Origin of the sequence: Bradyrhizobium canariense, from assembly GCF_900105125.1 — a bacterium.
In the GTDB taxonomy this organism is placed as follows: Bacteria; Pseudomonadota; Alphaproteobacteria; order Rhizobiales; family Xanthobacteraceae; genus Bradyrhizobium; species Bradyrhizobium canariense_A.
In genome coordinates this window covers 1,857,381-1,914,317 of the sequence record NZ_LT629750.1, presented here as the reverse complement: position 1 = coordinate 1,914,317, position 56,937 = coordinate 1,857,381, and the positions used below count along the sequence as shown (strand labels likewise).

Sequence of the window (56,937 nt, the reverse complement as noted above, 5' to 3'; positions counted from 1 at the left end):
CGGCGCGGTCGCTCGGGACGCCCGGCCGCAAGCGGCTTGAAATCGCCCGCGCGCTCGCGACCGAGCCAAAAGTTCTCCTGCTCGATGAAGCCATGGCCGGCCTTACGCAGCGCGAGGTGCAACTGGCCATCGATCTGGTGCGCGATATCCATCGCTCCGGCGTGACGCTGGTGATTGTCGAGCACATCATGGAAGTCATCATGTCGCTGGCGACGCGCGTCGTGGTGTTTCATCAGGGCAAGGAGATCGCGCGCGGCAGCCCGCGCGAGGTCACGACCAATCCGGCGGTTATTGAAGCCTATCTCGGCAAACGCGCGGCCAAGGCAGCTGCGGGGCATACGCCGATCGAGCTGATGGGCGGACCCGCGACATGAGCGCGCCCTTGCTCAAGATCGAGCATCTGGAGGTTCATTACGGCGACCTGATCGGCGTGTCCGACGTTTCGCTGGAAGTGCCCGAAGGCAGCGTCGTGGCGCTGCTCGGTTCCAACGGCGGCGGCAAAACCACCACGCTCAACGCCATTGCCGGACTGATTCCGGTGCATTCCGGGTCGATCGCGTTTCAGGGACAGGAGATCGGCGGACAGCCCGCGTTTGCGATCGTGCGCAAGGGCCTCGCATTGTCGCCGGAAGGCTGGCGGCTGTTCGTGCAGCAAAGCGTCGAGAACAATCTTCTGCTTGGCGCGACGCCGCTGCGCGACAAGTCGCGCACGGCAAGCCTGCTCGAGCGCGTTTACGAAATCTTTCCGAGGCTCGCCGAGCGGCGCAGCCAGCGCGCTGGCACGATGTCCGGCGGCGAGCGGCAGATGCTGGCGGTGGGACGGGCGCTGATGAGCGATCCCAAACTATTGATGCTGGACGAGCCGTCGCTCGGCCTTGCGCCGGCGGTGGTGGAGTCGATGTATGAGACGTTCGGCCGGCTGCACAAGGAAGGGCTGACGATCCTGCTCGCCGAGCAGTCGATCGAACTGGCGCTCGAAGTCTCGGACTTCGCAACCGTATTGCAGGTCGGTAAAAGCGTGTTGTCGGGCACCGCGACCGCACTCGCCGAGGATCCGCAGGTGCAGCGGGCCTATCTCGGCGCCGGCTGATGCGCGAAGACCGGCGATCGGCTCATTTCCTGCGGTTGCCGGAATTGCGGACGGAAGCCACTGATGGCGTTGCTTTCATCTCGGCCTCAAGCAGCAGCAACAGGCAGCCGCTCAGTCGGGACTCCATCTCGCGCTCGCGCAGGGACAGCGGTCCGGGATCGTTGAGGATGGCGTTGACCAGCGTTCCCAATACCACCTGATAACCAAAGGCGATGCTGCGTGTCTTCGCGGCCTTGCGACCTTTGCCCATGGCGCGGAGCAGGAGAGGCGTGGCGTGGGCCACGGACGCACGCGCCAATCCCTTGAAGGGGGACCACTTGTCCGGTCGCGTATCGTCATGCTGAAGCGCGGCGCGCAAGACGCCTTCATGCCTTCGAGCCCAGCCGATCATCCCCCTGACGAGCAGGTCGCATAGCTCGGCAAGATCTGCGTTCGCCAGCCGTTCGCTTTGTGCCGGCCGCGACAGCGTGCTCTGGCCGTCACGCGCGGCAAGTTCCATGAGCACGTTGAAGTAAGCCTCCTTGCTCTCGAAACGGCTGTAGAACGCGCCGACGGTTGCGCCGACCTCAGCGCACAGGGCCTCGATCGACAATTCCGTGAGGCTGCGCCTTTGCAGCATGTCCGCGCCGGCCCGTAACAGCGCCAGCGTGGTCTCGCGGCTCCGCTTCTGCCGCGACGGCGTGACGCCAGGAAGGTCAAAATCTCCTGATCGGGCCTGCATCGGATGTTGCATCTCCAGGTGAAGTAATCATAATGATAATTCGGATTATGATATTAGGCAAATTGATTGCCCCCCGCGGCTTGGCCCGCGTGGAGGCGAGCCGGGGCAGCCCCGGACGCTAATGAGGGAGCGGACCCATGAGCGCAGGCAGCGATACGTCATTTCGCGGTACGATCGGCAAAACAGTCGCCGGCTCGAAGCCCTGGTGGCCGCCCACGGCCAAGCCGCCAGCCGGCGCACCCAATATTCTCGTGGTTCTGTTCGACGATGTCGGCTTCTCCGATTTCGGTTGTTACGGCTCACCGATCAAGACACCGACCATCGACAGGCTTGCCGCCAGGGGCCTGCGCTACAGCGGCTTTCACACCACCGCGATGTGCTCGACCACGCGCGCTGCGCTGTTGACCGGGCGCAACCACCATTCCGTCGGCGTCGGCTGCCTCGCCAATTTCGACAGCGGCTATCCCGGCTATCGCGGCAAGATCGCTCGCGAAGCCGGCACGCTGGCGGAAATGTTGCGGGTCCACGCCTATCGCAACTACATGGTCGGCAAATGGCATGTCACGCCGCTGACCGAAAGCGGCGCCACCGGGCCGTTCGACGGCTGGCCGCTCGGCCGCGGGTTCGATCGCTTCTACGGCTTTCTGGACGCCGAGACCGATCAGTACGCGCCGGAGCTCGTTTCCGACAACACCCACATCGATCCGCCCGGGAGCTATGCCGACGGCTACCATCTGACTGCGGATCTGGTCGATCAATCGATCCGCTTCATCGCTGACCACATCGCCGACCGTCCTGATCTGCCCTGGCTGACCTGGCTTGCTTTCGGAGCCTGCCATGCTCCGCATCAGGCACCCGCCGATATCATTAGGGGATACGACGAGGTTTTCGCGCATGGTTGGGATATCGAGCGTGAACAACGTCTGGCGCGGCAGAAGGCGATGGGGATCGTGCCGCAAGAGACCAAGATGCCGGGGCGCAATGATGGCGTGAAAGCCTGGGACGAGCACAGCGCGGATGAGAAGCGCGTGTTCACGCGGCTGCAATCGGCCTTTGCCGGCATGCTCGATCATGCCGACCGGCATTTGGCACGGCTGATCGCCTTCCTCGAAAAGTCGGGTATTCGCGACAACACGCTGATTCTGGTGCTGTCCGATAACGGCGCGAGCCAGGAAGGCGGTCCGCTGGGCTTCGTCAACGCGATGGGGCCTTACAATTTCAGGCCGGAGCTGATGCCGGAAAAATTGCGCAGACTTGACGACATCGGCGGCCCGGATTCGCATACCAATTTTCCGCACGGCTGGGCGATGGCTTCCAACACGCCGCTGCGTCGCTACAAGCAGAACACCCATGGCGGCGGCATTCGCGATCCCTTCGTGATGTCCTGGCCGAAGCACGTCGCAGCCAAGGGCGAAATGCGCCATCAGTTCGTTCATGCCAGCGATCTGGTGCCGACCTTGCTCGACCTGGTCGGCATCAACGCGCCCAGGGAGATCGCGGGCTGCGCCCAAATGCCGATCGAAGGCGAAAGTTTCGCGCGCTCGATCGTGAACGCTGCGGCGCCCTCGAAGTCGTCGCCGCAATATTTCGAGATGTTCGGGCATCGCGGCCTTTGGCACAACGGCTGGAAGGCGGTCTCCTATCATCCGCCGGGTACGCCGTTCGAAAACGACAAATGGGAGCTCTTCCACCTCGAGAAGGATTTCTCGGAAGTGGATGACCTCGCGGCGAAAGAGCCGGAACGGCTCGCCGAATTGATCAGGCTATGGTGGAGCGAGGCCGAGAAGCACAACGTGCTGCCGCTTGATGACCGGTTCGGGCCGCGCTTTGCCGAGAATGCCGCACGATTTCAGGGCGCGCGCAACAGCTTCGTGTTCCACGCCGGCATGGGGCATGTGCCGACCGATGTCGCGCCCGATGTGCGCAGCCGCAGCTACACCATCGAAGCCCGTGTCGAGATTGATGAGGCCGGCGCGGAAGGCGTTCTGATCTCGCATGGCGACGCGACCTCGGGCTACAGCCTCTACGTCAAGGACGGTCTGCTGGTGCACGACCTCAATATCGGCGGCGGCCATGAGATCGTCAGCTCGGACCGCAAGATTCCGGCCGGCGCGCACCGGCTCGGCGTTCGCGTCGAGCGCATGGTGCGCCAGGAGCCGCCAGCCAAGGGCTCGCGCACGGGCGTCAGTGCCTACACGCTTCTGATCGATGGCGAGCCCGCGGGCTCGCTCAAGACCCAGTTGGGCTTCCACAATTTGATTTCGTGGTCCGGTCTCGACATCGGGCGCGACCGCGGCAGCCCGGTGTCGCATTATGACGCGCCGTTCGAATTCACCGGACGACTGCTTCGGGTAACGGTCGCCATGCACAGTGACCAGAATCTCGACGGCGATCATGTCGGGAATGCCGAGATGGCTCGGCAATAAGAAAACCGCCGGCGCGCGGCCGGCGTCGAGCTATTCGGCGGCTTCCTTGATCGAGCCGTGCTCGTCAGTGTGCCGATCCTCGTCGGCATTCTCGGTTCGCCCCCAGCCCGCAAACGCGTTCGAGAGCTTGTCCAGATAGAGATAAACCACCGGCGTCGTGAACAGCGTGAGCGCCTGGCTTACGATCAGGCCGCCGACCATCGCGTAACCAAGCGGCTGGCGAATTTCCGAACCGGTGCCGGTGCCCAGCATCAGCGGCACGCCGCCAAGCATCGCCGCCATTGTCGTCATCATGATCGGACGAAACCGCAGCAGCGCCGCCTTGCGGATGGATTCCTCCGGTGACAGATGCTCGTCGCGCTCGGCGGAGATCGCGAAGTCGACCATCATGATGCCGTTCTTCTTGACGATGCCGATCAGCAGAATGATGCCGATCAAGGCGATCAGGCTGAAGTCGTAGCCAAACACCATCAGGATCGCCAGCGCCCCGACGCCGGCCGAGGGCAGCGTGGACAGAATGGTGATCGGGTGAATGTAGCTTTCATAGAGAATGCCAAGGATCAGGTACACGACGACCAGGGCCGCCATGATCAGCAGCGGCACGGTGCCGAGCGATTGCTGGAATGCCTGCGCCGTGCCCTGGAAGCTTGAATTGAGCGTGGCGGGTGCGCCGAGATCCTGCATCGCTTTCTGCACGGAATCGGTCGCCTGACCGAGGGCTACGCCCTGACCGAGGTTGAAGCTGATGGTAATGGCCGGAAACTGGCCCTGGTGGCTGATCGAGAGCGGGCGGACCGGCACGCTGGTCCAGTTTGCGAATGTCGCCAGCGGAACCTGATCGCCTGTGGTCGGCGACTTGAGATAGAGCTTGTTGAGAATATCGAGGCTTTGCTGCAGCTCGGGCAGGATTTCCAGGATCACGTGGTAGCTGTTGAGCTGGGTGAAGTATTGCGTGACTTCACGCTGGCCGAACGCATCGTACAGCGTATCGTCGATCAACTGCGGCGTGATGCCGTAGCGCGAGGCGGTGTCGCGATTGATGTTCAACTGAAGGGTGGTGCCCTCGCTCTGCTGGTCGGTTGCGACGTCGCGCAACTCAGGCAGCGTCTTCATCTTGGCCAGAATCTTCGGCGCCCATTCGTTGAGCTCGTCCAGATTGGCATCCTGCAGGGTAAACTCGAACTGCGTTCGTGTCGGCCGGCCGCCAAGCCGCACGTCTTGGGCCGCCTGCATGAAGAGCCGCGCGCCCTGGACCTTTTCGAGCTTGGGGCGCAGCCGCGAGATGATCTGCATGGCATTTGCCGTGCGTTCTTCGCGCGGCTTCAGCGTAATGAACATATTGCCGTTATTGCCGGCCCGGCCGCTGCCGCCAATATTCATCGCGACCGTCGCCACATCGGGGTCGGCCATTACAATCTTGCCGAGCGCCTCCTGCCTGCTCACCATGGCGGCGAAGGAAATGTCCTGTCCGGCTTCGGATGTGGCGCTGATCAGGCCGACGTCCTGTTGGGGAAAGAAGCCCTTTGGGATGATGATGAACAGGTAGACCGACAATCCCAGCGTTGCGAAGAAGATTACAAGGGTGGTCAGGCGCCAGCGCAGCGCGATGTCGAGGACGTACTCGTAGCCACGGAGCATCGCGTCGAAGCCGCGCTCGCTCCACGCGTAGAACCGGCCATGTTTGGTTTCATGGTGCGCGCGCAGGAATCTGGACGCCATCATCGGCGTCAGCGTCAACGACACCACCATCGAAACGAAAATCGTCATCGTCAGGGTCACCGCGAACTCGCGGAACAGCCGTCCGATGATGCCGCCCATCAGCAGCAGCGGAATCAGCACCGCGACCAGCGAAACGCTGATCGACACGATGGTGAAGCCGATTTCGCTGGAACCCTTGAACGCTGCGGCGAGCGGCTTTTCGCCTTCCTCGATGTAGCGCGTGATGTTTTCCAGCATCACGATCGCGTCGTCGACCACGAACCCGACAGCGATGGTCAAGGCCATCAGCGATAGGTTGTCGAGCGTGTAGCCGAATACCCACATCAGCGCGCAGGCGCCCAGCAAAGCGAGCGGGACAGTCACGGTCGGAATGACCGTCGCCCAGAAGCTGCGCAGGAATACGAAGATGACCATGACAACGAGGGCGATGGTCAGCAGCAATGTGAACTGAACGTCCGAAACCGCGGCGCGAATGGTCTGGGTGCGGTCGCTGATGACTTCGATCTTGATCGCCGGCGGTATCGCGGCCACCAGCCGCGGCAGCAGCGACTTGATCTTGTCCACGGTGTCGATGACGTTGGCGCCGGGCTGCTTGTAGACCACCAGGAACACGCCGCGCTTGCCGTTGGCCCAGGCCGCCTGTTTGGCGTCTTCCGGTCCGGTCACGGCCTTGCCGATATCGCGAATCCGCAACGGGCCGCCGTTGCGGTAGGCGATGATGACGTCGTTCCAGTTCTTGGAGTCCAGCAGCTGATCGTTGGCGTAGATCGTGTAGGCCCGCGTCGCGCCGTCGATATTGCCCTTAGGGCTGTCGACCGTTGTGTTTGTAATGACGGTGCGGACGTCTTCGAGTGACAGACCCTTGTCAACCAGTTTCGCCGGATCGATCTGGACACGGATCGACGGCTTTTGCTGGCCGCCGATGGTGACCTGCGCGACACCTGAGATCTGACTGATCTGCTGCGCGAGCTGGGCATCGACCGCGTCGCTGACCGTGGTCAGAGGCAGCGAATCCGATGTCGCCGACAGCAACAGGATCGGGGAGTCCGCCGGGTTAACCTTGCGGTAGGTCGGGGGCGAGGGAAGACTTTTCGGCAGTTGGCCGCTGGCGGCGTTGATGGCGCCCTGCACGTCGTTGGCGGCGCCGTCGATGCTGCGGTTAAGGTCGAACTGGATCGTGACGGCCGCGGTTCCCAGGTAGCTCGTCGAGGTCATCTGGGCGATGCCGGGAATCTGAGCGAACTGCCGCTCCAGCGGCTGCGCGACCGAGGAAGCCATGGTTTCCGGGCTGCCGCCCGGCAATGTCGCGGTGATCTGGATGGTCGGGAAGTCGACCTGGGGCAGGGGCGCGACCGGCAGCAGCGGATAGGCGACAAGGCCGACGAACAAAATGCCCGCCATCATCAACGAAGTGCCGATGGGATAGCGAATAAAGGGTGCCGAAATCCCGTCGCTCATTCAGGCTGGACCTTCGATTGAGTTGGATCCGAACTCGCTACCGCCGAGGTAACGACCGTCCCGGGCGATACCTTGTACTGGCCCGATGTGATCACGCGCTGTCCCGGGGACAGCCCTTCCTCGACGACGGAACGCCCGTCGATCGACTGGCTGACCTTGACCTTGTTCAACACCGCCTTGTTGTCCTGATCGACCGAATAGGCATACAGGCCGTTCGTGCTGTGCTGGATCGCGTCGTCCGGAACCACGGTGGCATCCTTCAGCGTCTTCACCAGCAGCCGGGTCGAGACCGATTGGCCCGGCCACAAGACATGGTTCTTGTTATCGAACACCGCCTTGAGGCGGATGGTGCCGCTGGTCGTGTCGACCTGGTTGTTGATCACCGCCAGCTTTCCGTCCGCCAATGGCTTTTTGCCATCGGTCGTGATCGCGATGACCTTGAGCGGCTGGATCGCTTGCGCTTCGATTATATACGGTAACTGCTCTTCGGGCGCGGTGAAAATAACCGCAATCGGTTCGACCTGGGCAACCGTCACGATGCCGGTCTGGGTCGAGGCGTTGACGATGTTGCCGATGTCGACCTGACGCAGCCCGGCAACGCCCGGGATCGGCGACTTAATGGCGGTATAGTCGAGCTGGGTCTGCGCGTTGGCGATGGCCGCTTCGTCCGCGGCGATCTGTGCCGTCAGCTGCTGAACCGTCGAGCGCTGGGTGTCGGTCTGCTGCTTGGTCGCGAACTCGCCCAATTGGGTGTAGCGCTGCAGATCCAGATTGGCGTTGGCCAGATTAGCCTGGTCCTGAGCTTTTTTGGCCTTGGCCTGATCGAGCGTCGCCTGATATGGCCGCGGATCGATCTCGACGAGCAGATCGCCCTGGTTGACCAGTTGGCCTTCCTTGAACGCAATCTTGTCGATCTGTCCGTCAACGCGGGTTCGCACCACCACGGTGTTGAAACCCTGAACGGTTCCGAGTCCGGTCAGGTAAACCGGAAAGTCAGTTTTCTCGACCGTGCCAATCGCGACGCCAACGGCGTTGCGCGCCGATTTCTGCGCATCGGCCGCGGCTGCCGCGCGCTGGCCGTTGCTGTAGCGTTGCCAGCCGTAATAGCCCGCAGCCGAGACGGCGGCGATCAGTAAAACCCAAGTGATAGTCCGCGATTTGCTCATGATGGCTCGTAGTTACCTGGGACGGCTCGTGGGTTCAAAAAAGAAAGTACCGGGTCTTTAAAAGGGTTCCTAGGGAAACCAGATATAATACGCGTGCGTATAATGTGTAAACGCACTATGATTTGAGAATCCTAAACATTTGGACAGGTTTGGGAGACCCCGGAAATTGATGTCTCTTGACTTAAAACGTCAGCTGGTCGCGCAACTTGTCGAAAGCTCGCGGCTGTTGCGCAACTTTATCGATCACCGGGCCAAGGGCCGGGGGACGACGCGTGCGCAGTGGATTGTCCTGTTCCGGCTGCGGGAACAGGAAGGCCTGTCGCAGGTCGATCTGGCGGATGTGCTCGAATTGCAACCGATCTCGCTGGTGCGGCTGCTCGACCGCCTGGTCGAACATGGCCTGCTCGAGCGGCGGCATGATCCCAGAGACCGGCGCGCGAACCGATTATTCCTCACCTCGGCTGGCCGCCAATTGGTGGACGATCTCGACAGCCTGCGCGATTCCATTGCAACCGATGTGTTGCGGGACGTCCCTTCGGCCTCGATCCAGACCAGCCTCGAAACGCTCCGGGACATCAAGGAGCGCATCAAGGGTCTCGCCGAGCCAGGCCACATCGCCGCCAAGTGACCGCTCCACGAGCCAAGTAAACACGCCGCGAAGCCATCGCACTCATTAATCCGATTGCCTGGAATGTGCGAACCCGCGCGCTGGTTTTCGAGACGTCATCTGTAGGTTTTCTAAACTGCGCGTCCTGCGGTCCGGTTGTAACCGGAGCGTCCGTCATTCATATGGCGGCGCCCACTCCCGCTGAGCCATCAATCAATCGGAAATGCACGATGGATGAATTGAACGGACGCATGATTGCCTGTCAGCTTCTGATCACCGGCTTGATCGCACGCGTCGCCAACGATTCGCCGGATCCGTTGCGATTTCTCACCGACTTCCGCGACGAGATCAAAGCGGTGGTGAAAGGCATCAACATCGCCGGAATGGAAAACACCGAACGCGTGCGGCAGACCGCACAACAGACCGTCGATGAATTATTCTCGCTGATGAAACCGCCGAGCGTCGATTGAGGGATGCTCTCGCGGCACACGAAGAAAAGGCTCAATTTACAGGCATTTCCTCGCTTCAGTTTAGAACGCTTCAAATCTTATTTTAGAATGTTTTCAAACTGTAGTTTAGAATCGTTTTGATCTGGACATATTCAAACACTTCGTTGCCGTATTCGCATTGACCCGATTTTTTGCGCTCGCTAACCAACACACAGTTGCTCATCGCTATGGGGTGCATGGGCGAACTGAATTTTGATTAGTGGGGCATCTGCAATGAATACGGCAAAGATGCCGAGGTCGCTGCGTTTCAACGCGGCGATGAACTCGGTCGGCGAAACGTTCGATAACTACTCCGGACGAAAGGTCTCGGCGGTGGCAGGCCTTGTGGCGGTCGCTTCGATTACAGGCGCCAAGGCGCAGCAGGCGCCGCTTCCACCCGTGACCATTGATGCGCCTGTCGCACGTCCGCGTCCTGCCGCGACCAAGCCGACGCCAGATCAGATCCGCGCCCGCAATGCCCTGCGCCGCGCGGCCCGCCGGACGCAGCCGGCACAGGTTGCGCCGGTACCGTTTCCAAACGCCGGCACTTTGAGCGCAGACCGCAACCCTTACGCGGATGCGGCCGCTCCCTACAAAGTCGATCATCTGCAGGCCTCCGGCAAATTTCCCGAACCATTGCTGAACACGCCGAAGACCGTCACTGTGCTGAGCAAGGAAGTGCTGGCGGACGAGAACGCCACGTCGTTGAAGCAGGCGGTCCTGAACACCGCCGGCGTGACGCTCGGGACCGGCGAGGGCGGCAACGCCTTTGGCGACCGGTTTTTCGTCCGCGGTTTCGATACCCGCAATGACGTCTTCATCGACGGGATTCGCGATTCCGGCGTCAGCGTCCGCGAGAATTTCTTCACCGAGCAGATCGAGATCCTGCGCGGCCCCGGCTCGTCATTCGCCGGCCGCGGCACCACGGGTGGCGCGATCAATATCGTCACCAAGCAGGCGACCACCGAAAAAAGCTTCTACAACATGGACACGACGTTCGGGACGGACGCCACCAAGCGCGTCACACTCGACGTCAATCAGGTGATCAACCCGACGCTGGCGATCCGCGCCGGCGGCGTGTTCCAGGACGCGGGCGTTGAAGGCCGGAACTACACCACCGACGACCGCGGCGGCGGCTTTGTGGCGCTGAAGTGGACGCCGGTTGATGCGGTGAAGGTGAGCGCGGACTACGTTCACACCGACATCCACGGCTTGCCGGACTTCGGCGTGCCGTACTACCGGCCGGGACCCACCAACGCCGCCGGTCAATTTACGACCACGGCCGGCGGCCCGTTCCCGAGTTACGGCGTCAATCGCGACAATTTCTATGGTTTCGCCAACCGCGATTTCTACGAGGTTCACCAGGACATCGGCACTCTCAACACCGAGGTCCAGATCAACCCTGATTTGGTTGTCAGCGACAAGATAAGAGCTTCGCATTCGCTGCTGAACTATATCGGGACGATTCCTGAATCGCCCGTCAACGCGGCAGGAACATTGACCGCCAATCCGCAGAGCCGCTACCAGCCGACCGACGTGATCGATAACCAGACAGAGGCGACCTACAAGTTCGATACCTATGGCTGGCGTCACACCGCGATTGCCGGCGTCGAGGTGTCCCGCGAGACTTCCAGCATCGACTCTTATACCGGCCTGACTTCAGAAGCCGTCGGCAACACCTTCAGCGGCAGTGGATCGCCGACCAGCGTCAGTATCTACAATCCACAATATACGTTTGCGCCGTTTCCCACCACGCCAACGCTTACAGGATTGCCCACGAAGATCGCCATCGACACCACGAGTGGGTATTTGATCGATACCGCGAATTATCGTGATCTTTTGATCCTAAATGGCGGCATCCGCTACGACGATTACAATTTGAAGGTAAGTGGCTTCGGCTCGTCGGGCGGTGTTCCAAATCCCAACTCCTGGGGTGCGCCAGCCGCGGAATTTGGGATGCCAAACTTCAATTTGGGCCTCACCTTGAAGCCGCTGCCCATCACCAGCGTCTATGTCGCCTATGCCACGTCATCGGACCCAGTGGGTTCCGAATTTGACGGCACCAGCGCGAGTTACGGAGGAGTGGCGCCCGTCGTCAATGGCGGCTCGAACCAGATATTTGGGCCGATGAAGAACTCGGCGATCGAGGTTGGCAACAAATGGGAGTTATTTGATCGCCATCTGCTGGTGAGCGGCGCATTGTTCCAGACCGATGTTACCAATGCGCGTGAGTCGGTGAATACGACGGTGGCCGGTCAAACCGTTCCGATCATCTCAGCGGGCGCGGCCTATCAGATCCGCGGTGTGGATCTCGAAGTCAGCGGCAAGATTACCGACAAATGGAGCGTGTTTGGCGGCCTGGTCTTGATGAAATCGGAGGTGACGAAGTCGCTGGTTCCTCCGGCCAACACCGCATTGTTCACCACAAACGTCGGCCTGCCGCTTGCCAACATCGCAAATCAATCTTTCAGCCTGCTCAGCAAATATCAGATCGACGACAGGTGGGAGGTTGGCGGACAGGCCGTCTATCGTTCCAAGATGTATGGCGGCACCTTGCTGGCCGCAAACCAGGGCACGTCGCTGCCGAGCTTCTGGCGCTTCGATACCTTCGCGGAGGCGAAGATCGACAAGAATTGGACCGTGAAGCTGTTCGTCAACAACATCTTCAACAAGCTCTACTACCTCGGACTGTATCAGAGCGCGGCGCCGTTCGTTCTGGAAGCGCCTGGCCGCACGGCGTCCGTGATGATCTCGGCGAGATTCTGACAACCGATCATGCTGATCTGTGTTCCCAATGTGCTAAGCAAGAGCGATGTGGCGGACTTCCGCCGCATCATGGACGAGAGTGCGTGGGAGGACGGCCGCTCCACCGCCGGCGCGCAATCGGCGATGGTGAAGCGTAACGAACAATTGCCGCCGGACAGCGAGGCTGCGCGCAAGCTCGGCAAGCGCGTGGTCTCGGCCCTAACCGCCAATCCGCGGTTCATCTCGGCCGCGGTGCCGCTGCAGATCTTTCCGCCGCTGTTCAATCGCTACGCGGCCGCGGATGGTCATCATTTTGGAATCCATGTCGACAACGCGGTGCGTGGCGATCATCTGACGGGCTTGCGGATCCGGACCGATCTTTCGGTCACGTTATTTTTATCGGAGCCGGACGAGTACGATGGCGGCGAACTCGTGGTCGAGGACGTCTACGGATCCCATGAAATCAAGCTGCCGGCCGGCGATCTCGTACTTTATCCTGCGTCTAGTTTGCATATGGTCACGCCGGTCACGCGAGGCACACGGGTTGCGTCTTTTTTCTGGTTGCAGAGCATGGTACGGGAGGCCCATGCTCGTAGCCTGATTTTCGATCTCGACACGGCGATCCAGGCTCTGGTGCAGCGTCTTGGGCGAGATGACCCTGAAACGGTCAAATTGACCGGTATCTATCACAATCTGATCCGCTACTGGGCCGAAGTATGAACACGTCACCGTTTCGATTGACATGCGCCGTAATCCTTGCGCTGGCGATGCTCTCGCCCGTATCGCCGTTGCTGGCGCAGCAGAAGGCCGCCCCGGCAGCGCAACAGGCTCCGGTGTCGTCTCAGCCGCCTGTTGTTGCAGCGCAGCCGGTTGCACCTGCGCAACCCGCCGTTCCGGCGCAGGCCGCGCCGGCTCCCGCGCCATCGGCGGCTGTTCAGCCGGCTCCAGCTCCAGCACCGGCGACATCAGATGCGGCGTCGCTTTCCGCCGATGCCGGCAGCAAGTCGGCGAAGTCAACGGCTGCCGTGCTCCACGAGCTGTCGCCCTGGTCGATGTTCCTGTCGGCGGATATCATCGTCAAGGCGGTTATGGTCGGCCTGGCCTTCGCTTCGCTGGTGACCTGGACCGTCTTCATCGCAAAAATGATCGAGCTGTCGTTCGTCCAGCGCAAGCTGGGCAAGGCGCTGCTCAAGATCAAGGATTCAAGATCGCTGGCGGAAGCGCAATTCGCGCTGGGCGCAAAGGACAGCGTGTTGTCGGCGTTGCTGTCAGCCGCGATGAGCGAGGCGCGATTGTCGGCCGGAATTTCCAGCGACGAGGGCATCAAGGAGCGCGCAGCATCGAGCTTTGCCGAAATCGTTCGCGCCGAGGGGCGCCGGATCCGGATCGGCATGGGGCTGCTTGCCACCATCGGTGCGACATCGCCGTTCGTTGGCCTGTTCGGCACGGTGTGGGGCATCATGAACAGCTTTATCGGGATTTCGAAGTCGCAGACGACGAATCTCGCCGTGGTCGCGCCGGGCATTGCCGAAGCTCTGCTCGCCACCGCGATCGGTCTGGTCGCGGCGATTCCGGCGGTCATCATCTACAACCACTTCGCGCGCGTGACGAGAGGCTATCTCGAACTGGTCAGCCGGTCGTCGGGCGCTGCCGCGCGGTTGCTGTCGCGCGATCTCGATCGCACCCATATCAGCTCTCTCGGTAGCCCGCATGCGCGCGCTGCGGCGGAGTAGGCGATGGCCATCTCGATCGGAAACAATGACCTCGATGATGACGGCGACTTCGCCGAAACGCATGACATCAACGTCACGCCTTTCATCGACGTTATCCTGGTCCTTCTGATCATCTTCATGGTGGCGGCACCGCTATCGACCGTCGATCTTCCGATCGATTTGCCGACCTCGACCGCGACTCCGCAGAAGAAGCCGGACAAGCCGACCTATGTCAGCATCAAGCCCGATCTGACGCTGGCGATCGGGGAAACGCCGGTCAAGCGGGTCGATCTGGTCAGCGCGCTCGATGCGGCAGCCGAGAGCAATCCGGAACGGCTGGTGTTCCTCCGCGCCGACCGCCAGGTGCCCTATGGCGAGTTGATGGATGTGCTCGAACTTCTGCGCAAGGGAAACTACCGGATGAAGCTGGTGGCGCTTGAAGGCGTTCCGGACGATGCCGCGCAACCGGCCGCGTCCCAAAGCGCCAATCCTTAAGTCATGTCCGAGCTCGCCCTCGAACAAAAGCCGTCCCGGCGACTCTGGATTTTCGCAGCCGTAGGCGCGTTGGCGCTTCATCTCGGCGGCGCGGCACTGGCAATCTCCCATATGTCATCCGACGATGCCGGCGATTCCCTTGGTGCGAACGCGATTGAAGTCGGGGTCGAACTGGAATCGCCGCACACCGAAGATAGCGATTTGCCGCCGGGTCCGGATGCCGATGCCTCGGTCGCTTCGCCTGCGCTCGCCGAGCAGAAGGCCGAGATCAAGCCGACCGACTTGCCGAAAGACACGCCGGATGAGACCGAAGACCCCGACCGCGTCGTGACGCAGAATGAAGCCAAGAAGCCGACCGAAGATGATCCGAAAGTCGAGACCGTGCAGACCGCGGCTTCGCAGGAGTCGGTAGCGCAGGAGGCGACGGCCCGCCAGACGCTCGATGAATCGCGCGAATCTCAAGAAGTGAAGGCGCCCAACATTGGCATTGGCAAGGACAAGCAGAAGCTCACGGCGGATTGGGGCCGACAGATCAGCGCCTACTTCGAGCTTCACAAGCGCTATCCCAAGGTCCAGAAAAGCCGGAACGCGACGGTCAAAGTGAGCTTGGTGCTCAATCGTCTCGGTCATGTGGTCTCTGTCGGCGTTCTGGAATCGTCGGGCGATCCGCTTTACGACGAGGCCGCCCTTTCCATGATCCGCCGGTCCGACCCGGTGCCACGTCCGCCGGCGAAACTGACCGACGACCAGTTCAACTATAGCCTGGACGTGAAGTTCACGATGGCCAAATAGCTCGAAAAAATGCCGGCGGCCGCCGATAGCGCGCGCCGGCATTTTCGTCAGATGCGGCCTTCGATCAGCTCTTCTTGACCAGCGGGCACACGCTCTTCTCAAGCGGAAGCCAGGCTTCATCTGCCGGAATGGTGGCGATGAGCTTGTAGTAATCCCACGGATACTTCGATTCCGAAGGCTTCTTCACCTCGAACAGATAGGCCGGGTGAACCTTGCGTCCGTCGGCGCGGATGTATCCCTTGCCGAACAGCGGATCGTCGGTCGGCATTTCCTTCATCTTGGCGACGACCTTGACGCCATCATGCGGATTGCCGCCGAGTGCTTCCAGTGCCTTGAAGTAGTGGATCAGCGAGGAGTAGACGCCCGCCTGAACCATGGTCGGCGGATTTTTCTTGAACCGCTCGTTGAAGCGCTTGGTGAAGGCGCGGGTCTGGTCGTTCATGTCCCAATAGAAGGTCTCGGTGAAGTTGAGGCCTTGCGCGACATTGAGTCCGAGCGCGTTGACGTCGGTGATGAACATCAGCATGCCCGCGAGCTTCTGCCCGCCGGCGACGATGCCGAACTCGGCTGCCTGCTTGATCGCGTTCGTGGTGTCGCCGCCGGCATTGGCAAGGCCGACGATCTTCGCCTTCGAGTTCTGCGCCTGAAGCAGGAAGGATGAGAAGTCCGCATTGTTCAGCGGGTGCTTGACGCTGCCCAGTATCTTGCCGCCATTGGCGATGACGACCGCGCTGGTGTCGCGCTCCAGCGCCTGCCCGAATGCGTAATCGGCGGTCAAAAAGAACCAGGTATCGCCGCCCGATTTGACCAGCGCCTTGCCGGTGCCGTTGGCGAGCATGTAGGTGTCGTAGACCCAGTGCACCGTGTTCGGCGAGCATTGCGAACCCGTGAGATCGGACGACGCCGAACCGGAATTCAGGTTAACGACGTTCCTTTCTTTCGCAACGTTGGCCACGGCAAGACCGACGCCGGAGCTGGCGAGATCGACAAACACATCGACTTTCTCGACGTCGATCCATTGCTTGGCGATGTTGGCGCCCAGATCAGGCTTGTTCTGATGATCGCCTGAAATCAGATCGATCTTCCAGCCCTTGGCCAGCAATCCGGAATCCTCGATCGCCATTTGCGCGGCGACGGTCGAGCCGGGGCCGCCAATATCCTGATAGAGACCCGACTGGTCGCCGAGCGCACCGACCTTGACGACTTTGTCGAGCTTGTCTTGCGCGAGCGCACTGCCGGCAAACATCACACCGGTAATCAGTACCAACGCTGCAATTGATCGTTTCATTTCCCCTCCAAAATGTTGTTTTGAGCTGACGTCAGAATTATTTTTTTTCAGCATTATGCCCTGCCTTCCGCTGCGCGCATAGCCGGTGCGAAAAAATGGTCCGCGCCCATCAGGACATTTCCTTGCGGAGAATTCATTAGGTGCACTCCCGACGCTTGATATTCTATCGGTCAAGCATGATGCGTTTCCCGGATGGATCTTCCATGAATCAGACCGGCTCATCCGATATGGTTGTGACGCCGCGGCTTCCGGTGACTGCGTCCATCAAGGCCGCATTTTCGCGTCAGCCGGTGGTCTGGCTCGTTGCTCTTCTGGTCGCCATCGTGCATGCGGCGACTGCCGGTCGCTACGATGCGCAGCGCAACGAATTGTATTTTCTGGTGTGCGGCTGGCATCCGGACTTCGGATATGTCGATCAACCGCCGCTGGTGCCGCTGATCGCAGCCGCGACGCAAATCTTCGGCATCAACATTTGGCTGCTGCGCCTGCCGGCCACCATCGTTGCGGTCGGGCTCGTGTTGCTTTGCGCGGCCTTTGCCCGGCTGCTCGGCGGCGAGAGCAGGGCGGCTTCGTTGGCGGCCATCGCGGCGGGCATTGCGCCCGGCCTTGCCGCGCTCGGCTCGCATCTCACGACGTCAACATTCGAACCCATCGCCTGGACTGCGGCGGCGTTCCTGCTGGCGCGCGCCGTCCTGCGCGACACGCGCTCCGACCTGATCTGGATCGGCGTCCTGGTGGGCGCGGCGATGGAAGCCAAATGGGGCATTGCGGTCTGGCTGGTCGCGCTCGGTATCGGCGTGGTCGCGACGCCGGCGCGCAAGATATTCTTCTGGTGGCAACTCTGGCTCGGCATTGCCGTTGCGGCGGTGCTGTTCGCGCCAAACCTGATCTGGCAGTGGCAGCACGGCTGGCCGTTCTTTGAGGTGATCCTGCCGCATCTCGACAGCCAGAAGAATTTCACGGGGCCGTTCTGGAAATTCGAACTGGATCAGGCGCTGTCGATGAACGTCGTGCTTGCGCCACTGTGGCTGGCAGGCGTGGCAGGTCCATTCATCGACCGCCGCCTTGCCGATGCACGCTGGTTGTCACTGGCCTTCGTGCTGGCGACGGCGTTCTATTTTCTTCAGCGCGGCACCAATTATTATCTGTTTCCGGCCTATCCTACCATGTTTGCGGTCGGCGCAGTCTGGTGCGAGCGGCTTGCCGCGGCCGTAACGCGCATCTGGATAACAGCCGCGCTCGGCTTTAGCGCGCTGGTCGCGCCGATCGTGCTGCCGATCCTCGAGCCGTCGCAACTGCAACGCTACATGGAGATCATGCACATCAAGCCTCGGCCGATCGAGGCTGCCGGTGTCGGCGCGCCGCTGACCCAGAGCCTGTCCGATGAGTTCGGCTGGCGCGATCTCGAGAACAAGGTGGCGGCGGTCTTTCACCGGCTCTCGCCGGAAGATCAGGCCCGCGCCGCGATCCTGACCGCGAACTACGGAGAAGCCGCCGCATTGGACGTCTTCGGCGGCAAGGACGGATTGCCGCCGGCGTTGAGTGGGCAAAATCAATATTGGCTCTGGGGTCCGCGCAGCCACGACGGTTCGCTGATCATTCATGTCGGCGGAGACGCCGAGCGGTGGCGGCGGATTTGCGGTTCCATCGAGGACGCCGGCAGCTTCGGCAATCCCTACGCCATGCCCTACGAGAACGATCGTGCGATCTTCATCTGCCGCGACACGCGAGCGCCGCTCGACCGGCTATGGAACAGGTTGAAGCGTTTCCGCTAGAGCATGATCCGGAAAAGTGGAAACCGGTTTTCCGAAAAGATCATGCTCAAACAAAAAGATAACGCAAGAGCATGATTCAACTCAGTTGAATCATGCTCTTGAGCATGGTCTCAAAAAGGAAAAATCGGTTTTTGGTAAACAGCGATTCGTCCAAAACACTTAAGGTGTCAGGTCACCGCCAAAAATACCGGAACCCGACATAGACGACGACAAGGCAAGCGAAGATCAGGGCGACCGGAAGCTGGGGTTTTGCGTTGGGGCCGTTTTTGGCCTTGGACCGTTGCGGTGCCGGCCGCTTGAAGGCCGTCACGTTATCCGTCACCGGCTCGTTCAAATGGGCCCGAATGTCGGGCGGGGTGCCGTGGCCGCCCATCTCGGCATAATAGGCCCGGTACATCAGATTGATGGTGGCCTCGGTCGCTTCAGCTTCCTTCATTTCATTGAGAAACGACCTATAGCTGGCAAGGAAGGTCTGGGCTTCGGCGGGCAGGGCAGAGGCGCCGTTCAGCTTCGCCATCATCTTCCAGGTCGCGAAGTCCGTTCGAGCCTTGGTGTCGGCCCGTCGCGCGATCAGCATGTCGGCAGCTTTGATCAAGATGGCCCCAGGTCCTTTCGACGATCCTTTCGACGAATCCTCCGATTGAGTTACGCGTTCCCGGTGATCAGGAGAAGTAGCTGGATCACATAGCCGGTCGCCGTTCGCAGTATCGCCGAAATAACATCAAGATTTAGACCGAGTTGCGCGCCGACCAACGGAAGAATGATCAGAATTCCGATCAGGATCAGCATGCCATAGGGTTCCAGCCGGGACAGCGGGATCGCCAGCACGTTCGGGAGTAAGCCAACCGCAACCCGGCCGCCGTCGAGCGGCGGTATTGGCAGCATGTTGAAAATGGCAAGCACGACGTTGATAACGAGGGCGTTTTTCAGATTGTCGGCGATCCATTGTGCCGCGTTTGCGGGGGCATAGTCCAGCAGATGAAATGCCAGCGCCGCGGACAGGGCCAGCGCGATGTTGGTGGCGGGTCCGGCCAGTGCCACCCAGACCATGTCGATCCGGGGGTTGCGCAACGCGCGGAAATTCACCGGCACCGGCTTGGCGTAGCCGAACAGAAACGGGGAGTGGGACAGCAACAGGATGGCCGGCAGCAGCAGCGTACCGAACGGATCGATGTGCTTCAGGGGATTGAAACTGACGCGGCCTCGTTCCCAGGCGGTGTTGTCGCCGAAATGGTGCGCGACAAAACCGTGGGCGGCCTCGTGAAAGGTGATGGCGATGACGAGCGGTACCACCCAAACCGATATGGCATAGAGAGTGCTGTTTAGGGGCAATCGGTCATTCCATTCGGTTCCAACAAGGGCGCGACGCTACCACGAATCGACCGAAACAAGTGCTCCTGAACACGATGCCTGCGTCAGGGAGCCGTCCCCGGATATTGCGGCAGCCCATCCTCGAGCTTCACCCAATCCATTTTTTCGCTGACCCAGATGTGCTCGGTCGGCGTGAACGCGTGGCGGTCGTCGAATACGGCCAGCGCGACGCCAGCCGCGGTCCCGTTCTTGCGCCAGGAAAATAGCCGCGTGCCGCAGGTCTTGCAAAACACCCGGTCGAGCGCTTCCGAAGACGCATAGCGGCCGGTTTCGCCCTCAACCGTGAGCGCGGTCTGCGGAAACAATGCGCGGGCATAGAACGGCGACCCCATCGCCTTCTGGCAGTTGCGGCAGTGGCAAATGCGGACATTGATCGGCTCGCCCTCGGCCCTGAACCGGACCGCGCCACACAGGCATCCGCCTTCCCTGATCATAAGGCCTCCGCCGCCAACTCTAGTAAGTCGCGCGACCGCCGGAAATGTCGAACACCGCGCCGGTGGAGAACGCGCAATCCTCCGAAGCCAGCCACGCCACCATCGCCGCAAGTTCTTCCACCAGGACAAACCGCCCCTTCGGAATCTTCGACAGCATGAAGTCGATATGCTGCTGCGTGAGCTGGTCGAAAATCGCGGTTTTGGCGGCGGCAGGCGTCACCGCGTTGACGGAGATCTCGTGGCCCGCGAGTTCCTTGCCCAGCGATTTGGTCAGCGCGATCAGGCCGGCCTTTGACGCCGAGTAGTGGGCAGCGTTGGGGTTGCCTTCCTTGCCGGCGATCGAGGCGATGTTGACGATGCGGCCGTAGTTTTGCTTGACCATGGCTGGCACGATCGCCTTGCAGCAGATGAAGGGACCGTCGAGATTGATGCGCAGGACCTTGCGCCACTCCTCGAGATCGGTTTCCCACACGGTCTTGTTGATTCCGGCGATGCCGGCATTGTTGACGAGAATATCGATCTTGCCGAACGCTCCAAGCGTGGCGTCCCTGGTTTTCTCGACCGCGGCGAGGTCGGAGACGTCGACCTTGAACGCCGTCACGGCCGGGCCGATTTCCTTGGCGGTCTTCTCGGCAAACGGCAGGTCGTGATCCCAGATCGCGACCTTTGCGCCGGAAGCGACAAAACGCTCGGTGATCGCGCGCCCAAAACCCTGAGCGCCGCCGGTGACAACGGCGCAACGTCCGTTCAGATCGATCTTGTTCATGGGGATATCCTTTTGAATTACAGCGTCCAGCCGCCGTCGATGACGTGCGCAACACCAGTCGTGAATGAACTCTCGTCGCTGGCGAGATAGACCGCCAAAGAAGCGATTTCCTCGGCCGTGCCGAGCCGTCCCATCAGTTGCCGGCTCACGAACATCTCGCGCCCGCCGGGGCCTGCGGCCGCGGCGCGCTGCAACATCGACGGCGTCTCGATCGTACCGGGGCAAATGCAGTTGCAGCGAATGCCCTTGGCGATGAAGTCGACGGCGACAGAACTGGTCAGTGCGGCGACCGCGGCCTTGGTCGCGCCATAGACGTAGCGATTGGGCGCAGCCTTGAATACGCCGGCCGCCGAGGAAATGTTCACGATCGAGCCGCGGCCAGATTCCAGCATGCCGGGCAGGAATGACCGGATGGTCCGGTGCATCGATTTGACGTTGAGGTCGAACGAAAAATCCCAGTCTTCGTCGGAGCATTCCAGCACGGTGCCGTGATGCACGAAACCGGCCGCATTGAGCAGGATGTCGACTTGGCCTGCGCGCTTGGCCATCGCAGCGACCGCGGCGCTGTCCCGTACGTCGAGTTTCGCCACTTCCGCAACGCCCTCGTTCTTCAACGCGGCGAGTTTGGTTTCGTCAATATCGGTTGCGAAAACCGTGGCGCCTTCACGCGCAAAGGCCACCGCGCAGGCGCGGCCTATGCCCACGGCCGCCGCAGTCACGAATGCACGTTTGCCCTTCAGGCGGTCTGACATTGAAATCTCCTCACAGTTCGCTTGATGGAATTGTCACCCTCATCGTCATTGCGAGGAGCGAAGCGACGAAGCAATCCAGATCTCCGCGGGGATTCTGGACTGCTTCGCGGAGCCCGTCGCCGGGCGGCGCTTGGCGCCGACCCGGTGGCCCGCAATGACGGCGCTGTCTAATGATTATCCCGCGCAACGCCGACGCGGCCGGCGATGTCGTGATAACGCGTCGCAAACTCCATGCATGCGCCGGTGGCGTGCTGGCCGACGGTTGAGCGATAGAGCTCCTGCCACGGCGTCTGGTTGGCCGGATAGGGGAAACCACCCTTGGCCTTGAGCTCGACGTGCCGCCGCTTCAGCTCTTCATCCGAGATCAGGATATTGGCGCTGCCCTTGTTGAGGTCGACGCGAACCTTGTCGCCGGTCTTGAGGATCGCCAGCCCGCCATCGGCGGCGGCTTCCGGCGTCGCGTTGAGGATCGAGGGCGAGCCCGACGTGCCGGACTGACGGCCGTCACCGATGCAGGGCAGGGACAGGATGCCGCGCTTGATGAGGGTCGCGGGCGGCTGCATGTTGACGACCTCGGCGCCGCCGGGATAGCCGATCGGACCGGTGCCGCGAACGAACAGGATGCAGTGCTCATCGATATCGAGCGAGGGATCCTCGATCCGGTGGTGATAGTCCTCCGGCCCCTCGAACACGATGGCGCGTCCTTCGAACGCATTCGGATCCTTGGGATTGATCAGATAGCGGTCGCGGAATTCCTTCGAGATCACGCTGGTCTTCATGATCGCGGAATCAAACAGATTGCCGCGCAGCACCAGGAATCCGGCATCCTTGACCAGCGGCTTGTCGTAACTCCAGATCACGTCGTTATCCGGCTTCGGCGCTTCGCGGCAATTGTCGCCCATGGTGCGGCCGTTGACCGTCATGGCGTCTTCATGGATGCGCTTGTGCTTCATCAGCTCACGCACCACGGCAGGCACGCCGCCGGCGCGATGATATTCCTCGCCGAGGTAGAAACCGGCCGGCTGCATGTTCACCAGCAGCGGGATTTCGTGGCCGAATTTCTGCCAGTCGTCGATCTTGAGCTCCACGCCGATGTGGCGCGCGAGCGCGTTGATATGGATCGGCGCGTTGGTCGAGCCGCCGATCGCCGAATTGACGACGATGCAGTTCTCGAACGCTTTGCGGGTCAGGATGTCGGACGGCTTCAGATCTTCCCAGACCATGTCGACGATCCGCGTGCCGGTCTCATAGGCGATCTGGCCGCGTTCGCGATAGGGCGCGGGGATCGCGGCGCAGCCCGGCAGCGACATGCCCAGCGCCTCGGCCAGCGAATTCATGGTGGAGGCGGTGCCCATGGTGTTGCAGTGGCCGACCGACGGCGCCGATGAGGCCACGATATTCATGAACTCCTCGTAGTCGATCTCACCAGCGGCCAGTTGTTCGCGCGCTTTCCAGACCACCGTTCCCGACCCGGAACGCTGGCCATTGTGCCAGCCATTCAGCATCGGTCCGCCCGAGAGCACGATCGCCGGCAAATTGACGGTTGCCGCGGCCATCAGGCAGGCAGGCGTCGTCTTGTCGCAGCCGGTCGTGAGCACCACGCCGTCCAGCGGATAGCCGAACAGGATTTCGACCAGTCCGAGATAGGCGAGGTTGCGATCCAGCGCGGCGGTCGGCCGTTTGCCAGTCTCCTGGATCGGATGCATCGGGAATTCCATCGCGATGCCGCCGGCGGCGCGGATTCCTTCCCGGACCCGATGTGCCAATTCGAGATGATGGCGGTTGCACGGTGACAGGTCGTTGCCGGTCTGCGCGATGCCGATGATCGGCTTGCCGGATTGCAATTCGTGCCGGGTCAGGCCGTAATTCAGGTATCGCTCAAGATAGAGCGCGGTCATTCCGGGATTGTGGGGGTTGTTAAACCACTCGCTGGAGCGGAGTTTGCGCCGGGTGGTCCCGGCTGGCGGCTTGTTCATTAGGTTCTCCCGGGTTCTCCCGCAGCGCACACGCCTTATTTTTGTGCGTCATTTGTTACTGGGGCCGATGTTCGCATGTCACCGCCCGGATCGCAATGTTTGCGCTGAGGACAAACCTCAATACGACTTTGATCCAACGACATCGCCAAAAAAGTCTGATAAAGACCCGATCAAACAAGACAATGACTGCGGCATCACCGCGGGGATCATAGGCTTTCGGGAGGGTAAGTATGTCGTCGGTACAGATTCGCGACGTGCGGAAATCGTTTGGTGGCTTTGAAGTCCTGCACGGCGTGACAATTCCGATCGAGGACGGCGCCTTTGTCGTTCTGGTCGGCCCTTCCGGCTGCGGCAAATCGACTTTGTTGCGGATGCTGGCCGGGCTCGAAAACATCACTTCGGGTACGATTTCCATCGGCGACCGCGTCGTCAACAACGTCCAGCCCAAAGAGCGCGACATCGCGATGGTGTTCCAGAATTATGCGCTCTATCCGCATATGACGGTCGCCGACAATATGGGGTTTTCGCTGAAATTGCGCGGCGCGAAGGCCGAGGAAATCACCGCCGGCGTCAAGCGTGCCGCGGAAATCCTCGATTTGACCCCGCTGCTGGATCGTTATCCCCGGCAATTGTCGGGAGGACAGCGCCAGCGCGTCGCGATGGGGCGCGCGATCGTGCGCGATCCGCAGGTGTTCCTGTTCGACGAGCCATTATCCAATCTCGACGCCAAGCTGCGCGTGGCGATGCGTACCGAAATCAAGGAATTGCATCAGCGGCTGAAGACCACCACGGTCTACGTCACCCACGACCAGATCGAAGCCATGACCATGGCCGACAAGATTGTCGTGATGCATGACGGTATTGTGGAGCAAATTGGCTCGCCGCTTGAACTGTATGACCGGCCGGACAATCAGTTTGTCGCCAGTTTCATCGGATCGCCGGCGATGAACTTCCTCAAAGGCAAGGTGAAGACCAATGGCAGCGCCAGTTTCGAAGGTCCGAACGGCCTGAAGCTGCCGCTGAAGTCCGCCCCCGCCAATTCCGACGGCCGGCCCGTCGTGTATGGCGTCCGACCCGAGCATTTCACGATCGCGGATGACGGCGCCGAAGCGGAGATCGTGGTTGTGGAACCGACGGGATCGGAGACCCAGGTGTTCGCCAAGCTCGGCGGCGAACAGATCGTCGCCGTGTTCCGCGAGCGTCATCAATTCAGCCCGGGCGACAAGGTCCGGCTTAAGCCGGATCCATCGCTGATCCATCTATTCGACGAGCCGACCGGCAAGCGACTTTAAGATTTATCAAAACACCAATTGGTCGATGAAGAGCCAATAAAACAGGGAGAGTACGAAAGATGACTAACTTTACACCGGATCGGCGGTCCTTGCTGAAAGGCGGTGCCACCATGCTGGCCGCCGCGGCAACCATGTCGGGCGAGCAATTGCTGGGCTATGCGAAGGCGTGGGCGCAGACCGCGCAGTGGAAGCCGGAAGCGGGCGCCAAGATCAATTTGTTGCGCTGGAAGCGTTTCGTCGAGGCCGAGGATGTCGCCTTCATGAAGATCGTCGATGCCTTCCAGAAGGCAACCGGCGTCACCATCAACGTCTCCAACGAATCCTATGATGACATCCAGCCCAAGGCATCGGTCGCGGCCAACACCGGGCAGGGCCTCGATATGGTCTGGGGTCTCTACTCGCTGCCGTTCCTGTTTCCGAGCAAGTGCGCCGATATGACCGACGTCGCCGAGTACCTCGGCAAGAAGTGCGGCGGTTGGGCTCCGTCGGGCGAGGCTTACGGCAAGCTGGACGGCAAATGGATCGGTGTTCCCGTTGCCGCCACCGGCGGTCTCGTGAACTACCGCATGTCCGCGGCCGAAAAAGCCGGTCACAAGGAATTTCCGAAGGATCTCGCTGGTTTCGCCGACCTGATCAAGGGCATGAACAAGAACGGCACACCGGCCGGCATGGCGCTTGGGCATGCTTCCGGCGACGCTAATGGCTGGCTGCACTGGGCATTGTGGGCCCATGGCGGCAATTTGATCGATAAGGACAACAAGGTCGTCGTCAATTCTCCGGAGACCGCCAAGGCGCTGGAGTATGTCAAGGGCCTGTACGATAACTTCGCGCCGGGCACCGCGTCGTGGAACGACAGTTCCAACAACAAGGCGTTCCTGGCGGGTCAGCTCTATCTGACCGTCAACGGCATCTCGATCTACGTCACGGCGAAGACCGATAATCCGCAAATGGCCGCCGACATCAATCACGCCCATCTGCCGGCGGGATTGGATGGCAAGACGCGAGAATTGCATCTCGGCTTCCCGATCCTGGTCTATAACTTCACCAAGTTCCCGCAGGCCTGCAAGGCGTTCACCGCCTTCATGATGGAACCGGCGCAGTTCGATCCCTGGGTTGAAGCCGCGCAAGGCTATCTCTCGCCGTTCCTGCTCGGCTACAACCAGAATCCGATCTGGACCTCCGATCCCAAGAACACGCCCTACCGCAACGTGGCCGAGACGGCGCAGACGCCGGCCGGTATCGGCAAGATGGGTGAAAATGCCGCTGCCGCGATTGCCGACTTCGTGGTGGTCGACATGTTTGCGAACTACTGCACGGGACGCGAAGATGTGAAGACGGCGATGGCTTCGGCGGAACGTTCCGCCAAGCGCATCTTCCGGTGAGGCAATTGCCGGCGCGGTCTTCCGCGCCGGCCCGTTTTTACTTAAGAATTCGACGACGCCTGGCGCAAGACAGCGAACGGGCGTCGTCTTCCCGGTTCGGAATGGAGCGGCATGAGTACCCTGCAAACTTCGGTTCCAGTACAGGCTTCCAGCGCCGACACGCCATCGCTTTGGGCACGGCTGCGGGTCAACCGTAACTGGGTGGCGTTGTGGTTCATGCTGCCGGCGGCGGCATTCCTGATCCTGTTTCTTGCCTATCCGCTCGGCCTCGGTGTCTGGATGAGCTTTACCGATGAGCGCATCGGCCGCACCGGTGTTTTCATCGGGCTGGAGAACTACCAATGGCTGTGGGATGACTCGATCTTTTGGCTCTCGGTGTTCAACACGCTGCTCTACACGATCATCGCCAGCGCCATTAAATTTGCGGTCGGTCTTTATCTTGCGCTGCTTTTGAACCGGCATATGCCGTTCAAGGCGATCATCCGATCCATCGTCCTGATTCCGTTCATCGTGCCGACCGTGCTCTCGGCGATCGCGTTCTGGTGGATTTACGATGCCCAATTCTCGATCATTTCATGGTCGCTGATCAAACTGGGTCTGATCGACCACAACATCAACTTCCTCGGCGATGCCAATCTGGCGCGCGGCAGCGTTATCTTCGCCAATGTCTGGCGCGGCGTGCCCTTTGTCGCGATCACGCTTCTGGCCGGCCTGCAGACGGTGTCGCCTTCGCTTTACGAGGCGGCGACGCTCGATGGCGCCACCAACTGGCAGCGGTTCCGCTACATCACCTATCCGCTGCTGACGCCGATCATCGCGGTCGTGATGACCTTCTCGGTGCTGTTCACGTTTACCGACTTCCAGTTGATCTGGGCCTTGACCCGCGGCGGTCCGGTGAATGCCACGCATCTGATGGCGACCTTGAGCTATCAGCGCGGCATCATCAGCGGCCGGCTCGGCGAGGGCGCCGCGATTGCGACCGCCATGATCCCGTTCCTGCTGGTAGCCATTGCGATTTCATGGTTCGGCATGCAGCGCCGGAAATGGCAGCAAGGATCGAACAATGACTGATTCAGCCTTGCAATCGAAAGTACACGCCGCCACGCGGGACGACGACAGCGATGGCATGAGCTATCTGGAGTCGTTGCCGCGCCGCCTGGTGACGCTGTATCTGCCGCTGTTCATCATTCTGGTCGTGCTGCTGTTCCCGTTCTACTGGATGGCGCTGACGTCGATAAAGCCGGACGAACAGCTGATCGACATGGACAAGTTCAACCCGTTTTGGGTGGTCCATCCGACATTCAAACATATCAGCAAGCTGTTGTTCGAAACGCAGTATCCGCGTTGGCTCTGGAACACGATGTACGTGGCGGTGGGCGCCACGACGCTCTCGATCATCGCCAGCGTGCTGGCGGCCTACGCGATCGTGCGGCTCAGGTTCAAGGGCGCGGACACCGTCGGCATCCTGATCTTCTTTGCCTATCTGGTGCCGCCGTCGATTCTGTTCATTCCGCTGGCGTCCGTGATCCAGGCCTATGGTCTGTTCGATTCACCGCTGTCGCTGATCCTGGTCTATCCCACGCTGCTGATTCCGTTCTCGACCTGGCTGTTGATGGGATACTTCAAGACCATTCCGTATGAGCTTGAGGAATGTGCGCTGATCGATGGTGCGTCGCGCTGGCAGATTCTGGTCAAGATCGTGGTGCCGCTGGCCATTCCCGGCCTGATTTCGGCTTTCATCTTCTCCTTCACGCTGTGCTGGAACGAGTTCATCTACGCGCTCACCTTCCTGCAATCGACGCCGAACAAGACGGTTCCGGTCGCGATTGTGAATGAGTTCGTCGACGGCGATATCTACAAATGGGGTTCGCTGATGGCGGGCGCGCTGGTCGGCTCGCTGCCGCTGGTGATCCTTTACGCGTTCTTCGTCGAGCATTACGTATCGGCGATGACCGGAGCCGTGAAAGAATAGACGAGGGGCTTCGCGTCCGGTCTTTGGCGTTTTTCCTGGCGCGAACGGGCTTCCGCTTCGCGCGAAACGCCAAGAATAAATATGTAACAAGAATAAAAAGGAGTTTAAGTCTTGCACATTCTGGTTCTGGGCGCAGCCGGCATGGTCGGCCGCAAATTGACCGAGCGGCTGCTGCGCGATGGTCGTCTCGGCAACAACGACATCACGCGCATGACGCTGCAGGACGTGGTGGCGCCGGCGAAGCCCGCCAACATCGGATTTCCGGTCGAGACCGTAACCTGCGATTTCGCGGTGCCGGGCGCGGCGGAAAAGCTGGTCGCCGATCGTCCCGACGTGATTTTCCATCTGGCGGCGATTGTTTCCGGCGAAGCCGAGCTCGATTTCGACAAGGGCTACCGGATCAACCTCGACGGCACCCGGATGCTGCTCGACGCCATCAGGGTGATCGGCGGCGGCTACAAGCCGCGCGTCGTCTTCACATCGTCGATCGCAGTGTTCGGTGCGCCATTTCCCGACGCCATCGGTGATGAGTTCTTTCATACCCCGCTGCTCAGCTACGGAACGCAGAAGGCGATCGGGGAACTGCTGCTGGCGGACTACTCGCGCCGCGGCTTCATGGACGGTATCGGCATCCGGCTGCCGACCATCTGCGTTCGTCCCGGCCTGCCCAACAAGGCGGCTTCCGGATTCTTTTCCAACATCCTGCGCGAACCGCTTGCCGGCAAGGAAGCGATCCTGCCGGTATCCGAGGACGTGCGGCATTGGCACGCTTCGCCGCGTTCGGCGGTCGGCTTCCTGATTCATGCCGCAACCATGGACACGGCGACGGCCGGCGCCCGTCGCAACCTCACGATGCCCGGCCTCTCGGCCACCGTCGGCGAGCAACTCGCGGCCCTGAAGCGGGTCGCGGGCGACAAGGTCGCAGCCCGCGTGAAGCGCGAGCCCGATGCCTTCATTATGGGGATCGTCGACGGCTGGCCGCGCAATTTCGACGCCAAGCGGGCGGTCAAGCTCGGCTTCACCACCGCCGAGAAGACCTTTGACGACATCATCCGGATTCACATCGAGGACGAACTGGGCGGCAAATTTGTCGCCTGAAACGGTCTTGAGCGAACCGGCCCGGACTTGGCGATGACCCGGACCTGGCCATGATCAGGGTTGCCTGCATCGGCGAGTGCATGATCGAACTCAAGCAGGCCGAGCAGGGCCTGTATTCGCGAGGCTACGGCGGCGATACCCTGAACACCGCCGTTTATCTCGCCCGGCTAGGTGCCAGCGTCGACTACGTCACGGCGCTCGGCGACGACCCCTTCAGCGACGAGATGGTCGCGGGCTGGGCGGCGGAAGGCATCGGAACGAAACAGGTGGCGCGATTGCCCGGCAAATTGCCGGGCATCTACCTGATCCAGACCGACGACGGCGGCGAACGCCGGTTCTTCCATTGGCGCGAAAGTTCGGCGGCGCGAAGCCTGCTGGACCTGCCCGAAGCCGACCATATGCTGAGGTCGCTGGAGGGCTATAACGTCGTTTATCTCTCGGCGATCACGCTGTCGATTTATGCGGCGAGCGGTCGAGAGCGGTTGATGTCGGCGCTTCGGCGGGCCCGCGAACAGGGCGCGCGCGTTGTCTTCGACACCAATTTTCGCGCCCGCTTGTGGCCGGACCTGGACGTTGCACGCCGCGTCTATCGTGACGCCTTCGACATCGCCGACATTGTATTGGCCTCGACGGAGGATCTTGTGCCGCTTTACCCCGACCAAACCAATGAGCGCATGATCGCGCAGATCCCAAGCCCCGAGGTCGTGTTAAAATTGTCCGACCCCGAAAGCATGCTACGCTTCGCCGGTGTTTTGCAGCACGTCAAAGCCGAACCGGTGACAAAGCCCGTCATCGATACCACCGCGGCGGGCGACAGTTTTGCCGCAGCCTATATTACCGCGCGGCTTGCCGGCGCCGAGCCGTCCGAAGCGGCGCGCGCCGGACACCACCTGGCCGGGGTTGTGGTGTGTCATCCCGGCGCGATCATTCCGCGCTCGGCTATGCCGGAAATATCCGAAGCCGGGCCGGCACCCTCTCGCAAGGCACGTTCATGACCTCGCCCCCCAAACAACAAAAACTCGCTGTTCTGTTCAAGTCAGCATGCGTCATTCCCGTGCTTACGATTGATCGTCTTGACGATGCGATTCCGCTCGCGCGCGCGCTCGTCGCGGGTGGCGTCCGCACCCTCGAGGTAACGCTGCGCACGCCGGTTGCGGTTGAGGCCGCAAAGGCGATCATCGCCAACGTGTCCGATGCGGTGGTGGGGATCGGCACCATCCTGAACGCGAACGATTTATCCAGCGCCGAAGCGCTTGGCGCCCACTTCGGCATCAGTCCCGGCGCAACCCCGGAATTGCTGAAGGCTGCGGCCGCGAGCCCCTTGCCGTTCGCACCGGGCATCGCAACGGCGTCCGAATTGATGCAGGCGTTGGCGCACGGCTTTGATCTGGTCAAATTCTTCCCGGCCGAGCAGTCCGGCGGTATCAAGGCACTTCGTGCGCTGGCCGGCCCATTTCCCAACGCGCGGTTCTGTCCGACCGGCGGCATCGGCGAGGCCAACGCCGCATCGTGGCTGGCCGAGCCGAACGTCGTGGCCGTCGGCGGCTCCTGGCTGTGCTCCGCGGCGGATATCCGGTCCGGCAACTGGGCCGGCATAACCGCCATGTCCGAGCGGGCCATGAAATCGTTGAAACCCGCGTGAAGTATCGATGTCATTGAGCTAAACATATCCGAATAGACAGGGAGAGCCGCCATGACCGCCAGTATTGTAGGATGGGCGCACACGCCATTCGGCAAGTTCGATGCCGAGACCGTCGAAAGCCTCGTGGTCCGCGTTGCGAATGAGGCCATTGCCGATGCCGGCATTTCGGCTTCCGACATCGATGAGATCGTGCTTGGGCATTTCAACGCTGGTTTCTCGCCGCAGGATTTCACCGCTTCCCTGGTGCTGCAGGCCGATCCGAAGTTGCGGTTCAAGCCAGCGACGCGGGTCGAGAACGCCTGCGCCACGGGATCGGCGGCGGTGCATCAGGGCGTCAGAGCGATCGCGGCGGGCGCTGCGAAAATCGTGCTGGTGGTCGGCGTCGAGCAGATGACGCGCACGCCGGGACCCGAGATCGGCCGCAACCTGCTGAAAGCGTCCTATCTGCCGGAGGACGGCGACACCCCCGGCGGTTTTGCCGGCGTGTTCGGCAAGATCGCGCAGACCTATTTCCAGAAATACGGCGACCAGTCCGATGCACTGGCGATGATCGCCGCCAAGAACCACAAGAACGGCGTCGCCAATCCCTATGCGCAGATGCGCAAGGATTTCGGCTATGAATTCTGCCGTTCCGAGAGCGAGAAGAATCCCTATGTTGCGGGGCCGCTGAAGCGCACCGATTGCTCGCTGGTGTCGGACGGCGCGGCGGCGCTGGTGCTCACGGATTCCGAGACCGCGAAAACCATGGGCAAGGCCGTCAACATCCGTGCCACCGCCCATGCCCAGGATTTCCTGCCGATGTCCAAACGCGACATCCTGCAGTTCGAAGGCTGCACCGTGGCCTGGCAGCAGGCGCTGCAGAAGGCCGGCGTGCAGCTTTCGGATCTGTCCTTTGTCGAGACCCATGATTGCTTCACCGTGGCCGAGCTGATCGAATATGAGGCGATGGGACTGACCCCGAGGGGGCAGGGTGCGCGCGCCATCAAGGAAGGCTGGACCCAGAAGGACGGCAAGCTGCCGATCAATCCGTCCGGCGGATTGAAGGCCAAGGGCCATCCGATCGGCGCCACCGGCGTCTCCATGCACGTGCTGAGCGCGATGCAGCTCGTGGGTCAGGCGCCCGAGGGCATGCAGATCAAGAACGCAAAGCTCGCGGGCATCTTCAACATGGGCGGCGCGGCGGTCGCGAACTACGTCTCGGTGCTGGAACCCGCCAAATAGCCGGGACGACACCGAAGCGCATACGCCCATACGCTGGGAACCCTTGATCTTGGCTGCGACCCGCCGTTACTAGACCCGAGAAGCTGCGGCGCATGAACGTGCCGCCAATATCGGGGAGTGAGCGACAGCATGGGACCGTTGCAAGGCATCAAGGTCATCGACATGACGACCGTGCTGATGGGGCCCTATGCCACCCAGATGCTGGGCGACTATGGCGCTGACGTCATCAAGATCGAGACGCTCGAAGGCGATGTGACGCGGCTGATCGGCCCGACGCGCCATCCCGGCATGGGGCCGGTGTTCCTCAACACCAATCGCAACAAGCGCAGCATCAGCCTCGATCTGAAGAAGCCTGCCGGGCGTGACGCGGTGCTGCGGCTGATCGCATCGGCCGATGTGCTGATTTACAACGTGCGGCCGCAGGCGATGGCGCGGCTGCAGCTCGGCTACGACGTGGTCTCGAAACTCAACCCGCGTCTGATCTATGCCGGCGTATTCGGCTTCGGCCAGAACGGGCCGTATGCGGCGAAGCCCGCTTATGACGATCTGATCCAGGGCGCGACCGGACTGCCGGCGCTGATGGCGCAAACCAACGACGGCATTCCGCGCTACGTTCCGAACGCCCTTGTCGATCGCATCGTCGGGATCACGGCGGTAGGCGCGATCTGTGCCAGCCTCGTGCATCGCGATCGCACCGGGCGCGGCCAGCGTCTCGATGTCCCGATGTTCGAAACCATGGCGGGTTTCGTGATGGGGGATCACATGGGCGGTCTTACCTACGAGCCGCCGCTCGACAAGGGTGGCTATGCGCGGCATCTGTCACGCGATCGGCGGCCGTACAAAACCTCGGACGGTTATGTCTGCGTGATCGTCTATAACGACAAGCAATGGGAAAGTTTCTTCCAGGCCACCGGCCGCGACGATCTGCGCAGCAATCCCAAATTCGCAACCTTCGCCGGGCGCGCTGTCAACATTGACACGGTCTATGGCGAACTCGCCCGCATCTTCGAGACACGCACGACGGCCGAGTGGATTGAGCTGTTGAACAAGGCCGATGTGCCGGTCATGCCGATGCATGACCTCGAAAGCATCTTGCAGGATCCGCATTTCACGGCGACCGGTTTCTTTCCGGTGGTCGATCATCCGACGGAGGGGCCGATCCGCAGCATGAAAGTTTCCGCGACCTGGTCGGAAACGCCGGCAGAGACAAAACGCCTTGCACCGCGGTTAAGCGAGCACAGCGAGGAAGTTCTGCGCGAAGCTGGATTTTCCGCCGATGAAATCGCAGGCCTGATCCGCGACGGCGTGACGAAGCTCGCGCCCATTACGCAAGACAACAGGACATAAAGCACATGGATTTCGCGCTCTCGGCCAATCAGGAGTCGATCCGCGACGCGGTCGGAAAGATCTGCACCCGTTTCGACGACGCCTATTGGCTGAAAAAGGACAAGGAGGGTGGTTTTCCCTCCGACTTCCACAAGGCATTGGCCGAGGCCGGCTGGCTCGGCATCTGCATTCCCGAGGAGTATGGCGGCTCCGGTCTTGGCATTACCGATGCCGCGATCATGATGCGGACCATTTCGGAGTCCGGCGCGGGCATGTCCGGCGCTTCCGCCGTGCACATGAACGTGTTCGGGCTGAATCCCGTGGTGGTGTTCGGCACCAAGGAGCAGTGCCAGCGCATGCTGCCGCCGATCGTCGAAGGCAAAGAGAAGTCTTGTTTCGCGGTCACCGAGCCGAATACCGGGCTCAACACCACGCAGTTAAAAACGCGCGCGGTACGCACCGGCGACAAATATATCGTCAACGGCCAGAAGGTCTGGATCTCAACGGCGCAGGTGGCCGAAAAGATCCTGCTGCTGGCGCGTACCACGCCGCTGGAAGAGGTGAAGAATCCGACCCATGGTCTGAGCCTGTTCTATACCGATTTCGACCGCAAGCGCGTGGCGGTGCATGAGATCGAGAAGATGGGACGCAAGCCCGTCGACTCCAACGAGTTGTTCTTCGAGAATTTTGAAATCCCGGTTGAGGATCGGCTTGGCGAAGAGGGCCGTGGCTTCGAATATATCCTGCACGGCATGAATCCCGAACGTATCCTGATCGCGGCCGAAGCGGTCGGGCTCGGCAAGGTGGCGCTGTCGCGCGCCAGTGCCTATGCGAAAACCCGCAACGTGTTCAATCGCCCGATCGGCATGAACCAGGGCATCCAGCATCCGCTCGCGAAGAACTGGATGGAGCTCGAGGCGGCGTGGCTGATGGTGCTCTCGGCGGGCTGGCAATACGATCAGGGCATGCCCTGCGGGCCGGCAGCCAATGCCGCAAAATATCTCGCGGCGGAAGCAGGATTTCAGGCCTGCGAGCAGGCCGTCATGACCCATGGCGGCTTCGGTTATGCCAAGGAGTTTCACGTCGAACGTTATCTGCGCGAATCCCTGATCCCGCGCATCGCCCCGATCAGCCCGCAACTCATTCTCAGCTTCATTGCCGAGAAGGTGCTGGGCCTGCCGAAGTCGTACTGACATGAGCTTCATCACCGGCGTCGGACTGACGGCCTATGGCAAGCATGAAGGTTCGTCCTCGCTCGATCTCATGAGCAAGGCGGCCGAGCTTGCGGTTGCCGATGCCGGGCTGAAGCGCAGCGAGATCGACGGCATTCTTTGCGGCTACAGCACGGTCTCGCCGCATATCATGCTTGCGACGGTGTTCGCCGAGCATTTTGGAATTCGCCCGTCTTACGCGCATGCCGTTCAGGTCGGCGGCGCGACCGGTCTGGCGATGACGATGCTGGCGCATCATCTGGTCGACGCGGGCGTCGCCAAGCATGTGCTGGTGGTCGGTGGCGAAAATCGCCTGACCGGACAGAGCCGCGATGCGTCGATCCTGGCGCTGGCGCAGGTGGGGCATCCCGATAACGAGGTGCCACTGGGGCCGACGATCCCGGCCTATTATGGGCTGGTGGCGTCGCGCTACATGCATGAATACGGCGTGACGCAGGAAGACCTGGCCGAATTTGCGGTGCTGCCCGGCGCGCAATTTCACGAGGCCATTACCGTCGCCGACGTCATGAATTCGAAGCCGGTGGCGTTGCCCTTGAAATTGCTGGATTGCTGCCCGGTCTCGGATGGCGGCGCGGCGTTTGTCGTCAGCCGCGAGCCGACCAGCGAGATCGGCGTGCGCGTGCTCGGCTGCGCGCAGGCGCACACGCACCAGCACGTTACGGCAGCCCCCGCGTTGAGCGAACTCGGCGCCGAGATCTCGGTTGCAAAGGCCAAGGCCGCTTCGGGCGTTGCGATCTCCGATGTGCGCTATGCGGCGGTCTATGACAGCTTTACCATCACGCTGGCGATGTTGCTGGAAGACCTCGGCCTCGCCGGGCGCGGTGAAGCCGCGGCTCGCGTGCGATCAGGATATTTCAACCGCGATGGCGCGATGCCGCTCAACACCCATGGTGGGCTGATGAGTTACGGCCATTGCGGCGTCGGTGGCGCGATGGCGCATCTGGTGGAGACCCATCTGCAGATGACGGGGCGCGCCGGCCATCGTCAGGTGCGCGATGCCTCGATGGCTCTGTTGCACGGCGATGGCGGCGTGTTGTCCTCGCATGTCAGCATGTTCCTGGAGCGGGTGCGATGAGCGGCAGCGAACGAGCACTGGCGGACTGGACCACAGGCGAACAGGCGATCGTCTATCAATCCTGCGCAGCCTGCGGTTCGCCGCAATATTTTCGCCGCAGCTTCTGCGCCGTTTGCGGTGCGGCGGATCCGGTCGAGAAGCGCGCCAGCGGCGAGGGCGTCGTTTACGCCACCTCGCTGGTGTGCCGCGCGGCCACGCCGGAGACGCGCGCGCATATTCCCTACAATATCGTTCTGGTCGATACCGCCGAGGGTTTTCGCATGATGGCCCATGGCGACAACGACCTCGCCATCGGCGACAGGGTCACCGCGCGGTTCAGCCAATTTGCCGGCCGCGTCGTTCCTTACTTCGAAAAGACAAAAGAAGTTTGAGGACCACTGAGGGCCGTCATTGCGAGGGAAAGAGTTGGTGCCAACGGGTCGCGCGAACGTCCCGATGACGGGCCCCACAAAGCAATCCGGAAACGCGCAACAAATACAGAATTGCTATGTCCCATTTGCGCCTCGCAATGACGGTTTCACCTCCAGTAGAAGATAATGCCGGCGATGACGAGCATTGCTGTCACCGCCAGCATTTGCGCAAGCGCTTCCGAGGCCGCCCTCTTGGTGGCTTCCTTCACGTCTAACTCCCTAGACTCGGGCATAAGCCATCAAGGCCCGTGAAGGCCTGATGGCTCAGTTGTGCTTTACTCGGAACACCCCACCGACGAGTATTCGCTTAGACTGAGTCCCCACTCTGCGAATATCGACTGTGCCAAGGTCGAACAGCAATGCGGCGGCAATTTGACTCGCTCGTGTTGCTCTTGCGTCAGTCGATCGATAGAGTTTGACATCGAGCCACGCTCGACAAGACCAACAATAAATATCGGAAAACCAAGGTGAATTATGGCCCGTATTGAATACAGCGATCCCGCCAAGGCAAACGACCGTACGCGCGAAATCCTCGGCAAGAACCGCAATGCGAACATTTTTCGCATGATGTCGCATTCGCCAAGTTATTTTGAACAGTACTGCCGGCTGGGCGGCGCCATTCGTAACAAGGGCGAACTTGATCCGGTGGTGCGCGAGCTTGCGATCACGCGGACCGGGATTTTATGTGAAGCGCCGTATGAAATTGTTGCGCACAAGCGCATCGGCAAGAATGTCGGCGTCACCGACGAGCAGAACGCGGCGTTGGAAGACTGGAAATCCGCGACGTGCTTTAACGAGTTGCAGCGCGCGGCACTGGCTTTCACGGACGAGATCGTCAAGTTACGCCGTCCGACCGACGCGACGTTCAATGCCATTGCGGCGAAGCTGACGCCGGGGGCGCTGGTCGAGTTGCAGCTTTCTGTCGGTTTTTATATCATGACATCTAAATTCCTGGAGACCTTCGACATCGATCTGCAGCCGGTGACGGAAGTGGTTTGAGCGACCCGGCCGCTCGCGTTATTTTTAGTTTTGATTTCATACTGTCGTTCATTGGACAGGCGCGTCATCATGAATAATGGCTGGGACCACTCAGCACAGGCATGGCTTGATTCCATGGGTGAGCGGGGCGATTGGGCACGAGAACATGTGCTCGATCCCGTCATGCTCAGCCGCGTCGCGGCCGGCCGGTTTCGAACCGCACTGGATGTCGGTTGCGGCGAGGGCCGCTTTTGCAGAATGCTCAAGGGCGCCGGCGTAACCGCAACCGGGATCGATCCGACCCGTCCGCTGCTCGAGACTGCAAAGCGGCGTGATCCAACCAGCGACTACCGGCCGGGCGGCGCCGAGCGGCTTGAATTCGAAACCGCAAGTTTCGACCTGGTCGTCAGCTATCTCACACTTGTCGATATCGCCGATTTCAGAACCGCGATCGGCGAGATGACGCGGGTGCTGAAACCTGGCGGCTCGCTGCTGATCGCAAACCTGACCGGCTTCACCTCAGCGTGTGCCGCGCAGGGATGGGTGAAGGACGAAGACGGGCGACACCTGTACTTCCCGGTCGACTGCTATCTCGATGAGTTTCCGTTCTGGCTGGAGTGGGCGGGAATACGCATCGAGAACTGGCACCGGCCGCTCGCAGCCTACATGACGGCCCTCCTGGAAAGCGGTCTGAATCTGACGTTCTTCTCGGAGCCTGAACCGGTCTCCGGCGAGGGGACTCGCCGTGATGATTTTCGACGCGTGCCATGGTTCGTCGTGATGGAATGGCAGCGCTCTGCTATTTCCTAGTTCGCCGTCAGCAAATTCACCTTGGCGTTGGCAACAATCAGGCGGTCGGCAAGAAGCTGTGCGAGATTGCGCATGACCCGCTCTCCGGCTTTTGGGTGCTGTTTGCGGAAGCGCTCAAAATCACGGATCGGGACTTCGTAAGCCGTCGCCGCCATGTCGGCGAGCACGTCGGCGGAACGGTGCGTCTCCAACAGCGCCATTTCCCCAAACGCCATTCCTGCCGTCAGTGTCGCCAGCCTGATCCCATCGGGCAACGTCACGTGAACCACGCCGCTGCGCAGGAAAAACAGGGAGGTTGCGGCATCTCCGGCCGCAACGATTTTCTCGCCTGCCTGGTAAGTCCTGAGCGTACCGATCGAGGCCAGATCGGTCAGCTCTTCCTCGGTTAGCCCCGCCAGCAGCGGCTGTTCGGATAGCTCGGTGGTCTCGAGAAAATCGATCGCGCCGCCGTAGCGATACACCACCTGGTCTTCGGCCCATTCGATCGCGGTATCGAGCAAATAGAAGTTGCGCAGATTGGAGAGACCTTCGGTCCATTCGCCAATAGCTTTCCAATCCACCGACGAGCGCTTGATGCCCGACAGAATGACGGTGACGTGAAAGTGCGCCAGTTCGTGGAATTCCTCGGCCAGCAGCCGGGCGCCGGCGCGGGTGATCGATGCGACGCGGCGCAGGTCGAAGATAACGAGTTGCGGGCGCGGCTTCGCCGCCAGTTGACGGGAAACATAGTCGACATTGGCCAGCGACAACGTGCCGACCAGTTCGAAGACGCGCACATCCTGATGATGCGCGGCCAGGATTTTTCGCTCATGCGCTCGGCGGCTGCGTCGCGACGGGCTCTTTCCGATGTTGTAGTCGGCAATGATGCTGTTGCGCGCATTGTCGCTGCGGTTGAGCATGTGCAGATCGTAATGCGATGACAGCGCCTCGCAGACTTTGACACCGCGTACGCTGTTGCCGTGTTTGTCGAGCCAGGGCGAGTAGCTGCCGAGCCCGAGCCGCGCCGGCAGCGCCGCCAGAATCCCGCCGCCGACGCCGCTTTTGGCAGGGATGCCGACGCGATAGATCCATTCGCCGGCAAAGTCGTACATGCCGGAGCTGGTCATCACCGAAAGCGTTCGCGAGATCGCATAGGGGGTCATGACGTGCTCGCCGGTGACGGGATTGATGCCGCGATTGGCGAGCGTGGCCGCCATCACGGCGGTATCGCGCGCGGTCACCTGGATCGAGCATTGGCGGAAATAGACATCCAGCACCTCGCTCACATTGTCCTTGATGACGTCGGAATTGCGCAGGAGATAGCCGATCGCGCGGTTGCGGTCGCCGGTCGCGCTTTCGGAAGCATAGACCGCCTCGTCGACGTCAAGCTCGCGTCCGGCAAACCGCCCCAGCGCCTGGCGGATATATTCGAACGCACCGCCGCCCTTGGCTTCGTGGATCAGGCCGGAGCAGGCGATCGCGCCGGCGTTGACCATCGGATTGAAGGGATGGTTCTCGGAATTGAGCCGGATCGAATTGAAGGGATCACCTGACGGTTCGACACCGATCGCGGATTCCACGCGTGCCGCGCCAAGCGTGTCCAGCGCCAGCGCGAACACGAACGGTTTCGACATCGACTGGATCGTAAAGGGGATGCGGGTATCGCCGACCTCGTAGACATGCCCATCGATGGTGGCGAGGCTGATGCCGAAATGATCGGGATCGGCCTTGCCCAGTTCGGGGATGTAGTCGGCCACGGCGCCGCCGCTCTCCGCGGCAAAGTCGGCGTGACAGCGGTCGAGGAACCGCAGCAAAGGTGGTTTGGCGCCAGCCCAATTGTTCGGGTGTGGAATCGTGGCCGATCGCAAGATGTTCATGGCTTGTCCTGCCGCGCGACTGTTTCGCGCCACCGGATTTTACGTCGCATCGGCAAACGCTGAAACCTGTTCGGCCGCCTTTATTCGCGGCAGCGCGCTCTGATCATGTGCTGAAACGAGAGGTTCAGGTCTCGATGATCGCGACGACCTGTCCTTCAGCGACGACATCGTCGATTTTGACGAGAATGGACTTGATCTTGCCGGAAGCAGGCGAAGCGACCGGGATTTCCATCTTCATGGCTTCGACGAAGGCGATGTCGTCGCCGTCTCCGACGCTGCCCCCGATCTCGACCGGCAATGCGCAGACACGGCCCGCTACCTCGGTCACAATCTTGATGTCTGGCATACCAATCTCCGGGACAGCCGCCGCGCGCACGCACCGTCCAGATGCGCGCATCGCGAAGGGCGGGCGCCCTCGGCTTACTGTTGTGGCCTCAGATTGCCTGAGGTAGCTTGTTCTGCAAGCGGAATTTTATTCCGTAGGGCGGAACGGAGTGCGGCATGGGACGACGCTCGGAGCGGCTCAGTAAACAGGGAATGCTGGCCAGCGATCTGGCGGGCGAGGGCGACGTGATCCAGGTGGTGTCGCGTGCTTTCGACGTGTTGCGCTGCTTCGAGGGCCATGAGGCCCGGCTCGGCAATCTCGAAATCTCCAATCGCTGCGGGCTGCCGCGATCGACGGTGTCGCGGCTGACGCACACGCTGACGCGGATGGGCCAACTGGTCTATCTGCCGCGCGACCAGAAATACCGCATCGGTCCCAGCGCGGTCGCCATGAGCACCTCGATGATGCGCGGCTTGCAACTGCGCAACCTGATCCGGCAACGGCTGCAGGATGTGGCCGAGCAATTGCCGGGCACCGTCGGCTTCGTCATCCCCGATCGTTTTCATCTGGTCTATCTCGAGCATGGCCGTGCCGCGAATGCGCTCGGTCTGCACGAGGGGACCGGCAGCCGCATCGCCATGGCCAGCACCGCCGCCGGCCACGCCTATACGGCCGCGCTCGACGCCGATGTCGGCGACGCCTTGCTGGCGGAGATGGAACGCGAAATTCCCGAAGGCGCCAAATTGCTCCGGCCTCGGATCGAGGACAACCGGCGGAGCCTGCGCGAGCATGGCTATGTCGTTGTCTGCGGGTTATGGAGCCCGCATATCAATGGCCTCGCCGTGCCGGTGTGGTCGCCGCAATATCAGACCTTCGTGGTGGTCACGATCGGTCTGCTGTCGGCGATGTATGACGAGGCGCGATTGCACAAGGAGGTCGCGCCGCGGCTGTTGGAGCTGAGCGTCGCGGTCGGCGCCCTGCTGGAGGGCACCGACGGAGATATTTTCAGTAATCGGATGGAGAGCAAGCCGCTTCCGGTCCCGACCCACAATAATAAAATCGTCAAGACGGAGGATACGAATGAACTGGAAGCCGGAGCTCGACGACCTCGCGCGGCGCGAAGCCTTCGCACGCGAGATGGGAGGCGTTGACAAGGTCAAGCGGCAGCGCGACCAGGGCCGGCTTACCGTTCGTGAGCGTATCGACAAACTGATCGACCAGAAAAGTTTTCATGAGATCGGCGCGATCTCCGGTATCGCCGAATATGATGAGCACGGCGAACTCAAACAGCTGACGCCGGCCAATTGCGTGTTCGGTCGCGGCAAGATCGACGGCCGGCCGGTGGTCGTGGTCGGCGACGATTTCACCGTGCGCGGCGGCTCCGCCGATGCCTCGATCTCGGCGAAACCGCTGATGGCCGAGGAGATGGCGCATGATTTCCGCCTGCCGATCATTCGCGTGATCGAAGGCTCCGGCGGCGGCGGTTCGGTGAAAACCATCGAGACCAAGGGCGCCGCCAATCTGCCCGGCGGCATCGGCGGCACGCGCTGGTACTGGTACACGACGGCCAACATGGCCCGCGTGCCGGTGGTGGGCCTCGGCCTCGGTTCTGTCGCCGGTCTTGGCGCCGCGCGGCTGGCGGCCAGTCATTATTCGGTCATGACCAAGAGCTCGGCGATGTTTGTCGCCGGCCCGCCGGTCGTGAAACGCCTTGGCCAGGATCTCACCAAGCAGGAGCTTGGCGGCGCTGATATCCAGACCCGCGCTGGCGGCATCGATCATGCCGTCGATACCGAGGAAGAGGCGTTCGCCTGCGCGCGGCGTTTCCTGTCTTATTTGCCGTCGTCGGTCTACGAACTGCCGCCGACAATTCCATGCGACGACGATCCGGAACGATCAGAGGAATCGCTGATGAAGGCGGTGCCGCGCAGCCGCCGGCAGGTCTACAAGATGCGTCCCATCATCGAGGCCGTCGTCGACAAGGGCTCTTTCTTCGAGGTGAACGCCAATTTCGGCCGCCCGATGATCGTCGGTCTGGCGCGGCTCGAAGGCCGCGCGGTGCTGTTGCTCGCCAGCGATCCCTTTCACTATGGCGGATCGTGGACCGCGGAAGCCTGTCAGAAGGTGGTGCGCTGGGTCGATTTCGCCGAGACCTTCCATCTGCCCGTTGTTTATCTGATGGATTGCCCGGGCTTCATGATCGGGCTTGAGGCCGAGAAAGCCGCCACCATCCGCCACGGCGTGCGCGCGATGGCCGCGGTCAACCAGACCACCGTGCCCTGGTGCACGATTATCGTGCGCAATTCCTTCGGCGTTGCCGGCGTCGTGCATCAGCCGGCCGACCGGTTCTCGATCCGCTACGCCTGGCCATCGGCGTATTGGGGCTCATTGCCGCTGGAAGGCGGCATCGAGGCGGCCTATCGCGCCGACATCGACGCCGCCGAAGATCCGGCCGCTAAGCTGAAAGAGATCGAAGACCGCCTCAACAAGCTGCGCTCGCCGTTCCGCTCGGCCGAAAAATTCTGGGTCGAGGAGATCATCGACCCGCGCAAGACCCGCTCGCTGCTGTGCGAATTCGCCCGCCTCGCCGAGCCGATCCGCACGCCCGGTCCCGCGACCAACATGACGATCAGGCCGTAGTTCTTGCTCGCAAAGAAATAACATACCTCTGTTGGTTTATCGTCATGGCCGGGCTTGTCCCGGCCATCCACGTCTTCAGCAAGCAGCATTTAAGAAAGACGTAGATGCCCGGGACAAGCCCGGGCATGACGTGGAGAAAGTGCCGTGATTAGTCGTCTGGTCTGGCGCCGCTAGGTCACGCCGTCACCGGCTTCGGCTGCCGTGCCATGCCGAGCACCATCAACGACGCGATGATGCACAGCGCGCCGGCGACGAAGAACGCCGGCAGATAGGTCGCGAGCAGGGTTCGCGACAGGCCGGCGCCGAATGCCGCGGTGGCCGCGCCCAATTGATGGCCCGCGAAAATCCAGCCAAACACCAGATTGGCGCGCTCCGGCCCGAACCGTTGCGCGGTCAGCCGCACCGTCGGCGGCACGGTCGCGATCCAGTCCAGCCCATAGAACATCGCAAACAGCGACAGGCCGTAGAACGAGAAGTCGGTGAACGGCAGCGACACCAGCGACAGGCCGCGCAACCCGTAATACCAGAACAGCAGATACCGGTTGTCGTAGCGGTCCGACAGCCAGCCCGAGGCAATGGTGCCGAAGAAATCGAAGATGCCCATGGCAGCGAGCAGGCTCGCCGCCTGCACCTGCGGAATGCCGAAATCGAGGCACATCGGAATCAGATGGACCTGGACCAGGCCATTGGTGCTGGCGCCGCAGATGAAGAAGGTCGCAAACAGAATCCAGAACGCGCGGGTTTTGGCCGCATCGCGCAGCGTGCCGAGCGCCGCGGCCATAATGGGCGCATTGTTTGGCGCCGGCGCCGGCAGCGGTTGGGTGCCCTCGTCGCCGAACGGCCGCAAGCCCACATCACCAGGGCGATCGCGCATCACCATCAGCACCGCGAACGCCGCGACGCCCAGCATCACGCACATCAGCCCGAGGCCGGTTCGCCAGCCCATCCGCTCGGTCAGGCTCGCCAGCAGCGGCAGGAACACCAACTGTCCGGTCGCCGCACTCGCGGTCAGAATACCCACCACCAGTCCGCGCCGGTCCGTGAACCAGCGCGCGGCAACGGTCGCGCCCAGCACCAGCGCGGTCATGCCGGTGCCGATGCCGACCACGACGCCCCATAGCAGCATCAATTGCCAGACCTCGGTCATTCCGAGCGACAGCACCAGCGCCGTCACCACGATCAGCAGCGCCGACAGCGTCACGTTGCGCAGGCCGTAGCGGTTCATCAGCGCGGCTGCGAACGGCGCCATCAGCCCGAACAGCATGAAGCGGATCGACAGCGCCGAGGAAATCTGTGCGGTGGTCCAGCCGAATTCCTTTTGCAGGGGCACGATGAACACGCCGGGCGCGCCGACCGCGCCGGCGCTGACCAGCGCGGTCAGAAATGTCACACCGACCATCACCCAGCCGTAGTGAATGTTTCGGCGGGCGAGGGCGGCCGACAGCCAATTCGAGATCATTGAGCCTCAGAAGTTTTTGCTTGGAGAGTTTTGTTGCTTGATCTGCGCATCCTAATGCAAGGGCTGCTTGGCTAAAATGCCATAGTTCCCTCATTTTCGGACATGCGCCACGAAGGCTAGTGCATGCTCCGCTCGATCGCGATCGCTGTGGCTTCGCCGCCGCCGATGCAGAGCGCGGCGACGCCGCGCTTCAGGCCATGCGCTTCGAGCGCATGCAGCAGCGTTACGATCAGGCGCGCCCCGGTGGCGCCGATGGGATGGCCGAGCGCGCAGGCGCCGCCATTGATGTTCAGCTTCTCGCGCGGAATGCCGAGATCGCGCTGCGCCGCCATCGGCACCACCGCGAAGGCTTCATTGATCTCGAACAGGTCGACATCGCTGACGCTCCAGCCGACCTTGTCGAGCAGCTTGCGGATCGCGGGGATCGGCGCGGTCGTGAACCATTGCGGTTCCTGGCTGTGGGTGGCGTGGCCCTTGATCTCAGCCAAAACGGGCAGGCCATCGCGGTCAGCGAGTGAGCGCCGCGCCAGCACCAGCGCTGCCGCGCCATCGGCATTCGCCGAGGACGCCGCCGGCGTGATCGTGCCGTTGGCGCGGAACGCCGGCTTTAGTCCCGGAATCTTGGCGGGATCGACCTTGAGCGGAATCTCGTCATTGCCGATGCTGCGCGGACCGGCCTTTTCCGTGACCGTGAGCGGCACGATCTCGGCCTTGAACGCGCCGCCTTCGACCGCCTTGCGCGCCCGGGTCAGCGTCTCCATGGCGTAGACGTCCTGGTCCTTGCGGGTGAACTGGTAGGCTTCGGCGGTTGATTCACCGAAATCCCCCATCGAGCGGCCGACTTCGTAGGCGTCTTCGAGGCCGTCCATCAGCATGTGGTCGATGATGCGATCATGGCCAACGCGGTAGCCGCCGCGTGCTTTCGCCAGCAGATAGGGGGCATTGCTCATGCTCTCCATGCCGCCGGACACCACGATCTCGGCCGAGCCGGCGTTGATGATGTCATGCGCCAGCATGGTGGCTTTCATGCCGGAGCCGCACACCTTGTTGATCGTGGTGGCGCCGGTTGCGTCCGGCAGTTTGGCGCCGCGGGCGGCCTGTCGTGCCGGGGCCTGGCCCTGTCCGGCCGGAAGCACGCAGCCCATGAACACCTCGTCGATCCGGTCGGGCGACAATTTCGCCCGTTCCACCGCAGCGCCGATCACATGGGAACCGAGTTTGTGCGCGCTGAACGGCGTGAGGTCACCCATGAACTTGCCAAGCGGGGTGCGCGCGGCGGAAACGATGACGACCGGATCGGAAGCTTTGGCCATGGCAGGCGCTCCTCATGCAGTTAGATGATATCCATCATATGATGCGCTGCAAAAATTGCAACGGCGGCAGCGGCCTAAATTTGTCGTGAAGTGGAGGCTAGCGCTTGCGGTCGATAAAGCCCTGCATCAGCCGCTGCGGCTCGCCGCTCAGGAACGATTGCCCGAACACGCCGATGCTGAGGTCGACGGATTCCTTCAGCGGCAGTTCCTCCCATTGCCGGAGCAGCGCTTTTTGCGCGCGCAACGCTTCCGGGCCGCATTCGAGCAAGGCCTTGACCGTATGTTCCACAGCGGCATCGAGACCGCCTTGCGGCGCCACCGCGTCGACAAGGCCCCAGGCCAGTGCGGTAGGGGCGTCGATGGTCTCGGCCGTCATCACCAGCCAGCGGGCGCGGCCCCAGCCGATCAGCCGCGGCAACAGCGCCGCGTGGATAACCGAGGGAATACCGACCCTGACTTCCGGCATGCCGAATTTGGCGTCGTGCGCCGCGATCCGGAAATCGCAGGCGGCGGCAAATTCCAGGCCTCCGCCGAGACACCAGCCCGGCATCCGCGCGATCACGGGCCCCGGAAAGGCACGCGCGGCTTCACAGAGATCTCGCAGGCCCGTGATGAATGTCTCGGCGGACTTCTGATCGAGCCTGGCCATTTCCTTGATGTCGGCGCCGCCGATCATGCTCTTTTCGCTCTGGCCGGCGATCACAAGCACGCGGATCTGCCGGTCCTTCGCCAGTGTTTGCAGCCCTTCGCGAACGCCATTGATGGCGGCCGTTCCCAAAATGTTGAGTGAGCCCGCGTTGCAGATCGTCAGCCGGACGACGCCGCGCGGGTCACGGTCGACGCCGCAATAGGGATTGAGCATGTCCATCGAACGTCTCTTCATTGGGTGGGCGCATCGGCGCGGATCACGCCACTTCCCGGGCAATGCGGGGCGCTGTCAAGGGCCGCCGCAGTCGCGTTCTTGTTCCCAAAGTGCTGCGCAGCAACAAGCTTATTCCTGCCCGCGAAATAAACTGGAGCTTTCTACGGCGGTAGCTGTTATTATATGACTGTAAACATCTTATGGGACCATCCATGCGCTATTCCAGGGAACACAAGCAGGAAACCCACGAGCGGATCGTAAAGCGCGCTTCGGTGCGGCTTCGCGAGAAGGGGGCTCATGGCATCGGTGTCGCCGACCTGATGAAGGAAGCCGGCCTTACCCATGGCGGGTTTTACGCGCATTTCGATTCGCGCGAAGCACTGGTTATCGAGGCCTTTGCCCATGCGATGGATCGAGGCACTGAGCGCTGGCGCAAGCTTGGCGAGCAAACGCCGCCGGAAAAGCGTCTCGCTGCCATTGTGGATTCCTATCTGACGCCGTTGCATCGCGACGACCCCGGTCACGGCTGTGCGGTGCCGACGCTCGGGGCCGAAATCGCCCGCGAGAGCCCGAAGACCCGCAAGGCGTTCGCTGCCAAGCTGGAACAGATGGTCGATATGCTCGCCGGGCAGATTTCGGATGCTCCGCCCAAGGCCGCGCGTAAGCGGGCGATGGCCGTGCTCGCGACCATGATGGGGACGCTGGTGATGGCGCGTGTTGCCGGCAACGGGGAATTTTCGGACGAAATTCTTGCCGCCGGACGCGACGCGGTGCTTGGTCGCACGCCGGCGCCCAAGCCGGTTGCAAAGAAATCGGCGTCCAGAAAAGCCGCAACCGCGGCCCGGCACTGAGCGGGCCATACGGTATCGGCCTACGCCATTGGTCGAATGCCGCCGCAATGCGGCGCATGGGCGGCATTTTCGCAAAACCGCCGCGCGTAGAGACCCTTCCCAAACGCCCTAAAGACTGCAAGATGCCCGCCAAATTGGCTCTTCAAGTCTTGGAGGAACACATGCGCGCAATTGGACATTTTATCGGTGGCCGCGAGGTCAAGGGCACGTCGGGGCGAACCGCTGACGTTTTCGAGCCGATGACCGGGGACGTGCAGGCCAAGGTGGCGCTGGCCTCAAAGGCCGAGGTGCGCGCCGCGGTCGAGAACGCCAAAGCCGCACAACCGGAGTGGGCCGCGACCAATCCGCAGCGTCGCGCCCGCGTGATGATGAAGTTCCTCGAACTCGCCCAGCGCGACTACGACAAGCTCGCCGACGTGCTGGCCCGTGAGCACGGCAAGACCGTTCCCGACGCCAAGGGCGACATTCAGCGCGGGCTTGAGGTGGTCGAATTCGCCTGCGGCATTCCGCATTTGATGAAGGGCGAATATACCGAAGGCGCCGGTCCTGGCATCGATATCTATTCGCTGCGCCAGCCGCTCGGTGTCGTCGCCGGCATCACGCCGTTCAATTTCCCGGCGATGATCCCGATGTGGAAATTCGCTCCCGCCATCGCCTGCGGCAATGCCTTTATCCTGAAGCCGTCCGAGCGCGATCCCGGCGTGCCGATGATGCTCGCGGCATTGATGATCGAGGCGGGGTTGCCGGCCGGCATCCTCAATGTCGTCAATGGTGACAAGGAAGCGGTCGATGCGATCCTCGACGATCCCGATATCAAGGCAGTCGGCTTCGTCGGCTCATCGCCGATCGCGCAATATATCTATGAGCGCGCCGCGGCGAGCGGCAAACGCTGCCAGTGTTTTGGCGGCGCCAAGAACCACGCCATCATCATGCCGGACGCCGACATGGATCAGGCCGTCGATGCCCTGATCGGCGCGGGCTATGGATCGGCCGGCGAACGCTGCATGGCGGTCTCGGTCGCGGTGCCCGTCGGCAAGACCACCGCCGACCGGCTGATGGAAAAGCTGGTCCCGCGGGTGGAAAGCCTCAAAATCGGCACCTCGATCGATCCGTCCGCCGATTACGGCCCGCTCGTCACCAAAGAGGCGTTGGAGCGTGTCAAGAACTATGTCGAGATCGGCATCAAGGAGGGCGCCAAGCTCGCCGTCGACGGCCGCGGCTTCAAGATGCAGGGCTACGAGAACGGCTTCTACATGGGCGGCTGTCTGTTCGACAACGTCACCAAGGACATGCGCATCTACAAGGAAGAAATCTTCGGCCCCGTGCTCTCGGTGGTGCGCGCCAAGGATTATTCCGAAGCGCTCGCGCTGCCGTCGGATCACGACTATGGCAACGGCGTTGCGATCTTCACCCGTGACGGTGATGCGGCGCGGGATTTCGCGGCCAAGGTCAATGTCGGCATGGTCGGCATCAACGTGCCGATCCCGGTTCCGATCGCCTACTACACTTTTGGCGGCTGGAAGAAATCCGGCTTCGGCGATCTCAACCAGCACGGACCGGATTCGATCCGCTTCTATACCAAGACCAAGACGGTGACCTCGCGCTGGCCATCCGGCGTGAAGGAAGGCGCGGAGTTCTCGATTCCGACGATGAACTGATAGTCGCATGATCGGGAAAAGTGAAAACCGGTTTTCCGTTAAGATCATGCGCGAATCGTAAAGGCATCGGCTAGATGCAGTTCGCTCTCAGCGAGGACCAGATTGCGGTTCGCGATATGGCGCGGGATTTTGCCGCCGAAAAAATCGCGCCGCATGCGGTCCGCTGGGATGAGGAGAAGCATTTTCCGGTCGATGTCATGCGCGAGGCCGCCAAGCTCGGCATCGGCGGCGTGTATATCCGCGACGACGTCGGCGGCTCGGCGCTGACGCGGTTCGATGCGGCGCTGATCTTCGAGGCGCTGGCGGAGGGCTGCCCGACGGTGTCGGCCTTCATCTCGATCCACAACATGGCGTCGTGGATGATCGATGCCTTTGGCAACGACACCCAGCGCCAGCAATGGCTGCCGAAGCTGTGCACCATGGAACTGCTGGCCAGCTATTGCCTGACCGAGCCCGGCTCGGGATCGGACGCGGCGGCGCTGCGCACCCGCGCGGTGCGCGATGGCGATCACTATGTGCTGAACGGCCAGAAGCAGTTCATCTCCGGCGCCGGCCGTGGCGACATCTATGTGGTGATGGTGCGGACCGGCGGCGAGGGGCCGGGCGGCATCTCGACGCTGGTGGTCGAGAGCGAGACGCCGGGCGTTTCGTTCGGCGCCAACGAGCGCAAGATGGGCTGGAACGCGCAGCCGACCCGTGCGGTGATTTTCGAGAACGCGCGGGTGCCGGCCGCCAACAGACTCGGCGATGAGGGCATCGGCTTCAAGATCGCGATGGCGGGGCTTGACGGTGGCCGCATCAATATCGCGGCTTGCTCACTCGGTGGCGCGCAATGCGCGCTCGACAAGTCGCTCGCCTATATGAAGGAGCGCAAGGCTTTCGGAAAACGTCTCGACGAATTCCAAGCGCTGCAATTTCGCCTGGCCGACATGGCGACCGAGCTGGAGGCGGCGCGGACGTTTGTGTGGCGTGCAGCGGCGGCGCTCGACCGCAAGGATCCCGACGCGACGCAGCTCTGCGCGATGGCCAAGTGTTTTGGCACCGATGTCGGCTTCGAGGTTGCCAATCAGGCGCTGCAACTGCACGGCGGCTACGGCTACCTGAGTGAATATGGCATCGAGAAGATCGTGCGCGATCTGCGCGTGCACCAGATCCTCGAAGGCACCAATGAAATCATGCGACTGATCGTGGCGCGCAAACTGATCGAGGGCGCACGATGACGGCAATGGCTGCGGTCGCAAATCCGGAAGGCGACCTGATCGTTCGGCGCGAAGGCTCCGCCGGCATCATCCGCCTGAACCGGCCGAAGGCGATCAACGCCATGACGCTGGAAATGTCGCTTGGGATCGACGCGGCATTGGATCGGTTCGAAGCGGATCCAGCGGTGGCCCTGGTATTGCTGGAAGGCGCGGGCGAGCGCGGGCTCTGCGCGGGTGGCGACATCCGCGGACTCTATGAGAGTTCTCGGGCCGGAGGCGACCTCGGCAAGGTATTCTGGCGCCAGGAATACATCATGAATGCGCGCATCGCGCAGTTTCCGAAGCCATATGTCGCGTTCATGGACGGGCTGGTGATGGGCGGCGGCGTCGGCCTCTCCGCGCATGGCCGTCATCGCGTCGTGACCGAGAAAACAAAGCTCGCGATGCCCGAAGTGGGGCTGGGGTTCTTCCCGGACGTCGGAGGCACCTGGCTGCTGTCGCACTCGCCGGGTGAGCTCGGCACTTACTTTGGATTGACCGGTCAGACCATGAATGGCCCGGACGCGATCCATGCCCGTTTCGCGGATGCGGTGGTGCCGTCGGGCAAACTGGCTGCCTTGCGTGAGGTACTCTCCAAGGTTCGTCCCGGGGCTCTTTCCAGCGAAATCAAGACCCTGATCGATGGGTTTGCCACGAACGAGACCTCTGGCCCCGTTGCTGCGATGCAACCGACGATCGACGGCTGGTTCGCTCACGACGACATGGAAGATATCGTCGCGGCTCTCAAGCGCGACGGCTCGGAGCTGGCGCTGTCGACGCTGAAGACATTGAACGAGAAGTCGCCGCGCGGCATGGTCGTGACGCTCAAACTGCTGCGGCTGGCGCGGACATCATCGTCGCTGGAACAATGTTTGGTACGGGAATATCGTGCCGCACTCCAAGTTTTCGCCAGCGACGATTTTCGCGAAGGCGTCCGCGCCGCCGTGATCGACAAGGATCGCAATCCCAAGTGGTCGCCCGCTAGAATCGAGGATGTGACGCCGGAGATGATCGCGCCTTATTTCGCGGAAATCGGCGCCAATGAGCTCGTGTTTAATCAATCAAAATAGAAACGCGCTTCAGGCGGAGGAAATCTAAGATGACAAATATCGCCTTCATCGGCCTCGGCAATATGGGCGGACCGATGGCCGCCAATCTAATCAAATCGGGTCATAAGGTCATCGCGTTCGATCTGGTGGCAGCCTCGCGCAATCAGGCCGAGAGCGATGGCGCTGCGATCGCCGAAAGTGCGGTTGGCTCGGTCAAGGGCGCTGATGTCGTCATCACCATGCTTCCTGCCGGCAAGCATGTGCTCTCGGTGTGGGACGAAGTGATCTCGTCGATGAGCAAAGGCGCGCTGATCATCGATTGTTCGACCATCGACGTCGAAAGCGCCAAGAAGGCGCATGCGCTGGCCGCCAAGCACGGCATCGCTTCGGTCGACGCACCGGTATCCGGCGGCACCGGCGGCGCCAAGGGCGCGACGCTGACCTTCATGTGCGGTGGCGAGGACAAGGCTTTTGCAGCGGCCAAGCCAATACTGGAAAAGATGGGCAAGAAGATCGTGCATTGCGGCGGCGCCGGAGCGGGGCAGGCCGCGAAGATTTGCAACAATATGATCCTAGGGATTTCCATGATCGCGGTCAGCGAGGCGTTTGCGCTCGCCGAAAAGCTCGGGCTGTCGCATCAGGCGCTGTTCGACGTGGCCTCGACCTCCTCGGGGCAGTGCTGGTCGCTGACATCGTATTGCCCGGTGCCGGGCCCGGTTCCGACCTCGCCCGCGAACAACGACTACAAGCCCGGCTTTGCGTCGGCCCTGATGGTGAAGGATTTGACGCTGGCGCAGGATGCCGCGAAGGCCGCTGGCGCCGCGACACCGCTCGGCAAACACGCCCAGGAGATCTACAAGGCATTCGATGCCGAAGGAAATGGCGGGGTCGATTTCTCCGGGATCATTCGGCACGTTCGCGGTCTAAGATAGCAGGCAGCCCATGACCACGTTCCAGGACGCGCGCTCTTTCCTGCTCAAGCATCGCACCGACTATGATGCGGCGGTGAAGGGATTTCGCTGGCCCGATCCGGTGCCGTTCAACTGGGCGCTGGACTGGTTCGATGCCGAGCTGGCGCGCAACGCCGACAGCAAGGATCGCGTAGCGCTATGGATCGTCGATGCCGGCGGCAATCGTGAGACCAAACTCTCGTTCGAGGCATTGTCGCGCCGCTCCAATCAGGTCGCGAACTTCCTGCGCGCGCAGGGGCTGCAGCGCGGCGACCATCTGCTGCTGTTGCTCGGCAACGTCGTTCCGTTGTGGGAAACCATGCTGGCGGCGATGAAGCTCGGCGTGGTGGTGATCCCCGCGACGACGCTGTTGACGCCGGACGAACTACGCGACCGGCTCGATCGCGGCCGCGCCAAGATCGTGGTGGCCTCGCAGGATCAGGTCGCGAAATTCGCGGGCCTCGGCAGCAACCATCTGGTTCGGATCGTCGTCGGCGCGTCGTCAAGCCATCAGGGCTGGCTGCCGTTCGAGCAGGCCGCGACTTTTCCGGAAGCCTTCAAACCGGATGGGCCGACCAACGCTGAAGATCCCATGCTGCTGTATTTCACGTCAGGCACCACGGCAAAACCAAAACTGGTGCGGCACAGCCAGCGCAGCTATCCCGTAGGCGGGCTGTCGACGATGTATTGGCTGGGCTTGCAGCCCGGCGACGTCCATCTGAACATTTCTTCGCCCGGATGGGCCAAGCACGCCTGGAGCTGCCTCTTTGCGCCCTGGAACGCGGGCGCCACGGTATTCGTGGTCAATCAGCCGCGCTTTGACGCTAAGGGTTTGCTCGCGACCATCGGCCGATGCGGCGTCACCACGCTGTGCGCGCCGCCGACGGTATGGCGCCTGTTCATTCAGGAGAAGCTCGCAACCTTCAAGGTATCGCTGCGCGAGGTCTGCGGCGCCGGCGAACCGCTCAATCCCGAAGTGATCGATCAGGTTCGCACCGCCTGGGGTTTGACGATCCGCGATGGCTACGGCCAGACCGAGACCACGGCGTTGGCGGGCAATTCACCGGGCCAGAAGGTGAAGGTCGGATCGATGGGCCGTCCGCTGCCCGGTTATCGCGTGCAGATCACCGGTAGCGACGGACATCTGACCAAGGAGGGCGAGGTGACGCTGGTGCTCGGCCCTGACAGGCCTGCGGGCCTGATGCAGGGCTATCAGGGCGACGATGGCAAGCTGAGCGGCGCGGACGGCGATCTCTATCGCAGCGGCGATGTCGTCTTCGTCGACGACGAGGGCTATCTGACCTTTGTCGGCCGGTCCGACGACGTCTTCAAATCATCGGACTACCGGATCAGTCCGTTCGAACTCGAAAGCGTGCTGCTGGAGCATGAATCGGTGGCGGAGGCTGCCGTCGTGCCCAGCCCCGATCCGATCCGTCTTGCGATCCCCAAGGCCTATGTGCTGCTGGTGGCGGGCGTGGAGCGTTCGCCGGAAACCGCGTTGTCGGTGTTCCGCCACCTGCATGCGCGGCTGGCGCCGTTCAAGCGCATCCGCAAGATCGAACTCGTGACGGAATTGCCGAAGACGATCTCCGGAAAAATCAGGCGTGTACAGTTGCGACGTCTGGAGCATGATAATAATCGCGACGACGCGCTACGAGGCCAGGAATTTCGCGAAGAGGATTTTCCGGAGCTGCAGAAAGTACGAACAGCCGGATCGGCGGAGAATAGCTGAATGAATGAAGTCTGGAAGAAGCCACCGATTTCGCTGGATGCCTATCAGAAGATGGTCGGCCATGAAGTTGGCGTGTCGGCGTGGCATCTCGTCGATCAGAATCGGATCGACGTCTACGCCGATGTGATCGAGGATCATCAGTTCATCCACGTCGATCCCGAGCGGGCCAAAAAGGAAACGTCATTCGGCACGACGATCGCGCATGGCTTTCTGACGATGTCGCTGATGAGCATCATGTCCTATGAAGTGATGCCCGTGATCGAGGGCACCACCATGGGCGTGAACTACGGCTTCGACAAATTGCGCTTCATCTCGCCGGTTCGCTCGGGCTCGCGGGTGCGCGGCCGCTTTACGCTCGCGGAAGCCAAGCTGCGCAAGCCCAAGGAATTGCAATCGCGCACCAATGTCACCGTCGAGATCGAGGGCGAGGAAAAGCCCGCTCTGGTCGCCGACTGGATCGGTCTCATTTACTTCGCTTAATGTCCCAACCCCGTCATTGCCGGGCTTGACCCGGCAATCCATCACTGATCAAAAACCAGTCGATTTTTTGATGGAGGCCCGGATCATCTGCGCGAAGACGCGCTTCGCGCTTTTGCCCGGGCATGACAAAACAGAACCCTTGGAATTGCAATCATGACAATCAGGTTTGACGGACGCGTGGCCATCGTCACCGGCGCGGGCAATGGCCTTGGACGCGCACATGCATTGGGACTGGCGAGCCGGGGCGCGAAAGTCGTGGTCAACGATTTTGGCGGTGCTCGCGACGGCACCGGCGGATCGCTGACACCGGCAGAGGCCGTGGTCGAGGAAATCCGCAAAGCCGGTGGCGTCGCCATGGCCGACGGCGCCGATGTCTCGAACTTCGCGCAGGTCACGGCGATGGTGGACCGCGTGACCAGGGAGTGGGGCAGCGTCGATCTGCTTTGCGCCAATGCCGGAATCCTGCGCGATAAATCGTTCGGCAAAATGGAGGTCGCAGATTTCGCCAAGGTGCTGGACGTGCATCTGGTCGGAACGTTCTACTGCTGCAAGGCGGTGTGGGACGGCATGCGCGAGCGCAATTATGGCCGCATCGTCGTCACCACGTCATCGTCGGGTCTTTACGGCAATTTCGGCCAGGCCAATTATGGCGCGGCGAAAACCGGCATGGTCGGCCTGATGAACGTGCTGGCCGAGGAAGGCCGCAAGAACAACATTCGCGTCAACACGATCTCGCCGACGGCTGCGACGCGGATGACGGAAGAATTGCTGCCGCCGCAGGCGCTGGCGCTGATGAAGCCGGAAGCCATCACGCCGGCAGTCGAATTTCTGCTCAGCGAGGACGCGCCGACCCGCACCATCATGGGTGCGGGTGCAGGCTCGTTTGCCGTGATCAAGATCCTGGAAAGTGAAGGCATCAACTTAGCCCAATCCGACTGGACCCCCGACGCGATTGCGGCGCATTTTGCCGAGATCAGCGACATGTCGAAAGCGAAGGCGCTGGAAGGCGCGTTCCAGCAGACCCAGAAATATGTCGAGCAGGCCGCGGCGAGGGCGGGGATCAAGCTCTAATCGCGTTATTCCGAGTACCGAGATTCCCCGATGTGCAATTGCACATTTGGGATTCTCTCCGAGACACGTGTCCCGGGATGACGAAACATGCCACGTCATGGCCGGGCTTGACCCGGCCATCCACGTCTTTGATGCCTCACAAAAGTTAGACGTGGATGCCCGGGACAAGCCCGGGCATGACGATTTCTTTTAATTCGGCCTACACTCTCGGCATGGCTCTACCTCCCACAAAAAAAGTCGCTGTCATCGGTGCCGGACCTGCGGGGCTGATGGCGGCCGAAGTGCTGGCCAACGGCGGCGCCATCGTCACGGTCTATGATGTGATGCCGTCCGCAGGCCGCAAGTTTTTGATGGCCGGGCGCGGTGGGCTCAATTTGACGCACAGCGAACCGCTTCCGCAATTCCTTGCGCGTTACGGCAACGCGATGCCACACCTCAAGGCCGCAATAGAGACTTTCCCGCCGAGCTCTTTACGCGAATGGAGCGCGGCGTTGGGGCAGCCGACCTTCGTCGGCTCCAGCGGCCGGGTTTTTCCGGAAGCATTCAAGGCTTCGCCCTTGCTGCGGGCATGGTTGCGGCGATTGAACTCGATCGGTGCAGCCTTCGCGTTGCGCCACCGCTGGGCCGGCTGGGACGATGAGGGACGTCTTTCGTTCGAAACCTCCGCCGGAAAACAGACCGTCGATGCAGGTGCAACAGTGCTTGCGCTGGGCGGAGCAAGCTGGCCACGGCTCGGATCGGACGGATCGTGGGCAGGAATACTTGCCGCAAAGGGTGTGATCATCTCGCCGCTGCAGCCAGCCAATTGCGGATTTACCGTCGCCTGGTCCGGCATCTTTCGCGACCGCTTTGAAGGCCAGCCCTTGAAGGGCGTGGAGCTGACGTTTGGCGGGCGCAGGGTGCGCGGCGAGGCCATTATTACCCGTGCCGGCATCGAAGGCGGCGCGATCTACGCGTTATCATCCGATTTGCGCGAGGCGATTGGCCGCGCCGGGGAGGCAACCCTGCATATCGCGTTGCGCCCGGATATGGAGTCACATGACCTGATCGCGCGGTTATCCGCGCCCAGGGGCAAACAATCCCTGGCCAATTTCCTGCGCAAGGCGGCGCATCTGCCGCCAGCCGCCATCGGTCTGTTGCAGGAGGCGGCGAAAGCATCCGGGGTGTCGCTGGCGTCGTTATCGGCGCCGGCTCTGGCCCAATTGATCAATGCGGTTCCGGTCCGGCTCAATGG

The 56,937-nt window shown here is 61.7% G+C and carries 51 protein-coding genes (2 of these 51 running past the window's edge); 36 read left to right on the top strand and 15 right to left on the bottom strand.

Annotated elements, in window-relative coordinates; translation table 11 throughout:
- Both BLV09_RS09385 and BLV09_RS09380 read left to right on the top strand, forming a co-directional pair.
- Window positions 1–374, top strand: partial view of an ABC transporter ATP-binding protein gene (locus BLV09_RS09385; RefSeq protein WP_146687086.1) — the end only. It extends 394 nt beyond the left edge of the window; only the last 374 of its 768 coding nucleotides appear in the window; the start codon falls outside the window, past its left edge; it ends in the stop codon at window positions 372–374.
- A complete protein-coding gene (locus BLV09_RS09380; RefSeq protein WP_100381279.1) occupies window positions 371–1,090 on the top strand; it encodes an ABC transporter ATP-binding protein in 720 nt (239 codons plus the stop codon). The genes BLV09_RS09385 and BLV09_RS09380 overlap by 4 nt, the downstream gene beginning before the upstream one ends.
- 22 nt (window positions 1,091–1,112) lie before the next feature.
- On the opposite strand, the gene BLV09_RS09375 is transcribed toward BLV09_RS09380, so the two are convergent.
- Window positions 1,113–1,811, bottom strand: coding sequence for a TetR/AcrR family transcriptional regulator (locus BLV09_RS09375; RefSeq protein ID WP_244549013.1), 699 nt, complete (start codon window positions 1,809–1,811; stop codon window positions 1,113–1,115).
- A 137-nt stretch (window positions 1,812–1,948) separates the two neighbouring features.
- On the opposite strand from BLV09_RS09375, the gene BLV09_RS09370 reads away from it, so the two are divergent.
- A complete protein-coding gene (locus tag BLV09_RS09370) occupies window positions 1,949–4,237 on the top strand; it encodes an arylsulfatase (RefSeq protein WP_100381281.1) in 2,289 nt (762 codons plus the stop codon).
- Window positions 4,238–4,267: 30 nt separating this feature from the next.
- On the opposite strand, the gene BLV09_RS09365 is transcribed toward BLV09_RS09370, so the two are convergent.
- Window positions 4,268–7,414, bottom strand: coding sequence for an efflux RND transporter permease subunit (locus tag BLV09_RS09365; RefSeq protein WP_146687085.1), 3,147 nt, complete (start codon window positions 7,412–7,414; stop codon window positions 4,268–4,270).
- The gene (locus BLV09_RS09360) at window positions 7,411–8,580 is read right to left on the bottom strand and encodes an efflux RND transporter periplasmic adaptor subunit (RefSeq protein ID WP_100381283.1); all 1,170 of its coding nucleotides are present in this window, start codon (window positions 8,578–8,580) and stop codon (window positions 7,411–7,413) included. The genes BLV09_RS09365 and BLV09_RS09360 overlap by 4 nt, the downstream gene beginning before the upstream one ends.
- 169 nt (window positions 8,581–8,749) lie before the next feature.
- Here BLV09_RS09360 and BLV09_RS09355 point away from each other — a divergent pair, with 169 nt between their 5' ends.
- From BLV09_RS09355 to BLV09_RS09325, 7 genes are all read left to right on the top strand, one after another.
- Complete coding sequence (locus BLV09_RS09355; RefSeq protein ID WP_100381284.1) at window positions 8,750–9,208, top strand: MarR family winged helix-turn-helix transcriptional regulator; 459 nt, start codon at window positions 8,750–8,752, stop codon at window positions 9,206–9,208.
- Between the two features lie 209 nt (window positions 9,209–9,417).
- Entirely contained in the window at window positions 9,418–9,657 is a 240-nt protein-coding gene (locus BLV09_RS09350) for a hypothetical protein (protein WP_100381285.1), read from the top strand.
- A gap of 252 nt (window positions 9,658–9,909) precedes the next feature.
- On the top strand, window positions 9,910–12,441 hold the full coding sequence (locus BLV09_RS09345; RefSeq protein WP_146687084.1) for a TonB-dependent receptor: 2,532 nt from the start codon (window positions 9,910–9,912) through the stop codon (window positions 12,439–12,441).
- 9 nt (window positions 12,442–12,450) lie between these two features.
- Window positions 12,451–13,140 (top strand): Fe2+-dependent dioxygenase, encoded by a 690-nt coding sequence (locus BLV09_RS09340; protein WP_146687083.1) that lies wholly within the window; start codon window positions 12,451–12,453, stop codon window positions 13,138–13,140.
- A complete protein-coding gene (gene exbB / locus BLV09_RS09335) occupies window positions 13,137–14,153 on the top strand; it encodes a tonB-system energizer ExbB (RefSeq protein WP_146687082.1) in 1,017 nt (338 codons plus the stop codon). Before BLV09_RS09340 ends, exbB begins: the two co-directional genes overlap by 4 nt.
- A gap of 3 nt (window positions 14,154–14,156) precedes the next feature.
- Entirely contained in the window at window positions 14,157–14,627 is a 471-nt protein-coding gene (exbD, locus tag BLV09_RS09330) for a TonB system transport protein ExbD (RefSeq protein ID WP_100381289.1), read from the top strand.
- A gap of 3 nt (window positions 14,628–14,630) precedes the next feature.
- Window positions 14,631–15,419 carry a TonB family protein gene (locus BLV09_RS09325; protein WP_100381290.1) on the top strand — a complete coding sequence of 263 codons (789 nt, stop codon included), beginning with the start codon at window positions 14,631–14,633 and terminating at the stop codon, window positions 15,417–15,419.
- Window positions 15,420–15,483: 64 nt separating this feature from the next.
- On the opposite strand, the gene BLV09_RS09320 is transcribed toward BLV09_RS09325, so the two are convergent.
- On the bottom strand, window positions 15,484–16,707 hold the full coding sequence (locus BLV09_RS09320) for an ABC transporter substrate-binding protein (protein WP_146687081.1): 1,224 nt from the start codon (window positions 16,705–16,707) through the stop codon (window positions 15,484–15,486).
- A 203-nt stretch (window positions 16,708–16,910) separates the two neighbouring features.
- Here BLV09_RS09320 and BLV09_RS09315 point away from each other — a divergent pair, with 203 nt between their 5' ends.
- Window positions 16,911–18,482, top strand: coding sequence for an ArnT family glycosyltransferase (locus BLV09_RS09315; protein WP_167558668.1), 1,572 nt, complete (start codon window positions 16,911–16,913; stop codon window positions 18,480–18,482).
- A gap of 172 nt (window positions 18,483–18,654) precedes the next feature.
- Here BLV09_RS09315 and BLV09_RS09310 read toward each other — a convergent pair whose 3' ends face one another.
- From BLV09_RS09310 to BLV09_RS09285, 6 genes are all read right to left on the bottom strand, one after another.
- Window positions 18,655–19,059, bottom strand: a complete 405-nt coding sequence (locus BLV09_RS09310; RefSeq protein ID WP_100386815.1) for a hypothetical protein — start codon at window positions 19,057–19,059, stop codon at window positions 18,655–18,657.
- Between the two features lie 68 nt (window positions 19,060–19,127).
- On the bottom strand, window positions 19,128–19,814 hold the full coding sequence (locus BLV09_RS09305) for a site-2 protease family protein (RefSeq protein WP_146687079.1): 687 nt from the start codon (window positions 19,812–19,814) through the stop codon (window positions 19,128–19,130).
- An 83-nt stretch (window positions 19,815–19,897) separates the two neighbouring features.
- Window positions 19,898–20,287 (bottom strand): GFA family protein, encoded by a 390-nt coding sequence (locus tag BLV09_RS09300; RefSeq protein WP_146687078.1) that lies wholly within the window; start codon window positions 20,285–20,287, stop codon window positions 19,898–19,900.
- A 19-nt stretch (window positions 20,288–20,306) separates the two neighbouring features.
- Window positions 20,307–21,053, bottom strand: a complete 747-nt coding sequence (locus tag BLV09_RS09295; RefSeq protein ID WP_100381296.1) for an SDR family NAD(P)-dependent oxidoreductase — start codon at window positions 21,051–21,053, stop codon at window positions 20,307–20,309.
- 17 nt (window positions 21,054–21,070) lie between these two features.
- Window positions 21,071–21,805, bottom strand: a complete 735-nt coding sequence (locus BLV09_RS09290; RefSeq protein WP_146687077.1) for an SDR family oxidoreductase — start codon at window positions 21,803–21,805, stop codon at window positions 21,071–21,073.
- A gap of 167 nt (window positions 21,806–21,972) precedes the next feature.
- Window positions 21,973–23,781 carry an IlvD/Edd family dehydratase gene (locus BLV09_RS09285; protein ID WP_146687076.1) on the bottom strand — a complete coding sequence of 603 codons (1,809 nt, stop codon included), beginning with the start codon at window positions 23,779–23,781 and terminating at the stop codon, window positions 21,973–21,975.
- Window positions 23,782–24,011: 230 nt separating this feature from the next.
- Here BLV09_RS09285 and BLV09_RS09280 point away from each other — a divergent pair, with 230 nt between their 5' ends.
- The 14 genes from BLV09_RS09280 (at window position 24,012) to BLV09_RS09215 (ending at window position 38,219) form a co-directional block, all read left to right on the top strand.
- Complete coding sequence (locus BLV09_RS09280; RefSeq protein ID WP_146687075.1) at window positions 24,012–25,073, top strand: ABC transporter ATP-binding protein; 1,062 nt, start codon at window positions 24,012–24,014, stop codon at window positions 25,071–25,073.
- Window positions 25,074–25,132: 59 nt separating this feature from the next.
- Entirely contained in the window at window positions 25,133–26,455 is a 1,323-nt protein-coding gene (locus BLV09_RS09275; RefSeq protein ID WP_146687074.1) for an ABC transporter substrate-binding protein, read from the top strand.
- A gap of 111 nt (window positions 26,456–26,566) precedes the next feature.
- A complete protein-coding gene (locus tag BLV09_RS09270) occupies window positions 26,567–27,526 on the top strand; it encodes a carbohydrate ABC transporter permease (RefSeq protein ID WP_100381301.1) in 960 nt (319 codons plus the stop codon).
- On the top strand, window positions 27,519–28,427 hold the full coding sequence (locus BLV09_RS09265; protein ID WP_100381302.1) for a carbohydrate ABC transporter permease: 909 nt from the start codon (window positions 27,519–27,521) through the stop codon (window positions 28,425–28,427). The genes BLV09_RS09270 and BLV09_RS09265 overlap by 8 nt, the downstream gene beginning before the upstream one ends.
- A gap of 111 nt (window positions 28,428–28,538) precedes the next feature.
- Window positions 28,539–29,525 carry a D-erythronate dehydrogenase gene (gene denD / locus BLV09_RS09260; RefSeq protein ID WP_100381303.1) on the top strand — a complete coding sequence of 329 codons (987 nt, stop codon included), beginning with the start codon at window positions 28,539–28,541 and terminating at the stop codon, window positions 29,523–29,525.
- 50 nt (window positions 29,526–29,575) lie between these two features.
- On the top strand, window positions 29,576–30,520 hold the full coding sequence (locus BLV09_RS09255) for a sugar kinase (RefSeq protein ID WP_146687073.1): 945 nt from the start codon (window positions 29,576–29,578) through the stop codon (window positions 30,518–30,520).
- Entirely contained in the window at window positions 30,517–31,167 is a 651-nt protein-coding gene (gene eda / locus BLV09_RS09250) for a bifunctional 4-hydroxy-2-oxoglutarate aldolase/2-dehydro-3-deoxy-phosphogluconate aldolase (protein WP_146687072.1), read from the top strand. The genes BLV09_RS09255 and eda overlap by 4 nt, the downstream gene beginning before the upstream one ends.
- Window positions 31,168–31,218: 51 nt before the next feature.
- Complete coding sequence (locus BLV09_RS09245; protein ID WP_146687071.1) at window positions 31,219–32,388, top strand: acetyl-CoA acetyltransferase; 1,170 nt, start codon at window positions 31,219–31,221, stop codon at window positions 32,386–32,388.
- A 129-nt stretch (window positions 32,389–32,517) separates the two neighbouring features.
- The gene (locus BLV09_RS09240) at window positions 32,518–33,735 is read left to right on the top strand and encodes a CaiB/BaiF CoA transferase family protein (RefSeq protein WP_146687070.1); all 1,218 of its coding nucleotides are present in this window, start codon (window positions 32,518–32,520) and stop codon (window positions 33,733–33,735) included.
- Window positions 33,736–33,740: 5 nt separating this feature from the next.
- The gene (locus tag BLV09_RS09235) at window positions 33,741–34,907 is read left to right on the top strand and encodes an acyl-CoA dehydrogenase family protein (protein WP_146687069.1); all 1,167 of its coding nucleotides are present in this window, start codon (window positions 33,741–33,743) and stop codon (window positions 34,905–34,907) included.
- A gap of 1 nt (window position 34,908) precedes the next feature.
- Window positions 34,909–36,021, top strand: a complete 1,113-nt coding sequence (locus BLV09_RS09230; RefSeq protein ID WP_146687068.1) for a thiolase family protein — start codon at window positions 34,909–34,911, stop codon at window positions 36,019–36,021.
- A complete protein-coding gene (locus tag BLV09_RS09225; protein ID WP_146687067.1) occupies window positions 36,018–36,392 on the top strand; it encodes a Zn-ribbon domain-containing OB-fold protein in 375 nt (124 codons plus the stop codon). The genes BLV09_RS09230 and BLV09_RS09225 overlap by 4 nt, the downstream gene beginning before the upstream one ends.
- Window positions 36,393–36,905: 513 nt before the next feature.
- On the top strand, window positions 36,906–37,430 hold the full coding sequence (locus BLV09_RS09220) for a carboxymuconolactone decarboxylase family protein (RefSeq protein ID WP_146687066.1): 525 nt from the start codon (window positions 36,906–36,908) through the stop codon (window positions 37,428–37,430).
- Between the two features lie 69 nt (window positions 37,431–37,499).
- On the top strand, window positions 37,500–38,219 hold the full coding sequence (locus BLV09_RS09215; protein ID WP_146687065.1) for a class I SAM-dependent methyltransferase: 720 nt from the start codon (window positions 37,500–37,502) through the stop codon (window positions 38,217–38,219).
- Here BLV09_RS09215 and glsA read toward each other — a convergent pair.
- Window positions 38,216–40,075, bottom strand: a complete 1,860-nt coding sequence (gene glsA, locus BLV09_RS09210; RefSeq protein WP_146687064.1) for a glutaminase A — start codon at window positions 40,073–40,075, stop codon at window positions 38,216–38,218. The genes BLV09_RS09215 and glsA overlap by 4 nt on opposite strands.
- 124 nt (window positions 40,076–40,199) lie before the next feature.
- Complete coding sequence (locus BLV09_RS09205) at window positions 40,200–40,421, bottom strand: acetyl-CoA carboxylase biotin carboxyl carrier protein subunit (RefSeq protein ID WP_146687063.1); 222 nt, start codon at window positions 40,419–40,421, stop codon at window positions 40,200–40,202.
- A 155-nt stretch (window positions 40,422–40,576) separates the two neighbouring features.
- On the opposite strand from BLV09_RS09205, the gene BLV09_RS09200 reads away from it, so the two are divergent.
- The gene (locus BLV09_RS09200) at window positions 40,577–41,551 is read left to right on the top strand and encodes an IclR family transcriptional regulator (RefSeq protein ID WP_146687062.1); all 975 of its coding nucleotides are present in this window, start codon (window positions 40,577–40,579) and stop codon (window positions 41,549–41,551) included.
- Window positions 41,481–43,040, top strand: coding sequence for an acyl-CoA carboxylase subunit beta (locus BLV09_RS09195; RefSeq protein WP_146687061.1), 1,560 nt, complete (start codon window positions 41,481–41,483; stop codon window positions 43,038–43,040). Before BLV09_RS09200 ends, BLV09_RS09195 begins: the two co-directional genes overlap by 71 nt.
- Window positions 43,041–43,215: 175 nt before the next feature.
- Here BLV09_RS09195 and BLV09_RS09190 read toward each other — a convergent pair whose 3' ends face one another.
- The 3 genes from BLV09_RS09190 to BLV09_RS09180 form a co-directional block, all read right to left on the bottom strand.
- Complete coding sequence (locus BLV09_RS09190) at window positions 43,216–44,499, bottom strand: MFS transporter (RefSeq protein ID WP_146687060.1); 1,284 nt, start codon at window positions 44,497–44,499, stop codon at window positions 43,216–43,218.
- A 116-nt stretch (window positions 44,500–44,615) separates the two neighbouring features.
- Complete coding sequence (locus tag BLV09_RS09185) at window positions 44,616–45,812, bottom strand: acetyl-CoA C-acyltransferase (protein ID WP_146687059.1); 1,197 nt, start codon at window positions 45,810–45,812, stop codon at window positions 44,616–44,618.
- Window positions 45,813–45,909: 97 nt separating this feature from the next.
- On the bottom strand, window positions 45,910–46,680 hold the full coding sequence (locus BLV09_RS09180; protein ID WP_146687058.1) for an enoyl-CoA hydratase: 771 nt from the start codon (window positions 46,678–46,680) through the stop codon (window positions 45,910–45,912).
- A 206-nt stretch (window positions 46,681–46,886) separates the two neighbouring features.
- Between BLV09_RS09180 and BLV09_RS09175 the strand changes: the two genes are divergently transcribed.
- The 9 genes from BLV09_RS09175 to BLV09_RS09135 form a co-directional block, all read left to right on the top strand.
- Entirely contained in the window at window positions 46,887–47,525 is a 639-nt protein-coding gene (locus BLV09_RS09175) for a TetR/AcrR family transcriptional regulator (RefSeq protein ID WP_146687057.1), read from the top strand.
- Window positions 47,526–47,686: 161 nt separating this feature from the next.
- The gene (locus BLV09_RS09170; RefSeq protein ID WP_100386817.1) at window positions 47,687–49,183 is read left to right on the top strand and encodes a CoA-acylating methylmalonate-semialdehyde dehydrogenase; all 1,497 of its coding nucleotides are present in this window, start codon (window positions 47,687–47,689) and stop codon (window positions 49,181–49,183) included.
- 74 nt (window positions 49,184–49,257) lie between these two features.
- Window positions 49,258–50,403: an isobutyryl-CoA dehydrogenase gene (locus BLV09_RS09165; RefSeq protein WP_146687056.1), complete on the top strand. Its 1,146-nt coding sequence runs from the start codon at window positions 49,258–49,260 to the stop codon at window positions 50,401–50,403.
- Window positions 50,400–51,491 carry an enoyl-CoA hydratase/isomerase family protein gene (locus BLV09_RS09160; RefSeq protein ID WP_433994387.1) on the top strand — a complete coding sequence of 364 codons (1,092 nt, stop codon included), beginning with the start codon at window positions 50,400–50,402 and terminating at the stop codon, window positions 51,489–51,491. The genes BLV09_RS09165 and BLV09_RS09160 overlap by 4 nt, the downstream gene beginning before the upstream one ends.
- Window positions 51,492–51,520: 29 nt before the next feature.
- The gene (gene mmsB / locus BLV09_RS09155) at window positions 51,521–52,402 is read left to right on the top strand and encodes a 3-hydroxyisobutyrate dehydrogenase (RefSeq protein WP_146687054.1); all 882 of its coding nucleotides are present in this window, start codon (window positions 51,521–51,523) and stop codon (window positions 52,400–52,402) included.
- Between the two features lie 10 nt (window positions 52,403–52,412).
- On the top strand, window positions 52,413–54,152 hold the full coding sequence (locus tag BLV09_RS09150; protein ID WP_146687053.1) for an AMP-binding protein: 1,740 nt from the start codon (window positions 52,413–52,415) through the stop codon (window positions 54,150–54,152).
- Complete coding sequence (locus BLV09_RS09145) at window positions 54,153–54,632, top strand: MaoC family dehydratase (protein WP_100381323.1); 480 nt, start codon at window positions 54,153–54,155, stop codon at window positions 54,630–54,632.
- Between the two features lie 153 nt (window positions 54,633–54,785).
- Entirely contained in the window at window positions 54,786–55,703 is a 918-nt protein-coding gene (locus BLV09_RS09140; protein WP_146687052.1) for an SDR family NAD(P)-dependent oxidoreductase, read from the top strand.
- Between the two features lie 176 nt (window positions 55,704–55,879).
- Window positions 55,880–56,937, top strand: the 5' portion of a protein-coding gene (locus BLV09_RS09135) for a TIGR03862 family flavoprotein (RefSeq protein WP_244549012.1). Its footprint extends 211 nt past the window's final position; 1,058 of the gene's 1,269 nt are visible here — the first part of the coding sequence; the start codon lies at window positions 55,880–55,882; its stop codon lies off the right edge, out of view.

Bases quoted from the DNA above. Each gene is read 5' to 3' on its own strand.
- BLV09_RS09380 (WP_100381279.1), top strand. From the start codon at position 371: ATGAGCGCGCCCTTGCTCAAGATCGAGCATCTGGAGGTTCATTACGGC.
- BLV09_RS09375 (WP_244549013.1), bottom strand. From the start codon at position 1,811: ATGCAGGCCCGATCAGGAGATTTTGACCTTCCTGGCGTCACGCCGTCG.
- BLV09_RS09370 (WP_100381281.1), top strand. From the start codon at position 1,949: ATGAGCGCAGGCAGCGATACGTCATTTCGCGGTACGATCGGCAAAACA.
- BLV09_RS09365 (WP_146687085.1), bottom strand. From the start codon at position 7,414: ATGAGCGACGGGATTTCGGCACCCTTTATTCGCTATCCCATCGGCACT.
- BLV09_RS09360 (WP_100381283.1), bottom strand. From the start codon at position 8,580: ATGAGCAAATCGCGGACTATCACTTGGGTTTTACTGATCGCCGCCGTC.
- BLV09_RS09355 (WP_100381284.1), top strand. From the start codon at position 8,750: ATGTCTCTTGACTTAAAACGTCAGCTGGTCGCGCAACTTGTCGAAAGC.
- BLV09_RS09350 (WP_100381285.1), top strand. From the start codon at position 9,418: ATGGATGAATTGAACGGACGCATGATTGCCTGTCAGCTTCTGATCACC.
- BLV09_RS09345 (WP_146687084.1), top strand. From the start codon at position 9,910: ATGAATACGGCAAAGATGCCGAGGTCGCTGCGTTTCAACGCGGCGATG.
- BLV09_RS09340 (WP_146687083.1), top strand. From the start codon at position 12,451: ATGCTGATCTGTGTTCCCAATGTGCTAAGCAAGAGCGATGTGGCGGAC.
- exbB (WP_146687082.1), top strand. From the start codon at position 13,137: ATGAACACGTCACCGTTTCGATTGACATGCGCCGTAATCCTTGCGCTG.
- exbD (WP_100381289.1), top strand. From the start codon at position 14,157: ATGGCCATCTCGATCGGAAACAATGACCTCGATGATGACGGCGACTTC.
- BLV09_RS09325 (WP_100381290.1), top strand. From the start codon at position 14,631: ATGTCCGAGCTCGCCCTCGAACAAAAGCCGTCCCGGCGACTCTGGATT.
- BLV09_RS09320 (WP_146687081.1), bottom strand. From the start codon at position 16,707: ATGAAACGATCAATTGCAGCGTTGGTACTGATTACCGGTGTGATGTTT.
- BLV09_RS09315 (WP_167558668.1), top strand. From the start codon at position 16,911: ATGAATCAGACCGGCTCATCCGATATGGTTGTGACGCCGCGGCTTCCG.
- BLV09_RS09310 (WP_100386815.1), bottom strand. From the start codon at position 19,059: ATGCTGATCGCGCGACGGGCCGACACCAAGGCTCGAACGGACTTCGCG.
- BLV09_RS09300 (WP_146687078.1), bottom strand. From the start codon at position 20,287: ATGATCAGGGAAGGCGGATGCCTGTGTGGCGCGGTCCGGTTCAGGGCC.
- BLV09_RS09295 (WP_100381296.1), bottom strand. From the start codon at position 21,053: ATGAACAAGATCGATCTGAACGGACGTTGCGCCGTTGTCACCGGCGGC.
- BLV09_RS09290 (WP_146687077.1), bottom strand. From the start codon at position 21,805: ATGTCAGACCGCCTGAAGGGCAAACGTGCATTCGTGACTGCGGCGGCC.
- BLV09_RS09285 (WP_146687076.1), bottom strand. From the start codon at position 23,781: ATGAACAAGCCGCCAGCCGGGACCACCCGGCGCAAACTCCGCTCCAGC.
- BLV09_RS09280 (WP_146687075.1), top strand. From the start codon at position 24,012: ATGTCGTCGGTACAGATTCGCGACGTGCGGAAATCGTTTGGTGGCTTT.
- BLV09_RS09275 (WP_146687074.1), top strand. From the start codon at position 25,133: ATGACTAACTTTACACCGGATCGGCGGTCCTTGCTGAAAGGCGGTGCC.
- BLV09_RS09270 (WP_100381301.1), top strand. From the start codon at position 26,567: ATGAGTACCCTGCAAACTTCGGTTCCAGTACAGGCTTCCAGCGCCGAC.
- BLV09_RS09265 (WP_100381302.1), top strand. From the start codon at position 27,519: ATGACTGATTCAGCCTTGCAATCGAAAGTACACGCCGCCACGCGGGAC.
- BLV09_RS09255 (WP_146687073.1), top strand. From the start codon at position 29,576: ATGATCAGGGTTGCCTGCATCGGCGAGTGCATGATCGAACTCAAGCAG.
- eda (WP_146687072.1), top strand. From the start codon at position 30,517: ATGACCTCGCCCCCCAAACAACAAAAACTCGCTGTTCTGTTCAAGTCA.
- BLV09_RS09245 (WP_146687071.1), top strand. From the start codon at position 31,219: ATGACCGCCAGTATTGTAGGATGGGCGCACACGCCATTCGGCAAGTTC.
- BLV09_RS09240 (WP_146687070.1), top strand. From the start codon at position 32,518: ATGGGACCGTTGCAAGGCATCAAGGTCATCGACATGACGACCGTGCTG.
- BLV09_RS09235 (WP_146687069.1), top strand. From the start codon at position 33,741: ATGGATTTCGCGCTCTCGGCCAATCAGGAGTCGATCCGCGACGCGGTC.
- BLV09_RS09230 (WP_146687068.1), top strand. From the start codon at position 34,909: ATGAGCTTCATCACCGGCGTCGGACTGACGGCCTATGGCAAGCATGAA.
- BLV09_RS09225 (WP_146687067.1), top strand. From the start codon at position 36,018: ATGAGCGGCAGCGAACGAGCACTGGCGGACTGGACCACAGGCGAACAG.
- BLV09_RS09220 (WP_146687066.1), top strand. From the start codon at position 36,906: ATGGCCCGTATTGAATACAGCGATCCCGCCAAGGCAAACGACCGTACG.
- BLV09_RS09215 (WP_146687065.1), top strand. From the start codon at position 37,500: ATGAATAATGGCTGGGACCACTCAGCACAGGCATGGCTTGATTCCATG.
- glsA (WP_146687064.1), bottom strand. From the start codon at position 40,075: ATGAACATCTTGCGATCGGCCACGATTCCACACCCGAACAATTGGGCT.
- BLV09_RS09205 (WP_146687063.1), bottom strand. From the start codon at position 40,421: ATGCCAGACATCAAGATTGTGACCGAGGTAGCGGGCCGTGTCTGCGCA.
- BLV09_RS09200 (WP_146687062.1), top strand. From the start codon at position 40,577: ATGGGACGACGCTCGGAGCGGCTCAGTAAACAGGGAATGCTGGCCAGC.
- BLV09_RS09195 (WP_146687061.1), top strand. From the start codon at position 41,481: ATGAACTGGAAGCCGGAGCTCGACGACCTCGCGCGGCGCGAAGCCTTC.
- BLV09_RS09190 (WP_146687060.1), bottom strand. From the start codon at position 44,499: ATGATCTCGAATTGGCTGTCGGCCGCCCTCGCCCGCCGAAACATTCAC.
- BLV09_RS09185 (WP_146687059.1), bottom strand. From the start codon at position 45,812: ATGGCCAAAGCTTCCGATCCGGTCGTCATCGTTTCCGCCGCGCGCACC.
- BLV09_RS09180 (WP_146687058.1), bottom strand. From the start codon at position 46,680: ATGGACATGCTCAATCCCTATTGCGGCGTCGACCGTGACCCGCGCGGC.
- BLV09_RS09175 (WP_146687057.1), top strand. From the start codon at position 46,887: ATGCGCTATTCCAGGGAACACAAGCAGGAAACCCACGAGCGGATCGTA.
- BLV09_RS09170 (WP_100386817.1), top strand. From the start codon at position 47,687: ATGCGCGCAATTGGACATTTTATCGGTGGCCGCGAGGTCAAGGGCACG.
- BLV09_RS09165 (WP_146687056.1), top strand. From the start codon at position 49,258: ATGCAGTTCGCTCTCAGCGAGGACCAGATTGCGGTTCGCGATATGGCG.
- BLV09_RS09160 (WP_433994387.1), top strand. From the start codon at position 50,400: ATGACGGCAATGGCTGCGGTCGCAAATCCGGAAGGCGACCTGATCGTT.
- mmsB (WP_146687054.1), top strand. From the start codon at position 51,521: ATGACAAATATCGCCTTCATCGGCCTCGGCAATATGGGCGGACCGATG.
- BLV09_RS09150 (WP_146687053.1), top strand. From the start codon at position 52,413: ATGACCACGTTCCAGGACGCGCGCTCTTTCCTGCTCAAGCATCGCACC.
- BLV09_RS09145 (WP_100381323.1), top strand. From the start codon at position 54,153: ATGAATGAAGTCTGGAAGAAGCCACCGATTTCGCTGGATGCCTATCAG.
- BLV09_RS09140 (WP_146687052.1), top strand. From the start codon at position 54,786: ATGACAATCAGGTTTGACGGACGCGTGGCCATCGTCACCGGCGCGGGC.